The organism is Streptomyces sp. rh34, from assembly GCF_002551245.1.
Lineage (GTDB): Bacteria > Actinomycetota > Actinomycetes > Streptomycetales > Streptomycetaceae > Streptomyces.
On the sequence record NZ_NTGZ01000030.1, the window covers coordinates 1 to 43672 of the forward strand.

Sequence of the window (43672 nt, forward strand, 5' to 3'; positions counted from 1 at the left end):
ATCCACTTGAGGGCGGCGGCCAGACCGAGCGCCAGCCCGGCCCGGCCCGGCCGCCCCTGCGCCGCCCCGGCCAGCCCCAGGCACATCAGCCCCGCCACGGGCAGATCGACACCGCCGACCGCGAGCGGGAGCGCCACCAGGGGGCAGGCGGCGAGCCATCGTGGCGCCTCCCGGCGGGCTCCCGCCGGAAGGGCGAGGGCGAACGCGCCGAGGAAGGTGGCGCCCATCCACAGGCGGGGGTCGGTGAGCGGCCCGGGTCCGGCCACCGCCTCCGGGATCCCGAAGGCCGCCATGCCCGGGAGGTACGGGTTGAAGTCCTCGGGCACGGTGGGCCGTTCGAGATAGGGCGTCCCCTCGGAGAGCAGGAGCCCCGCCGAGCGGGCGACGACGTCGACCTCCAACTGCGCCCGGTCCACGGCGAGAAGCACCAGCAGGGGCAGCAGTACCGCGCCGGTGACGGCGACCGCCCCGGCCGTACGGGGGCTCCGCCCGCGGGCCGCGAGCACCGCGGCGGCCGCGTAGCCAAGGGCGGCGGCGGCTCCCCAGACCCGGTGCGGGCCGAGCGAGGAGAAGGCTCCGAGCGCCAGGGCGGTGGCCGCGCAGAACGCCCACCAGGCGACTCCGCCGGGCAGCGCGGGACGGTCCCGGGGCAGGTCGGGAGGGGCGGGAACCGCGAAAATGACCATGCGTCCGAGGCTAGGAACGGGCCGTTCACGGAACGTCACACCACCGTCCGGTCCTTCGGGTCAACCCGTGGCATGAGACGGCACCGCGCATTCCACCCCTGCTCCGATGTGCCGGCCCCACGGGTGACGAAGAATCTCCGTATGACGCGTACCGTCCCGCCGGACCGCCCCGCCACAGCCACCGCGATCGCCACCACCGCTACCGCCGCCGCCACCGCCGACGTCCTGCCGTCGGACCGGGGGTTCCGGCGACGGCTGCGGCACCGGACGGCGGAGCCCGCGTACGCCTGGCTGACCGGAGCCGGGCTGACGCTCTTCGCGGTCGTGGAGCTGGCCGTCGTACCGGGTTCGGCGATCACCGCCTTCGGGGTGCTGGTCTGCACGGTCTCGCTGGCCCTGCGGGCGACGCGGCCCGCCGTGGGGTTCCTGACCGTGGGCGCGGCCCTCCTCAGCTTCGCGACCGACGGCAACATGGCGTACGCCACCATCGCCGGCGCCCTGATCGGCTGCTACACGCTCGGGCGGCACCGGGTGCAGCATCCGGCGGTGCTCGTCCTGGCCGGTTCGCTGGCCGCGCTGGCCGTCAATCTGGTGCACATCGACCGGTGGGCCCGGGACGGCTCCCCCGGACTGCCCGCGCTCCAGGGCACCGACCGGTTCAGCCTCGGGCTGTACGCCGAGACGCTGGTGCTGACGGTGATGATTCTGGGCGCGGTGAGCACGGGCGACGCGGTGCGGGCGCGCGAGGAGACCCGGCACACCCGGGCCGCCGCGCAGTCCCGGCTGCTGGCGATGGAGCGGCGGCAGGCCGCCGAGGCGGAACGGGCCGCGATCGCGCGGGAGTTGCACGATGTGATCGCGCACTCGGTGTCGGTGATCGCGGTGCGCGCCGAGAGCGCCACGTACACGACCCCGGACCTCTCGCCCCCGGCACGGGACGCCTTCCAGGAGATCGCGGGCACGGCGCGGTCCTCGATGGCGGAGCTGCGGCGGCTGCTCGGGGTGCTGCGGACGGGCGACGGCGCCGAAACGGCCCCGCTCACCGCCCCGCAGCCCTCGCTGGCCGGTCTCGACGACCTCATCGCTCAGCACCGGGCGGTGGGCGGTGCGGCCGAGCTGCGGGTCACCGGCGAACGGGCGCCGTTGCCCGCGTCCTGGGAGCTGTCGGCCTACCGGATCGTCCAGGAGGCCCTGACGAACGCCCGGCGGCATGCCCCGGGTGCGCACACGGTCGTGGAACTCCACTACCGCCCGGGCCTGTTGACGGTCCGCGCGACGGACGACGGGCCGGGCCCCCATCCGTCCGGCGGCTCCGGGCGGCCGGGGCACGGACTGGCGGGCATGGCCGAACGGGCCGCCCTGCTCGGCGGAGGTCTCACCACCGGCCGGGGCCCGGCCGGCGGCTTTCTCGTGGAGGCGGAGCTGCCGTGGTGATCCGGGTGCTGGTGGCCGACGACCAGGCGGTGGTGCGGACGGCGTTCTCCGGTCTGCTGAACACCCAGGACGACATCGAGGTGGTTGGAGAGGCGGAGGACGGCGAGCAGGCCGTTCTCAGGGCAGCCGAACTGCGTCCCGATGTGGCCCTGTTGGACATCCGGATGCCCAAGCTCAGCGGCATCGACGCGGCACGCGGCATCGTCGAGGCGTCGAACGGGGCGACCAGGGCGCTGATGCTGACGACGTTCGGTCTGGACGCGTACGTGTATGACGCCCTGACCGCCGGAGCCAGCGGCTTCCTGCTCAAGGACGCGACCTTCCCCGAACTGCTGCACGCGGTACGGGTGGTGGCGGACGGCCACGCCCTGCTGGCTCCCGAGATCACCGGCCGGCTCATCGCGGAGTTCGCCCGGCAGCGGGTCAGCGCTCCCCCGCCGCGCTCGATCGACGGGCTGACCGCGCGCGAGGCCGAGGTGCTCGTCCTGATCGCGCGGGGCCTGTCCAACGCGGACATCGCCGACCGGCTGACCATCACCGACCACACGGTGAAGACCCACATCAACCGGCTGTTCGCGAAGATGGAGCTGCGGGACCGGGCGCAGGCGGTGATCCTGGCGTACGAACGGGGGCTGGTGGTGGCGGGAACGCGACAGCCGTGACGCGGGGGGCGGCGGCGACCCCTCGCCCCGCCCCTCACTCCGCCGCCAGCACCACCGTCTCCGCAGCGTCGAAGCGGACGCCCACGACCGCGCCCTCGTCGGGGGTGTCCCGCAGGGCGCATTCGGCCTCCAGCACCGGCGCGTTCTCGGGCGTCAGGCGTACGGTCACGTGGTTCCCCCGGAAGGTGCGGACGCCGACCGTGCAGCGCAGGCCGTCCTCGGGAGCGCCGATCAGGACCCCGGCGGGCCGGACCAGCAGATCCACCTCGCCCTGCGGGGAGCCCTCGGGCACCGGGACCTTGCCCCAGGCGGTGGCGGCGGCCGGGCCGGTCACGGTCGCCGGGGTGACGTTGTCGAAGCCGAGGAACCGGGCGACGAACGCCGAGGCGGGGCGCTGCCAGACGTCCAGCGGGCTGCCTTCCTGCGCGATCCGGCCGTCCCGCATCACGACGACCCGGTCGGCGAGCGCGAACGCCTCGCCCTGGTCGTGCGTGACGGCCAGCACGGTGGTGCCCAGCTCCTGGAAGAGGGTGCGCAGTTCGACGACGAGTCGTTCGCGGAGGCTGCGGTCGAGCTGGCCGAGCGGCTCGTCCAGCATGAGGAGCTTCGGGCGCGGGGCGAGGGCGCGGGCCAGGGCGACGCGCTGCTGCTCCCCGCCGGACAGAGCGGCGACCGCGCGGCGTTCGGCCCCGGGCAGGCCGACCAGCTCCAGCAGTTCACGGACGCGGTGCCCGGTCTCGGCCCGTCCGACACCGTGCATCCGGAGCCCGAAGGCGACGTTGGCGCCGACATCGCGGTGCGGGAAGAGCTGGTGGTCCTGGAACATCAGGCCGAGGCCGCGCCGGTGCACCGGGACGCCGCTCTGGTCCCGGCCGGCCAGCAGGACCCGGCCGCCGTCCATCGGCTGGAGCCCGGCCACGGCCCGGAGCAGGGTGGACTTCCCGCTGCCGCTGGGACCGAGCAGACAGACGATCCGGTGGTCGGCGACCTCCAGGTCCACCGCGTCCAGCGCCGTCCGCTTCCCGAACCGTACGGTGGCTGACTGCAGGCTCAGCATGTCGTTCAGAACTCCCCGGATCGGTCGGTGCGGATACGTTCGAGGAGCAGCAGCGACGCCGCGCACACCAGCATCAGAATCGTGCTGAGGGCCATCGCCTGCCCGTAGTTGAGCTCCCCCGACCGGCCCAGCAGCCGGGCGACGGCGACCGGCAGGGTCGGGTTGTCGGGCCGCGCGATGAAGACCGTCGCGCCGAACTCCCCGAGGGAGACGGCGAAGGCGAAGCCCGCCGCGACCAGCACCGCCCGACGTACGAGCGGCAGATCGACTTCCCGCCAGGCCCGCAGCGGGGAGGCCCCCAGCACGGCGGCGGCCTCCCGCAGCCGGTCGTCGACCGCGCGCAGTACGGGCAGCATGGTCCGTACGACGAAGGGGACGCCGACCAGCGCCTGAGCCAACGGCACCAGGATCCAGGAGGTCCGCAGGTCGAGCGGCGGCTCGTCCAGGGTGATCAGGAAGCCGAAGCCGACGGTGACGGCCGAGACTCCGAGCGGCAGCATCAGCAGCGCGTCGAAGCCGCGGACCAGCGGCCCGGCCCGCCGGGTCAGGGCAGCCGCCGCGAGCCCGCCGACGACGAGGGCGATGAGCGTCGCGACGAGTGCGTACCGCAGGGAGTTGCCGACGGCCTCCAGCGGCGGGACCAGGAAGGTGGAGGAGCCGCCGGACCCGGCCGACTGGAGTGCCCGGTAGTAGCCGAAGCCATACCCGCCGGCTCCATCGGCTCCGTCGGCTCCGTCGGCTCCGTCGGCTCCGTCGGCTCCGTCGAAGGATCGCTCCACGAGCACCCCGAGCGGCAGCAGGATCAGCAGCAACGCGGTGAGCAGGACACCGCCGAGCAGCGTCCACTGCCCGGCGCCGCGCGGCCGGCGGGAGGTCTGGGCCGGGTCGACCAGCTTCAGCGCCCGCTCCCGGCGGCGTACGGTCGCGGCGTGCACGGCGAGGATCGCGCCGACCGCGGCGAACTGCACCAGGGTCAGCACGGCTGCCGTCGGCAGGTCCAGCAGCTGCGCGGTCTGCCGGTAGATCTCCACCTCCAGGGTGGAGTACGCGGGTCCACCGAGGATCTGCACGACGCCGAAGGAGGTGAAGGTGAAGAGGAACACCATCAGCGCGGCGGCGGCGACCGCCGGGGCGAGCGCGGGGAGCGTCACCCGGCGGAAGGCGGCGAACCGCCCGGCGCCGAGCACCCGGGCGGCCTCCTCCTGCCGGGGGTCCAGCTGGGACCAGAGCCCGCCGACCGTCCGCACGACCACGGCGTAGTTGAAGAAGACGTGGGCCAGCAGGATCGCCCACACGGTGGTGTCCAGGCGGACGCCCCACAGTTCGTCGAGGAGCCCGCCCCGTCCCAGCAGCGCCAGGAACGCGGTGCCGACGACGACGGTGGGCAGCACGAACGGCACCGTGACGACCGCCCGCAGCAGCTGTTTGCCGGGGAAGTCGAAGCGGGCGAAGACATACGCCCCGGGGAGGGCGATCAGCAGCGTGAGCGCGGTCGACGCGAGGGCCTGCCAGGTGGTGAACCAGAGGACGTCGAGGATGTCCGGGCGGGCCGGCACCTCGCCGAGCCGCCCGAGCTGCCAGTCGCCCCCCGCCTTGAGCCCGCGGCCGACGATGGCGGTCACGGGATAGGCGAAGAACAGCGCGAAGAACGCGACGGGCACGGCCATCAGGCCGAGCCGCAGCACGGCCCCGCGCCGCCCCGGCCCGCGTCGGGTCCGGGCGGCCTCGGCGGTCTTCGCCCCGGGGTCTACTTCAGGACCAGCGACTGCCACGACTGGATCCACTGCTCACGGTTGGCGGTGATCTTCTCGGGCGCGACGGTGGGAGGCGTGTCGACCTTCTCGCCGAACTTCGTGAACAGCTCGGGGAGGGTCGCGCCCTTCACGACCGGGTTCACGAACATGTTCAGTGGCATGTCCTCCTGGAACGTCTTGCTGATCATGAAGTCCAGCAGCGCCTTGCCGCCCGCCTCGTTCTTCGCCCCGGTCAGCAGCCCGGCGTACTCGGTCTGCCGGAAGCAGGTGCCGGTGGCGACCCCGGTGGGGGCCTCCTTCGGCTGCGGGTCGGCGTAGAGCACCTCGACGGGCGGGCTGGAGGCGTAACTGACGACGAGCGGCCGGTCGGCGTTGGCCTTCCTGCCGCCCGCGGAGCCGGAGAACTCCTCGTTGTACGCCTGCTCCCAGCCGTCGACGACCTTGACGCCGTTGGCCTTCAGCTTCTTCCAGTACGCCTCGTAGCCGTCCTCGCCCCGGGCGGCGATGGTGCCGAGGAGGAAACCGAGACCGGGCGAGGAGCTGGCTGCGTTCTCGGTGACGAGGAGGTTCTTGTACGCGGGCTTCAGCAGGTCATCGAAGGTCTTCGGCGGCGCGAGCTTCTTGTCGGCGAAGAACTTCTTGTCGTAGTTGACGCAGATGTCGCCGGTGTCGACGGGCGTGACCCGGTGCTTCTCGTCCGTCTGGGTGTCCGCCGCGACCGAGTCCAGGCCCTTGGCCTCGTACGCGGTGAACAGGCCGTTGTCGAGGGCGCGGGAGAGCAGGGTGTTGTCGACGCCGAAGAAGACGTCGCCGCGCGGGGAGCCCTTGGTCAGGATCTCCTGGTTGAGCGCGGCTCCGGCGTCGCCGCTCTTGAGGATCTCGACCTTGTAGCCGGTCTCCTTCGTGAACGCCTTCAGGACCTTGTCCGAGACGTTGAAGGAGTCGTGGCTGACCAGCGTCACGGTCTTGGAGCCGGGGCCCTTGGACTCCCCCGAGCCCGCGGAACCGCCGTCGCCGCAGCCCGCGAGCACGGTGACGCCGAGAGCGGCGGCGAGAGTGGTCGCCGCGTACTTCGTGGTGGTGTTCATCTGATTCCTCCTGGAGGTGACCAGGAAGAGACGCGGCCCCGCCCGCTGTCCGGCGAACCGGAAGCGGGCAGGGCGCAACAGCTTGAGTAAGGTCCGAACTTCCTACCCGGAATGACCCGGGCGAGGTTCAGAGGGTCTGCGGCCAACCTGTCCTCGGTGCCGCACTCTCAGCGCTGTGGCGCTCCCCTGTCGGAATATGAAGTTGATTTCGGGCCCAGGCTACACCGGCGGTTTCCGGCCGGACCGTGCGGTCGCCGCTCGTCGCGGAGCCGCCGTCCGCTGCTGGGCCGCCGACCGGGCTGCTCGGCCGCCAGGGCTCAGCGCTCGGAGGCCGCCAGCTGACCGCAGGCCCCGTCGATCTCCTGACCGCGGGTGTCCCGGACGGTGACGGGCACGCCGTGGGCCGCGATGGCCTCGACGAACGCCTTCTCGTCCTCGGGCCGCGAGGCGGTCCACTTCGAGCCCGGCGTGGGGTTCAGCGGGATCAGGTTGACGTGCACCCGCTTGCCCTTGAGCAGCCGGCCGAGCCGGTCGCCGCGCCAGGCCTGGTCGTTGATGTCCCGGATCAGGGCGTACTCGATGGAGATCCGGCGGCCGGACTTGTCGGCGTACTCCCAGGCGGCGTCCAGCACCTCGCGGACGTTCCACCGGGTGTTGACGGGGACCAGGGTGTCGCGCAGCTCGTCGTCCGGGGCGTGCAGCGAGACGGCGAGGCGGCACTTGAAGCCCTCGTCGGCGAAGCGCAGCATGGCCGGGACGAGGCCCACGGTGGAGACGGTGATCCCGCGCTGCGAGAGACCGAGCCCGTCCGGCTCCGGGTCGGTGAGGCGGCGGATCGCCCCGACCACACGGTTGTAGTTGGCGAGCGGCTCACCCATGCCCATGAAGACGATGTTGGACAGTCGCGCGGGCCCGCCGGGCACCTCGCCGTCGCGCAGGGCGCGCATGCCGTCGACGATCTGGTGCACGATCTCGGCGGTCGACAGATTGCGGTCGAGGCCGGCCTGCCCGGTGGCACAGAAGGGGCAGTTCATACCGCAGCCGGCCTGCGAGGAGATGCACATCGTGACTCGGTCGGGGTACCGCATCAGGACGGACTCGACGAGCGTCCCGTCGTGCAGCTTCCACAGGGTCTTGCGCGTGGTGTCGTCGTCGCAGCTGATGTGCCGCATCACGGACATCAGGTCGGGGAACAGCGCCTCGGCGAGCTTCTCCCGCGATCCGGCCGGGATGTTCGTCCACTCGGCCGGGTCGTGCGCGTACCGCGCGAAGTAGTGCTGCGAGAGCTGCTGGGCGCGGAACGGCTTCTCACCGGTCGCGGCGACCGCTTCCTTGCGCTCGGCGGGCGTGAGGTCGGCGATGTGCCGCGGCGGCTTCTTGGATCCGCGGGGCGCGACGAAAGTGAGTTCTCCGGGCTTAGGCATGGTTCATCCAGTGTCGCAGACAGACGGGTGAGGGCCCGCCGCCCTGTGGACGACGGACCCTCACTCGTGAAACGTGCAGGTGGGGCAGTGTGCCGTGAGGCCGTGGCGGTCAGCCGGAGCCGACGAACAGCACCAGCAGCAGCCATACGACCGGCGCGGTCGGCAGGAGCGAGTCCAGCCGGTCCATGATGCCGCCGTGGCCGGGGAGCAGGGTGCCCATGTCCTTGATCCCGAGGTCCCGCTTGATCATGGACTCGCCCAGATCGCCGAGGGTGGCGCTGGCCGCGACCGCGAGGCCGAGCAGCAGTCCCTGCCACCAGGCACCGCCGTCGATCAGGAACTCCATGCACAGCGCGCCGGCGACCATCGCGAAGGCGACCGCGCCGAGCAGGCCCTCGCGGGTCTTGCCGGGGCTGATGCGCGGGGCGAGCTTGTGCGTGCCGAAGCGCCAGCCGACGGCGTACGCCCCCGTATCGCTGACCACGGTGAGGAGGAGGAAGGTCAGGACCCGCCACGACCCGTCGTCCGCCCTCAGCATCAAGGCGACGAAGGTGGCCAGGAAGGGTACGTAGAACGCCGCGAAGACCCCGGCCGTGACGTCCTTGAGATAGCCGTCCGGCGGTTCGGTCATCCGCCGGACCAGCACCGCCAGGGCGGTCAGGGCCATCGCGATCCAGGCGCCTTCGGGCCCCCGCGCGTAACCCGCGATGACCATCGCGGCTCCGCCGACGGCCAGCGGCACCAGGGGCGCCCTGATGCCCTTGCGCTCCTGGAGGCGGGAGGTGAGCTCCCAGAGGCCGACGACGACGGCGGCCACTATCACGCCGATGAAAGCGGCCTTCACGATGAACAGCGAGACGCCGATGACGGCGCCGAGACCCACGCCCACCCCTATGGCGGCGCGCAGATCACGCCCCGCGCGCTTCTTCTGCGGCGGGGGCGGCAGCGGGGTGGACATGGGCTCCTGCGGCATCTCGTCACGGAACAGGGGGCCGCTGACGTGAGCGGCATCCCTGTCCCGGTCGTCGCGGCTTTCTGCGTCTCTACCTGCGTCGGGCACGTCCGGCACGTTGGGCATGGGCCGAGTCTGCTGGGCGCCATGCACATCGTGGGCAGGACCCGCCGGGGCAGCCCTCATCTCGGGCGTGCCCCAGTAACCGGCTCCTTGCGGGGCACCCCGGGAAGAGTCGTTCATCAGACTTCGAGCAGCTCGGCTTCCTTGTGCTTGAGCAGCTCGTCCACCTGCGCGACGTACTTCGCGGTGGTGTCGTCGAGCTCCTTCTCGGCGCGGCGCACCTCGTCCTCGCCGGACTCCTTGTCCTTGACGAGCTTGTCGAGGGTCTCCTTGGCCTTGCGGCGGATGGAGCGGATCGAGATCTTGGAGTCCTCGGCCTTGGTCTTGGCGACCTTGATGTACTCCTTGCGGCGGTCCTGGGTGAGCTCGGGGAAGGTCACCCGGATGATATTGCCGTCGTTGCTCGGGTTGACGCCGAGGTCGGAGTCGCGGATCGCCTGCTCGATGTTGCGCAGCGCGGTCTTGTCGAACGGCGTCACGACGGCCATCCGCGCCTCGGGAACCGAGAACGAGGCCAGCTGGTTGATCGGGGTCAGCGCGCCGTAGTAGTCGGCGACGATCTTGTTGAACATCGCCGGGTGCGCGCGGCCGGTACGGATCGCGGCGAAGTCCTCTTTCGCGACGACAACGGCCTTCTCCATCTTCTCCTCGGCCTCGAGGAGGATTTCTTCGATCACCACGTGCTCCTGCGTGTCTTGGGTGGGCCCGGCGTCGTCATCGCCTGACCCTGCGGGTCGTGCGTCGCATCCTCACCTGCACGGTGTCCGACCGGCAGGCCGTTGTCCATCCTGGGCCGTCAGGCCCGGGTGCTCTCGTCGCTCACGAGCGTGCCGATCTTCTCACCCTTGACCGCGCGAGCGATATTGCCCTCGGTCGTCAGCTCGAAGACGAGGATCGGCAGCTGGTTGTCACGGCAGAGCGTGATGGCGGTGGCGTCGGCGATCTTCAGGTTGCGAGTGATCACCTCGCCGTACTCCAGCGCGTCGAACTTCACCGCGTCGGGGTTGGTCTTCGGGTCGGAGTCGTAGACCCCGTCCACGCCGTTCTTCCCCATGAGCAGCGCCTCGGCGTCGATCTCCAGGGCACGCTGAGCAGCGGTGGTGTCGGTGGAGAAGTACGGCATGCCCATACCGGCGCCGAAGATCACCACACGCCCCTTCTCCAGGTGCCGTACGGCGCGGAGCGGGATGTACGGCTCGGCGACCTGACCCATGGTGATGGCGGTCTGGACGCGCGAGTCGATGCCCTCCTTCTCCAGGAAGTCCTGGAGTGCCAGGCAGTTCATGACGGTGCCGAGCATGCCCATGTAGTCGGACCGGGCCCGGTCCATGCCGCGCTGCTGGAGCTCGGCGCCACGGAAGAAGTTGCCTCCCCCGATGACCACCGCGATCTGGGCGCCGTCGCGTACGACGGCGGCGATCTCGCGGGCGATGGTGTGCACGACGTCGGGGTCGACGCCGAGGCCGCCGCCACCGGCGAAGGCCTCACCGGAGAGCTTCAGCATGAAGCGCCCGGAACCCTTGTCGTCGTCGCCCTGGTCGTCGGCCTGCATGGCGTCCGCGCCCTTGTCCATGGAAATTCTCCTCGTGCACATACGAAGAAGGCCATTGCCGGTGGGTCTGGTGTCCCTACAGCGGCAATGGCCTCCTCGTCAGATCTGCGGTCGTCCGGCGTGGGTGCGGCCGTCGACTGCACCAGACCTTATCGGGTTCGGTGCTGTTCGCCCGGACGGACTCAGATGCCGACCTTGATGCGCGAGAAGCGCTTCAGGGTGACACCGGCCTCGTCCAGGACCTTCTGGACCGACTTCTTGGCGTCCAGCGCGTACGGCTGGCCCAGGAGGGTGGCCTCCTTGAAGAAGCCGTTGACCCGACCCTCGACGATCTTCGGGAGCGCGGCCTCGGGCTTGCCCTCGGCGCGCGTGGTCTCCTCGGCGACGCGGCGCTCGGCCTCGACGACCTCGGCCGGGACGTCCTCGCGGGACAGGTACTTCGGGGCGAAGGCGGCGATGTGCTGCGCGATGCCCTTGGCCAGCTCGGCGTCGGCCTTGTCCAGCTCGACCAGGACACCGATCTGCGGGGGCAGGTCGGGCATGGTGCGGTGCATGTACACACCGACGAAGGCGCCGGTGAACTGCGCGAAGCGGTCCAGGACGATCTTCTCACCGAGGTTGGCGTTGGCCTCGTCGACGTACGCCTGCACGGTCTTGCCGGCCTCGATCTCGGAGGCGAGGAGCGCCCCGATGTCGGCCGGGGAGGTCGCGGCGACGTGAGCGGCGAGAGTGTTGGCGACGGCCTGGAACTTCTCGCCCTTGGCGACGAAGTCCGTCTCGCACTTCAGCTCGAGGAGGACGCCGGACGTCTGGTCCTCGGAGATGAGGGAGACGACGGCACCGTTCTCGGCAGAGCGGCCCTCGCGCTTGGCGACGCCCTTCTGGCCCTTGATACGGAGCGCCTCGACGGCCTTGTCGACGTTGCCGTCGGCCTCGTCGAGCGCCTTCTTGCAGTCCATCATGCCGGCGCCGGTGAGCTCGCGGAGCTTCTTGACGTCAGCGGCGGTGTAGTTCGCCATGAGTCTGTATGTCTCTCTCGAAGTCTGAAAGATCTACGGGTGAACGGCGGGGGCGACGCTTGTGGCGTCGGCCCCCGCCGTCAGCAGCCGTGACGGGTGTCAGGCCTGCTCGGCGTCCGCGTCGGCGGCCGGGGCTTCGGCGGCGGCCGGGGCCTCGACAGCGGCCTCGGCCTCGGCGACGGCCTCGGCCGGCTTCTCGGCGTCGGCGACCTTCTCGGTCTCGGCGGAGGTCTGGACCTCGGCGGCAGCCGCGGTCTCGTCCTTCTTGTCGCCCTCGAGCAGGTCGCGCTCCCACTCGGCGAGGGGCTCGCCGGCGGCCTTGTCGCCCGGCTTCGAGTCACCGGTGGCGGCACCGGAGCGGGCGATGAGGCCCTCGGCGACGGCGTCGGCGATCACGCGGGTGAGCAGGGTGACGGAGCGGATCGCGTCGTCGTTGCCCGGGATCTTGTAGTCGACCTCGTCGGGGTCGCAGTTGGTGTCGAGGATCGCGACGACCGGGATGTGGAGCTTGCGCGCCTCACCGACGGCGATGTGCTCCTTCTTGGTGTCGACGATCCAGACGGCGCTGGGCACCTTCTGCATCTCGCGGATACCACCGAGGGTCTTCTCCAGCTTGGCCTTCTCGCGCGAGAGGACCAGGAGCTCCTTCTTGGTGAGGCCGGAGGCGGCCACGTCCTCGAAGTCGATGAGCTCAAGCTCCTTCAGACGCTGAAGGCGCTTGTAGACGGTGGAGAAGTTGGTGAGCATGCCACCGAGCCAACGCTGGTTGACGTACGGCATGCCGACGCGCGTCGCCTGCTCGGCGATGGCCTCCTGGGCCTGCTTCTTCGTACCCACGAACATGATGGAGCCGCCGTGGGCGACGGTCTCCTTGACGAACTCGTAGGCGCGGTCGATGTACGACAGCGACTGGAGCAGGTCGATGATGTAAATGCCGTTGCGCTCGGTGAAGATGAAGCGCTTCATCTTCGGGTTCCAGCGACGGGTCTGGTGACCGAAGTGGACGCCGCTTTCCAGCAGCTCCCGCATCGTGACGACGGCCATGGCCGTACTCCTTGAGGTGCTCGGTTATCGCGACCGCAGGTTTGCGCTCGCGCCTGACGCCCCGACGCGCCGTGCCACGAGGGACCGAGGAGCGCGGCCACCTCCGAGAAGGGAGGTGGCGGGGCGTGCGAAGTCGACCCGGTGACCCGGATCGCCGTAAGAAGTGTACGGGACCGGTTGGGTACCTGGTGACGGCGATGCCCACGGCCGGGTGACGACGACGTCCACGGCCGGGTGGCCGCTACATCCACGGCCGGGTGGCCGCGATATCCACAACCGGCGAGTAGTCCACAGGAACGGTCCGTGATCCCCGGAATCCCGGCCTCCGGGCCATCGTGGCGGCATGCGCCATCAGCCCGGCCCACGCCGCTCCCCCGCCCGCCGCACCCCGTTCCTGCTGCTCCTGGCGTTCCTGCTGTACGCGCTGCTCCCGGCCGACCCCTCGCTTCCTGGCAGGTCCGCCGTGCCGGCCGGGGCACTGGCGTCCTGGCCGGGAGCGGGCGCCGACGCCGACGCCGACACGAACGGCGGCGCGGTGGACAGCGACACGGACGGCGGCACGGACGGCGGCGGCCGGAGCTGGCCGCTGACGGGGAGGCCTTCGGTGTTACGGGGATGGGAGCCGCCCGCCGGTCCGTACGGGCCCGGCCACCGCGGTGTGGACCTCGCGGCGGGTCCGGGCGCGCGGGTGCTGGCGGTCGCCGACGGGCGGGTGTCGTTCGCGGGGCGGGTGGCAGGACGCGGGGTGGTCGCCATCGAGGTGGCCGGCAGCGGTTCGCCACCCCTGCGCACCACGTACGAACCGGTGCGGGCCCTGGTCGAGAAGGGCGCGATCACCCGGGCCGGGCAGCCGGTCGGGGTGCTGGAGGAGAGGCCGTTCCACTGCGCGGAAGGCTGTCTGCACTGGGGGCTGCGGCGCGGGGACGTCTATCTGGACCCGCTCTCCCTGCTGCCGCCCTCGATGCTGCGGAGAGGCCCCTCGCGGCTGCTGCCGGTGTTCGGGGTGCCGGAGCCGGACGCCGTCCGGGTCAGCCGCTGACACCGCGCAGGACCATCGCGACGACGGTGTCCGCGATGACGCCCGGTTCCTCCGCGACGCCCAGTTCGATACGGCGCACGGCAGCGTCGACCGAACCCTGCATGAGCATGGCGGCCAGTCTCGGCTGGGTGTGGCCCAGGTCGCCGAGCGCTTCGACGATCATGGCGATCAGTCCGCCGTGCGCGGCCCGGATCTTCTCCCGGGCGCCCGCGTCCAGCTCGCTCGCGGAGATCGCCACGACCGCGCGGTGGCGACGGTCACCGACGAGGTCGAGCTGGCGGCGCACATACGCCTCGACCTTCGCCTCGGGCGTCTCGGCGCCCTGCATGGCGTTCTCGACCTCCGCCGCCCAGACGGGGAAGTCGACGGCGCACAGCTCCTCGACGACGGCGGCGCGGGAGCGGAAGTACTCGTACACGGAGGACCGGGCGAGGCCCGTGCGCTCGGCGAGCGCGGGGAAGGTCAGCGCCTCCGTACCGCCCTCGGACAGCAGGGAGCGCGCGGCGTCCAGGAGGGCGCCGCGCTGCATGGTCCGGTGCTCGGCCACCGAGGCCGCTCGAATCCTGGGCACGCCTCCACTCTACGGCGGCAGGCGTGTGGGGGAAGGGCACAGCGGCCGATCGGATGGCCGGAGAGTGCCGGACAGAGGGCGTCAGCGGCCCGCGTCGGCCAGCTTCGCCCGGAGCTGGAGCACGGACTTGGTATGGATCTGGCTGACCCGGCTCTCGGTCACCCCGAGGACGTTGCCGATCTCCGCGAGGGTGAGGCCCTCGTAGTAATAGAGGGTCACCACGGTCTTCTCCCGGTCGGGGAGGGTGTTGATGGCCCGCGCGAGCAGTCTTCTCAGCTCGCGGTCCTCGGCGACCTCCACCGGATTGTCGGCGGCGGTGTCCTCCAGCGTGTCCATCAGGCTCAGCCGGTCGCCGCCCTCGCCGCCGACGTGCAGCAGCTCCTCCAGGGCAACCACATTCGCCAGCGACAACTGGCTGAAAACAGCGTGCAGTTCCTCCAGCGCGATGCCCATTTCCGAGGCGACCTCGGCCTCCGACGGCGTACGCCGGAACTGCGCCTCCAGCGTGGCGTACGCGCGCTCCACGTTCCGCGCCTTCTGCCGGACGGACCGCGGGATCCAGTCCAGGGCCCGGAGTTCGTCGATCATCGCGCCGCGAATCCTGGTGATCGCGTACGTCTCGAACTTGATGGCCCGTTCGATGTCGAACTTCTCGATGGCGTCGATCAGCCCGAAGACACCGGAGGAGACGAAGTCGGCCTGCTCGACGTTGGACGGCAGCCCCACGCTCACCCGGCCCGCGACGTACTTCACGAGCGGCGAGTAGTGCAGGATCAGCTGCTCCCGCAGCCGCTCGTCGCCCGTGGTCTTGTACGAACGCCACAACTCGTCGAGCGAGGAGGGGGCGGGAGGGCGCACAGTGCCACGCGCAACCGGTGGTACTGCCGCGCGGTCAGACCCGGAGGTGTGCTGGGGCATGTGGTGCCTTGAGCCGTTCTGCCGTGAAGTGCTGGGGGACTTTTGTCTGGGGCGGAATCCTTGTGAGCGTAGCGTGACTGTGACGTCGCAGTCCGCGCAGGACGGGAGATCCCAGCCGCCTGATCGCGTTCCGCCGTTCACGCCGTCCGCGCCCGCCGGGAGACGGGGCCGCTGCCGTGGGCGCGGGCCCTGAACAGGTCACCGATCGATCGTGCGAGGTCATCGGCCTTACCTTTTCACCCGAATGCTCCAGGTCAAGTACCGCCTCGCCGCGCGTCGTCGTTGCCTGCCGACGGAAGCGTCAACCGCCAACCGTCGCCTTCTCGTTCGACGAACCCCAGTGAGTGCAGTTCGTACAGTCGACCGAGCGTTTCGTCGGCGGACGTCCCCGCGGTGCGGGCGAGGTCACGGGGGTGGGTGGCACCGTGGTAAGGGAGCGCGTCGAGTACCCGTGCCGTGACCGCGTCCAGGTGGTCCCTGGGCAGCACCGGGCCGCGGCGGACCGGCGGAAGCTCGCCGATGTCCCCGACCAGCTCGACGACTTCGTCCGCGTCGGTGACGAGCACGCCCTCACCACGCAACAGCTCGTGGACCCCTGCCGACAGGCCGCTGGTGGCGGGGCCGGGGACTCCCATCGCGAAGCGGCCGAGCCGTTGCGCCTGGCGGGCGGTGACCAGCGAACCGCTGCGGTATTCGGCCTCGACGACGACCGTCCCCCGGGTCAGCGCGGCGATGACGCGGTTGCGCAGGACGAAGCGGCTTCGGGTGGGGTGGGAGGACGGGGGCAACTCGGCGACGATGAGCCCTTGTTGCGCCAGCCGGCCGAGCAACTCGGCGTGCCCGCGCGGGTAGGGGACGTCGACCCCGCAGGCCAGCACCGCCGTCGTCGCTCCGCCCGCGGCCAGCGCGCCCCGGTGGGCGGCCCCGTCCACCCCGAACGCCGCGCCCGACACCACCACCCAGCCCCGCTCGGCGAGCCCGGAGCCGAGGGTCGCCGCCATGTGCGCTCCGTACGGGGTGCAGGCCCTCGCTCCGACCACGGCGACCGAGCGCAGCGACCACAGACGCAGATCGGGCCGCCCCCGCACCCAGAGCCCGACGGGCCGCGCGTCGCCCAGGTCGTCCAGCTGGCTCGGCCACTCCCGGTCACCCGGGCAGACGAAGCGTCCGCCCACCGCGGCGACCGCGGCCAGGTCCCTCCCCGGCTCCACGGCGGCGGCACGCAGCCGGTAGCCCCCGAGCCGTGCGGCGGTCATGCCGGGAAGCCTCTCGGCGGAGCCGTCCTCGACGGTGAGCCTCCGCATCAGCTCGATGGGACCGGTCCGCCGGAGCCAGCGCCCCGCACGCTCGTCCCCCGGCTCCAGCACCCGGGTCAGCGCGGCCCTGGCCAGCCGCTCCGCCTCCCTGTCCCGGCCCAGGTCCCGGCCTGCCTCCTGGTCGGGGACGCGGTCTCTACCGTCGTCGCGGTCGGGTACGCGGCCCGCCCCCTGCCACCGCTCCCCCGTCAGCCCGGTCACCGCTGCCCCGTCCCCATCGGCACCCCGCGCTGGATGCCCGTCCGCAGCTCCAGGGCGACCGCCACGTCGGAGGCGTCCGGGCGGTCGGCGCCCCGCAGATCCGCCACGGTCCACGCCACCCTCAGCACCCGGTCCAGCCCCCGGGCCGTGAGCATCCCGCGCTCCAGGTCCCGCTCCGCGGCCGCCAGCGCTCCCGGGGCCACGAGCAGCCGGGTCCGCAGCTCATGGCCCGGCACCTCGCTGTTCGTGGTCCACGGGGTGCCGGCCAGCCGCTCCGCCGCCCGCGCCCTGGCGTCCCGTACCCGTGCGGCGACGACGGCCGTCGACTCGCCGCGGCCGCCCTGCCCCAGGAGGTCGGCGCGGTCGACCGGCTCCACCTCGACCCGCAGGTCCACCCGGTCGAGGAGCGGCCCGGACAGGCGCGCCTGATAGCGGCGGACGACCGAGGGCGGGCACTCGCAGCCCGCGCCGGTGAGGGTGTGCCGGCCGCAGGGGCACGGATTGGCTGCCAGCACCATCAGGAAGCGGGCCGGCAGCCGCACCACCCCCGCAGCCCGCGCGACCACCACATGGCCCGACTCCAGCGGCTGCCGCAGTGCGTCGAGGGCCTTGCCCGAGAACTCGGGGGCCTCGTCCAGAAAGAGCACCCCGCGGTGGGCGAGGGACACCGCCCCGGGCCTCGGCATCCCGTTGCCCCCGCCGACCAGGGACTGCATGGTCGCCGAGTGGTGCGGGGCGCAGTAGGGCGCCCGGGAGACGAGTGGTTCACCCGGGGGGAGGATGCCCGCCACGGAGTGGACCGCCGTCACTTCGAGGGATTCCTGCCGGGTCAACGGCGGCAGGACCGACGACAGCCGCTCGGCCAGCATGGTCTTGCCCGCGCCCGGCGGGCCCGAGAACAGCAGGTGGTGTCCGCCGGCCGCGGCCACCTCCAGTGCCTGGCGCGGGCGCGGCTGCCCCGCGACGTCCGCCAGGTCCGGCCGGTGCCCGTCGCCCCGCCCGGCGGCCGGGGCCAGCCCCTGTCTCTTATANTATAAGAGACAGTCCAGTGCCTGGCGCGGGCGCGGCTGCCCCGCGACGTCCGCCAGGTCCGGCCGGTGCCCGTCGCCCCGCCCGGCGGCCGGGGCCAGCCCCGCACCGAGTCCCGTGCCGGGGATCATGAGCCCGGCCAGCATGGCGTCGGGGCGCCCCTGTCCCTCATCCGGCTCCTCGGGCACCGGTTCGTCGCACAGGACGGCGATGAGCCGGCGCAGGCTCCGGACGCCGAGGACCGAGACCCCCGGCACCAGGGCCGCCTCTCCGGCCGTCTGTTCGGGGACGACGACCTGCTCGTACCCCGCCTCGGCCGCCGCGAGGACGGCGGGCAGTACGCCCCGTACCGGACGCACCCGGCCGTCCAGGCCCAGCTCGCCGATCATCACCACGTCCGCGATCATGGCCGGGTCGATCCGCTCCGCCGCCCCGAGGACCGCACACGCGACGGCGAGGTCGAACCCCGAACCGCTCTTCGGCACGGAGGCCGGGGAGAGCCCGACCGTGAGCTTCTTCTGCGGCCACTCGGCCCCGGAATTGACCACGGCGGCCCGCACCCGGTCCCGGCTCTCCACCAGGCTCTTGTCCGGCAGTCCGACCAGGGTGAAGGCCGCCACCCCCGGCTCCAGGTCCGCCTGGACCTCCACCACCACGCCCTCGACGCCGACCAGCGCCACGGAACACGCTCGCGCGAAACCCATCAGGACACCCCCCGGGCGTGTTCCGTGACCGGGGCTCCGCGCCGGGGCACGATCACCCCGATCAGGTCGATGCGGACCCCGCCGGGCGGTGGCCCGCCGTGCCGGTCGAGCCAGATCTCGGCGAGCCGTCGCAGCCGGTCCGCCTTGACCGGGCCGACCGCCGCCATGGGGTGTTCGAACTCTCGTGACCTGCGCGTCTTCACCTCGCAGAAGACCAGGGCGTCGCCGTCCCTGGCCACAATGTCGATCTCTCCGGCGCGACAGCGCCAGTTGCGCTCGACCACCGCCATCCCGGCTTCGGCCAGCAGCCGCGCCGCCAGCTCCTCGCCGTACCGCCCGAGTGCCCCCCGTGCGTTCATCTCGGCACCACCTCCGGCACCGACTGTGACCCGGCCCGCCCCAAGATGTGGATCTTGGTGGACAACTCCGCGGATGTGGAAAACCCGGCCACCCACATGGGTGACCGGGTTATTGCTTCGACGCGTGTATCGGCGGCCCGGCCGCGGGCAGCGCGGGGTCAGCCTCCCGGAAGTTCCAGATCGCTCTTGTTGAGCTCTTCGATGTTGACGTCCTTGAAGGTCAGCACGCGGACCTGCTTGACGAACCTCGCGGGCCGGTACATGTCCCAGACCCAGGCGTCCGCCATGGACACCTCGAAGAAAACCTCACCCTGGACGGAGTGCACCTGCATCTCGTAGTCGTTGGTGAGGTAGAAGCGCCGTTCGGTCTCGATCACATATTTGAACAGACCGACGACATCGCGGTACTCCCGGTAGAGCTTCAGCTCCATCTCGGTCTCGTACTTCTCGAGGTCCTCGGCGCTCATGGCATGTTTCCCCTTCAGCCGTGCGTGCCCCCATTGTGCGTCAGCCTCCGACGCCCTTGGACGATTAGACGATTTCAGGGGCCAGAACCAGCGGATCGCACGGGGGGCCCTCGTCGAGGAGCGTGCGGAGCAGCTCGGCGAGTCTGGTCGGGTACACCGTCTCACGCGTCGCGAGCAGTTCGGCGGAGGTCCACCACCTCAGACCGGCGACGCTGCGCCGTTCCAGGTCGGTGAGGCCCTGCGGGGCGGTGGCGGTCCGCGTCGTACGGGCCAGGTAGTACCACTCGTCCTGGTGCCAGCGGCGCCCGTCGAACGGGAAGGAACAGAACCGGGTCCAGAGCAGCGGGCCCAGCTCGATGTCCGTGATCCCGGTCTCCTCCTCCAGCTCCCGGCGGGCCGCCTCTTCCCGGGTCTCGTCGCCCTCGAGACCGCCGCCCGGGGTGAACCACCAGGCGTCGTCCCGGTCCTCCGGCTCATGGCCGTGCAGCAGCAGGACGCGGTCGTCGGGGTCCAGGAGGACCACCCGGGCGACCCTGCGGGCCCCGGAGGTCACCGGGCCACCCCGGCGGGCGTCCTCCGGCGGCCGAGACGCGCCGCCACGGGCCCGTACACCGCGCCGCCGAGGATCAGCGCGACTCCTACGAGGATCGCGCCCAGCTGGAGCGGCAGCGGCCCGGCGGCGGACACCCCGCCGGGGAGCGCGGCGAACGAGGAGGGCCGGCCGATCATGCCGTCCATCGGCCAGGCCACCGCGTCCACCCGGGCCTGCACGGCGCTCAGCGGGACGGAGCCCTCGCCGGCGTCCTGGAGGTGGACGCGGGAGTCCAGGGAGGTGGCCCGTTCGTCGCCGAGCAGGAAGATCTGGCCCTTGGGCACGGTGGCGGAGAAGTCCTGGGGCGAGGCGGGCGCCTTCGTGCCCGGGGCGGCCGGGCCCCGGTCGAGGTAGGGCTCATCGACGGGGGTTCCGTCGACGGTGAGCCGTCCCTCCCGGTCGCAGCAGGCCACCGTGTCGCCGCCGATCCCGACGACGCGCTTCACCATCGGCGTGGCGCCCCAGACCTGGTCGGTGAAGACCACCACGTCACCGCGTCGGACGTCGGCGCCGTCAATCCGCTCGGCGAGCACCCGGTCGCCGGGCTTCACCGTGGGGGACATCGAGGCGGTCGGGACCGTGTACGGCTGGTAGACCACCGCCGCCCAGACGAAACCTCCGAGGAAGAGCACACAGCCGACGGCCACGGCCAGGCCCGACACCATGGCGCCGGCCCGGCCGCGGCCGTCTTCCTTGCGTCCTGTACCGCTCATCCCAGCGCTCCCCCGTCGGAGATCGACAATCGCTGATCCGAGTCGGCACCCTACCCGGTGGTACGCCCGGCGGTCAGCCTCCGGCGGCGCCACAACACGAGGGGCAGCGCTCCGGCTACGCCCAGCGCCGCCGGCGCCATCGCGGCGGCGGCGTTCAGACCGGGCTGGTCGAAGGTGTCCGGGACCGGAAGGGTCGCCCAGCGGTCCAGCGGCCAGGCGATGCCGACGGCACGGCCGACGACCTCGTCCGTGGAGACCGTGCCCTGCCCCGGGAGCTCCTGGTGGTAGCGCGAGTCCAGGGAGTTCTGCCGGTGGTCGCCCATGACGAAGATCCGGCCGTCCGGCACCTTGATCGGGCCGAAGGGCTTGTCGTTGCACGGAGTGTTCCCCGGGAAGATGAACGACTTCTCGTCCAGGCTCTTCCCGTTGACCGTGACCGGCCCGTTCTCCTTGCACTCCACGGTGTCGCCGCCGACCGCGACGACCCGCTTGATCAGGTCCTTCTCCTCGGAGGACGGCATCAGGCCGATGAAGCTCAGGAACTTCTGCACCGCGTTGGGCTCCGGGGTCACGGTGTCCTCCAGCCAGCCGCCCGGGTCGTGGAAGACCACGACCTCGCCGCGCTCGGGCTCGGCGCCGAACCACGGAGTCAGCTTGTCGACCAGCACCCGGTCGCCCCGCTGCAGCGTGTTCTGCATGGAGTCCGAGGGGATCGAGAAGGCCTGGACCAGGAACGTCTTGATCAGCAGCGCCAGAACCAGCGCGATACCGACGAGCAGCGGAAGCTCCAGCCAGAAGGAACGTTGCCTCCTGGCGGGCCTGCCGCCGTCGTCGTCGTCCGGGGTGCCGTCCTCACCCTCCGGCGGAACCGCCCCGCCCGCGGGAGACTCGTCGCGCTCCGGCCGGTCCTCGGGTTCGTCGTGTCCGGATCGTGCGCCGACCGCCAAATCCCCCACATCCACTCCTCAGTACGTGCCACTGCCCGCGCCCGATCCGGTGCAGGCCCACCACTCCCATAACGAGCGGGAGTTCCGCAGGGGTCGGGAGCCGGACCATTCCATAGGGATCCGGAGGTGCCACACTATTCGACGGGGCCGGAGCCGCTGCCTCCGATGCGCGCGCGTCCGGGACCGCGGTGAAGGCGTCGCGTTGTTCCAGGGTGCTCCAGTGGCCGAACGGCCAGGCGATCACGACGGCCCGCCCCACGACCTCTTCCTCGGAGACCGTGCCCCGGTCGGGTTCGTCGAGGTGGAAGCGGGAGTCGGCGGAGTCGGACCGGTGGTCCCCCATCATGAACAGCCGGCCCTGGGGAACCTTCACCTCGAACGAGATCGTCGAGGGCCGGTCGTCCGGGTGGAGGTACGTCTCGGCCAGCGGTACGCCGTTGACGGTGACCCGGCCGTCCTCGCCGCAGCACTTCACGGTGTCGCCGCCGACCGCGATGACCCGCTTGATCAGATCCTGCTCGTCGTCGGACGGCAGCAGCCCGATGAAGGTCAGCACCTCGGTGACCTGCTTGACGCCGATCGGCGGGTCCTTCTTCTCCTCGGAAGTCTCCTGCTGGAGCCAGCCGCCGGGGTCCTTGAACACCACGACGTCGCCGCGCTGCGGCTTCGATCCGAACCACGGGGTCAGCTTGTCCACGAGCACCCGGTCGCCGATCCGGATGGTCTGTTCCATCGACCCTGACGGGATCACAAACGCCTGGACCAGGAATGTCTTCAGGACGAGCGCGATCAGCAGCGCCACGACGACGAGAACGGGTATCTCCCTCAGGGCGGACCCGCGGCGCTTGCGCCGGACCTTCCGGGCGAGCCGGCGGCGTTCCGCCCGGGTGGGCAGCGAGCGCGGCCCGGTGGGCCTGGTCCCGGTCGGCGGGGACGCGTCGGGGTCGGGGGCGCCGCGCGGACGTCCGCGGTTACCCATGCGCCGCGCCATGCGCCCGTACGCCGTCGAAGGCGCCGGTCCTCTCCAGCGAACCCGTGCGGGCGGGCGGCCACCCCAGCCAGTCCACCCGGCCGGTCACCCGCTCGACGGGTACCATTCCGCCCCCGGGCGATCCGAGATGGTCCCGGGAGTCGCTGGAGCGGCTGCGGTGGTCGCCCATCACCCACAGGGTGCCGGCGGGCACCTCGATGTCGAAGGGCACCCGGGAAGCGGTGTCACCGGGGTACAGGTACGGCTCGTCCACCGTTACGTCGTCGACCGCGAGCCTTCCCCGCGCGTCGCAGCAGACGACGCGGTCGCCGCCCACGCCCACCACCCGCTTCACGAAGTCGGTGTCGGCGGGCTCCGTGAGCCCCAACGTGGACGCCGCCCCGCGTACCAGCCCGGTCAGGGGGTCCGCGTCGAGGTCCTCCCGTACGAACGAGCCGGTGCCGTCGAAGACCACCACGTCGCCGCGCTCGGGCTCTGCCCCGAATCGGTAGGCCAGCTTGTTGACGAGGACCCGGTCACCGACCTTCAGCGTCGGCTCCATCGAGCGGCTGGGGATCAGGAAGGGCTGGACCACGTAGGAGCTGAACAGCAGCAGGGCGACGGTGGCCAGGGCCGCTCCGGCGAGCACCCGCCGCCATGACAGCGCGGAGACGACACGGGCCCGCGTACGCGAAAAGCGCGACCTCTCCCCGGAACCCGCGTCGGGTTCCGGGGAGAGGTCGCGCTCCGAATGCTGTGCTTGCGTGTCCATCGCGGCCGAAGCTTATCCGGCCATGCTGTGGACGGGTCACCCCCAGGGGGATGACCCGGCGACGGCTCAGCGGTCGCGCTTCTCCTTGATCTTCGCGGCCTTGCCGCGCAGCTCACGGAGGAAGTACAGCTTGGCGCGACGGACGTCACCGCGGGTGACGAGCTCGATCTTCTCGAAGATCGGGCTGTGCACCGGGAAGGTGCGCTCGACGCCGACACTGAAGGAGACCTTGCGGACCGTGAAGGTCTCGCTGACGCCCGAGCCCTGGCGGCGGATGACGATGCCCTTGAACTGCTGGATACGGGAGCGGTTGCCCTCGATCACGCGCACGTGGACGTTGACGGTGTCACCGGGGCGGAACGCCGGGAGGTCCGAACGGAGGGTGGCGGCGTTGACGCCATCGAGCAGGGAAGTCATGGTTTCTGCTTTCTTCGCCGATGCCACAGGTCATCGACGGGATGTCGTGGAAGAGTTCGGAGTGCTGATCGCGTCGGGCGGGCGTCTTTCCCCCTGTGGCAGGGGCGCACACCGGACGTACAGCAGCAGCCTATTCTTCCACGGCGGTGGGCCTGCGCCAAAATCGGCCGCCGGGGCCCGGTGCGAAGCCGAGGATGGAGAGGATCTCTCGGTCCTTCTTGTCGAAGGCGCCGGCCTCGCACCGCTCGATCAGGTCGGGCCGGTTGAGTGCCGTGCGGGCGAAGGCCTGGTCCCGTCGCCAGCGGGCGATCCTGCCGTGGTGGCCGCTGAGCAGGACGTCCGGGATGGTGCGGCCGCGCCACTCGGGCGGCTTGGTGTAGACGGGGCCCTCCAGGAGGTTGGCCATCGCGCCCGGGGCGAAGGAGTCGTCCCGGTGGGACTCGGCGTTGCCGAGGACGCCGGGCAGCAGCCGGGCCACGGCCTCCGTGATCACCAGGACGGCCGCTTCCCCGCCGGCCAGCACATAGTCCCCGATGGAGACCTCGACGACCCGGAGCCGGGTGGCGTACTCGTCGATCACCCGGCGGTCGATGCCCTCGTACCGCGCCGGGGTGAAGACGAGCCAGGGCTCGGCGGAGAGCTCGACGGCCAGTTCCTGGGTGAACGGCCGGCCGCTGGGCGTGGGCACGACGAGCACCGGGGAGTGCGCCCCGGCCTCGTAACCGTCGGCCAGGGCCTCGTCGAGCGCCTCGCCCCAGGGTTCGGTCTTCATGACCATGCCCGGGCCGCCGCCGTAGGGGGTGTCGTCGACCGTGTTGTGCCGGTCGTACGTCCACTCCCGCAGGTCGTGGACGTGGACGTCCAGCACGCCGCGGGCGCGGGCCTTGCCGACGAGGGAGACGTTCAGCGGTTCCAGGTACTCCGGGAAGATCGTGACGACGTCGAGCCGCATCAGCTGTCGCCCTTCGGCGCCTCGTCCGTGTCCCCGGGGGCCTCTTCCGCTTCGTCACGCGAGGAGGCGACCACGGCCTCGCTCTCGTCGATCAGGCCGGGCGGCGGGGTGATGACCGCGCGCTGCTCCTCCAGGTCGATCTCGGTGACGATCTCCTCCACGAAGGGGATCATCACCTCGCTGCCGTCGGGGCGCTCCACGATGAACAGGTCCTGCGAGGGCAGGTGGGAGATCTCGGTGATCCGGCCGATCCCGGTGCCGTCGGCGAGCACCACGTCGAGGTCGATCAGCTGGTGGTCGTAGAACTCCTCGGGGTCCTCGGGGAGCTCCTCCGGGTCCACCTCGGCGATCAGCAGGGTGTTGCGCAGCGCCTCGGCACCGGTGCGGTCGCGCACGCCTTCGAAGCGCAGCAGGAGCCTGCCGCTGTGGACCCGGCCCGTCTCGATCGTCAGCGGACCCGTCGCCGCCGGTTCGGTGGCCAGGACGGTGCCGGGTCCGAGCCGCAGCTCCGGCTCGTCCGTTCGTACCTCGACGGTGACCTCGCCCTTGATGCCGTGGGCGCGGCCGATCCGCGCGACTACCAACTGCACGCTGTTCTCCGATTGGTGGGGTGGGGACGTCGACCTGTCGGAAACGTCCGGGTGGCCGACGACAAAGGCCGGGGACGGCCCGAAGGCCCTCCCCGGCCCTGGCCGGTGTTCAACTCGCTATCAGCGAACCTGGTCCACATCGACGAGGTCGACGCGGATCCCACGGCCGCCGATGGCACCCACGACCGTACGCAGAGCGCGAGCGGTGCGGCCGTTACGGCCGATCACCTTGCCGAGGTCTTCGGGGTGGACCCGGACCTCCAGCACGCGCCCGCGACGCAGGGTGCGCTCGGCAACCTGTACGTCGTCAGGGTTGTCGACGATGCCCTTCACGAGGTGCTCGAGAGCCTCCTCGAGCATGCTCAGGCCTCGGTCGACTCGGTGGACGCGGGGGCCTCAGCCGCCTCGTCCGCCTTCTTGTCGGACTTCTTGGCCTTGGGGGTGATGGCCTCACCCTTGGCCTCGTCGCCGTCCGAGGTCAGCGCCTCGAACAGCGCGCGCTTGTCAGCCTTGGGCTCCGGCTGCAGCAGCGGCGCGGGGGCCGGGAGGCCCTTGTGGGCCTGCCAGTCACCGGTGAGCTTCAGGATCGCGAGGACCGGCTCGGTCGGCTGGGCGCCGACGGACAGCCAGTACTGCGCGCGCTCTGCGTTGACCTCGATGCGCGAGGGGTTCTGCACCGGGTGGTACAGGCCGATCTCCTCGATGGCCCGGCCGTCACGGCGGGTACGGGAGTCGGCGACGACGATGCGGTAGTGAGGCGAACGGATCTTGCCCAGACGCTTCAGCTTGATCTTGACTGCCACGGAAGTGGTGTCTCCTGGTCTATGACGTGGTTGGGCACAACTAGATGCCACGTGGGGTTGCGGTACTCGGAGTGCCCGATGGACGCGTCAGCCGGAGGAGAGAGGGGTCCTGTGCGACTGTCGAGTACAGCTAGCCATTGTGCCACACCACATCGGCTCACCCCACCGCGACCGCCGCTTCCGGAATCCGGAACGGCTTGCCGCAGCCACCGCAGACGATCGGCGCCTGCGCCAGGACCGACGGGACGACGCGGACGTTGCGTCCGCAGTCGCAGACGGCCTTGACCCGCACACCGCCCCCGGAGGAACCGTGCCGGGCGGCAGGTCCGCGGAAGGAGCGCTTGGTGTCGGCGGCGGTGGCGACGGTGTGCGCCTTGAGGGCGCGTTGCAGCCGTTCCATGGTCGGGCGGTACCGGCGCTTGGCTTCCGGATTCAGCGTGACCAGCGAGAATCCGCTGCTGGGGTGGGGTTCCTCGGCATGATCGAGGCCCAGCTCCTCGGCGATCGCGAGGAAGCGTCGGTTGTGGTAGCGGCCGGCGCGGGAGGTGTCTCGTACTCCTCTCGCGGCGGCGATGCCGTGGACTGCCTCATGGAGCAGTCGCTCGAAGGAGAGCTCGGCGCCACAGGCGGACGAGGACTCTCCGATCAGGGACTCGGGCGCGGCAAGATCGGGCAGCTCGGGGTGGTACCGCTGAATGTCGGCCCACGCCTGTGCCAGCTCTGCGGCAAGTACAGGTGGTGTCGTGCTCACGTCGTGACAACGAGCCCGAGGGCCCCGGTGTTCCTATTCCGGGGCATCCCAAATAATTTGCACGTACCAGTCAGTTGCCCTTGATGCGTCCGGACGAGGGCGGGTGCGCAGAACTGCGGAGAAGACGCACAGCTCACACCAAGGTGGTGCACAGCGTGCGGTACGCCCGGCGCTTCGGGTGTGAGGTGCGCGGGCGGCCCGCGCTCCTGACGAATCCGCCCGAAAGACTACCCGCCCCTCCGTTCGACGTGCCCGGCGCGGGGTGTCGGGTGAGACTGGTCGGAGAGCAGACGTGGCACGGGGCACGCGAGCACTGCTCCACACCTCTGGACGGAACGGCGGATGCGCAGTTCTCTGGCTACGGGGGTGCGGAACACGCACACGGGGGAACGTCCACTCGGGCACGACCGACCTCTTGGCGGATTGGGGCACTTTCCATGACACCAACGCTCGTCCGGAACCAGCCGGCCGCGGACGCCTCCGCGCCGGCGGACGCCGGTACCCGCGCACGCGACTGGGCCGAGATCCAGGAACGCATGCTCGCGCCGCTGTACGAGGCGGTGTACGACCGGATGGAGGTCGGGGCCGCCACCCGGATGCTGTCGCTCGGCTGCGGCTCGGGGCTCGCGATGCTCGTCGCGGCGGCCCGGGGGGCGCACGTGACGGGTATGGACTCCGACCGGGAGCGCCTGGCGCTGGCGCGGGCACGGTTGCTGCCCGACGCCGGCTGGGACGACGCGCCCGCGCACTCCCCGCACCCGGCCCGCCGTCGGGCCCGGCTGCTGGAGGACGGGCGGCCCGCTCCCGCCGACGCGGACGGCGCTCCGTACGACCTGATCACGGTCTTCGAGCCGATCGGCTGTGCGGCCGGGGACTCCGAGGGGCTGGTGCCGGCTCTGCGGTCGGCCGTGCCGCTGGCGGTCCGGGGCGCCTCGGTGGTGCTGACCGGATGGGGGCCGCCGGAGCGCTGCGCCACGGCCGCGGTGCTGCGGGTGGCCGCACGGCTGGCGGAGTCCGCGCGCGGGCCGCGCACCGACCCGGGCAGATGGCGGCCCACGCTCCGGGACGATCTGGAGGACGTGGCGGCGCGGGCGGGGCTGAAGCCGGACGGTTCGGGGCGGGTCTCCTGCCCGTTCGGCTACGCGGACGTGAACAGCGCGGTGCGCGGCCTGCTGTCCACCGGGCTTTTCGACGCAGCCGTACGGGCCACGGACCGCTCCCAGGTGGAGAAGGAGGTCGCGGAGGCCCTGCGTCCGCACCGGCGGCAGGACGGCACGGTGTGGATGCCGAACGTCTTCCGCTATCTGGTCTGCGTGACCTGAGCGGCCCGCTTCAGGGCGTGCGTACAGGACATACGTAAGGGGCGCCCTCTCTCAAGGACGCCCCTTACACGTGCTGTGCCGCCTACATGAACTTCTTGAACTCGTCCGGCAGCTCGAAGTTCTTGTCCTCCTGGGCGGGCAGACCGAACGCGCCGCCGCCCTGGGCCGCCTGCTCGCGGCGCTCGGCGGCGGCGGCCTCCTCGGCCTTGCGCTTCATGGGGTTGCCGCTCTTGCGCTTGCCCTTGGCCTGCTTGACCTGCTTCTTCTGACGGCCGGGACCGCCGCCCATGCCGGGCATGCCCGGCATCCCGGGCATGCCGCCGCCCTGGGCCATCTTGGACATCATCTTGCGGGCCTCGAAGAAGCGCTCCACGAGGCTCTTGACCGCGGAGACCTCGACGCCCGACCCCTTGGCGATACGGGCCCGGCGCGAGCCGTTGATGAGCGTCGGCTCGGCGCGCTCCTTGGGGGTCATCGACTTGATGATCGCGGCGGTGCGGTCGATGTCGCGCTCGTCGATGTTGTTGATCTGGTCCTTGATCTGCCCCATGCCGGGCAGCATTCCGAGCAGCTTGGAGATGGAGCCCATCTTGCGGACCTGCTCCATCTGGGCCAGGAAGTCGTCGAGGGTGAAGTCCTTGCCACCCTTGCTCGACTGCAGCTTCGAGGCCATTTTGGCGGCCTCTTCCTGGCTGAACGTCTTCTCCGCCTGCTCGATCAGGGTGAGCAGGTCACCCATGTCGAGAATGCGGGAGGCCATCCGGTCCGGGTGGAACGCGTCGAAGTCCTCCAGCTTCTCGCCGTTCGACGCGAACATGACCTGCTTGCCCGTGACGTGGGCGATCGACAGGGCCGCGCCACCGCGGGCGTCGCCGTCGAGCTTGGAGAGCACCACACCGTCGAAGCCGACGCCGTCGCGGAAGGCCTCGGCGGTGTTGACCGCGTCCTGACCGATCATCGCGTCGACGACGAAGAGGATCTCGTCGGGGCTGACGGCGTCGCGGATGTCCGCGGCCTGCCGCATCAGCTCCTGGTCGATGCCGAGGCGGCCGGCGGTGTCGACGATGACGATGTCGTGGACCTTGGCCTTGGCGAACTCGATGGAGTCCTTGGCGACCTGGACCGGGTCGCCGACGCCGTTGCCCGGCTCGGGGGCGTACACCGCGACGCCGGCGCGTTCGGCGACGACGCTCAGCTGGTTGACGGCGTTGGGGCGCTGGAGGTCACAGGCGACGAGCAGCGGGGAGTGGCCCTGGCCCTTGAGCCAGAGGCCGAGCTTTCCGGCCAGCGTCGTCTTACCGGCGCCCTGGAGGCCCGCGAGCATGATCACGGTGGGCGCGGTCTTGGCGAACCGCAGCCGCCGGGTCTCGCCGCCGAGGATGGAGACGAGCTCCTCGTTGACGATCTTGACGACCTGCTGGGCGGGATTCAGCGCCTGGGAGACCTCGACGCCGCGCGCCCGCTCCTTCACGTTGGCGATGAAGGCCCGGACCACGGGCAGGGCGACGTCGGCTTCCAGCAGGGCGATACGGATCTCGCGTGCCGTGGCGTCGATGTCCGCCTCGGACAAGCGGCCCTTGCCCCTGAGGTTCTTGAAAGTCGCGCTAAGGCGGTCGGAGAGAGTATCGAACACGGCGCTCGTCGGTCCTCAGGGTCGGGGGCGGGGCAGGTCAGTCGCCCTCCAGGGTATCCGTCCGCCGGAGAACGCCAAGCCCGCGCCCGGAACCTGCCGGACGAGGGCTTGTCGTAAGCGGCCGGCCGAGGGCCTTCTCGACCTCCCGGGCGACCTCGACGGCCCGGTCCGGGGACAGTGGTCCGTCGTCGGTCCCGGTGACGTAGAAGGCGTCGACGGCGTTGGCACCGAGGGTGGAGACATGGGCGCTGCGCACCCGTACCGCGCTCTGTTCCAGGGCCCGGCCGATCCGGTGCAGCAGACCCGGGGCGTCCTGGGCGCGGACCTCGATGACGGTGGCGCGGCGGGAGCCGGCGGCGGCCACGGTCACCCGGGGCGGCGGGGCCTTCACGCCGCGTCGGCGCGGGTAGGCGGCCTCGCGCTCGGCGAGGCGGGCCCGGATGTCCAGGGAGCCGTCGAGGGCGCGTACGAGGTCGGCGCGGAGGCGGGCGGCCTGCGGGAGGGACCCGTACTCGGCGGCGACCCGCCAGCTGAGCAGCAGCAGGTCCGCCCGCTTCCCCAGCTCGTTGGGGAGCTCCACCGCGCGCAGGTCGGCGGCGCGCACGGTGAGGCGGTGCAGGGCGAGGACTCCGGCGGCGGCGGGCAGGACGCCGGGGCGGTCGGGCAGGGCGATGAGGAGCTCGACGCCGACCGGCTCCACCGCGCCGTCCCCGGCGGGCTCCTCGGGCTGGGTGTGCAACGCGAGGACGGGTTCGCCGGTGCGCAGGGCCTCGATGGCGAGGCGTTCGTGCTCGGCGCTGGGCGCGGCCTCCTCGGGGCCCTCGGGGGACTCCCCGGCGAGGACGGCGGCGACGCGTTTGACCAGGTCGGTGACGAGGGAGGCGCGCCAGGAGCTCCAGGCGGCGGGGCCGGTGGCCAGCGCGTCGGCCTCGGTGAGGGCGTGCAGCAGTTCCAGGGTGGAGGTGCTGGAGACGGCGGCGGCCACGGACCGCACGGTGGCGGGGTCGTCGAGGTCGCGCCGGGTGGCGGTCTCGACGAGCAGCAGATGGTGGCGTACGAGGGTGGCGATGACGCCGACGTCGTGCTTGTCGAAGCCGATCCGGGTGGCCATGTCCCGGGCGACGACCTCGCCGGCCACGGAGTGGTCGCCGGGCCGGCCCTTGCCGATGTCGTGGAGGAGGGCGGCGACCAGGAGGAGGTCGGGGCGGTGGACGCGGCGGGTGAGGGAGGCGGCGCGGACGGCGGTCTCCACGAGGTGCCGGTCGACGGTCCAGGTGTGGACGGCGTTGCGCTGGGGGCGGCAGTGGACGTGTTCCCAGTCGGGCAGCAGCCGGGTGATGATCCCTTCCGCTTCGAGCGCCTCCCAGACGCCGACGGTCGCCTCTCCCGCGCCGAGCAGGGTGACGAGTTCCTCGCGGGCCTCGGGGGGCCAGGGGACCGGCAGCGGCCGGGCGGTGGCCGCCAGGTGGCGGACGAGGTGGCGGGAGAGCGGGAGGCCGGCCTCGGCGGCGGCAGCGGCGGCGCGCAGGGGGAGGACCGGGTCGCGTTCGGGGCGGGCGGCGCGGGCGAGGACCACTTCGCCGTCCGCGTCCACCACGCCGTCGGCGAGCGGGGTGCGTTCGGGGGCGGACTTGGAGCCGAGGCCGCCGCTGAGCAGGGCGCGGAGCTTCGGGCGGACGGAGCGGGCGCGCAGGACCCGGTTGACCTCGCGCCAGGTGACGTCGGTGGCGTACGAGACGGTGCGGGCGGCCTCGTAGACCTGGCGCAGCAGGATGTCGGCGTCGAGGAGGCCGAGGGCCTGGGCGACCTGGTCCTGGTCCTGGAGGGCGAGGCGGTCGGTGGCGCGCCCGGTGGTGAGGTGCAGGGCGTCGCGGGCGTCCAGGAGGGTGCGGCGGGCCTCGTCGAGCCCTTCGCGGGGGGCGTCGGCGACCCAGGAAGCGGCCACGGCGCGCAGGGCCGTGGCGTCGCGGAGGCCGCCGCGAGCCTCCTTGAGGTCGGGTTCCAGGAGGAACTGGAGCTCGCCCATCCGTTCCGCGCGTTCCTGGCAGAGCTCGTGGAGGGCGGGGAGGCGTTTGGGGGCCTGGTTGCGCCAGTCGGCGAGGATCGCGGTGCGCAGGGAGGCGACGAGGCCGAGATCGCCGGTGACGGGGCGGGCGTCCAGCAGGCCGAGGTGGACCTTGAGGTCCTCGCCCGCGGTCTTCCTGGCCTCGGCGGGGGTGCGTACGGAGTGGTCGAGGGCCAGGCCCAGGTCCCAGACCGGGTACCAGATGCCGTCGGCGAGGGCGGCGAGGGCCGTCGCGTCGGCGCTGCCGTCGTGCAGGAGGAGCAGGTCGAGGTCGCTGCGCGGGGAGAGCTCGCCCCGGCCGTAGCCGCCGACGGCGACGAGGGCGGCGCCCCGCACCCCGGCGCGTGTCGCGGCGGCGGTGAACAGGCCGGTGAGCCAGTCGTCGGTGAGGCGGGCGAGGGCCGCACGGCGCGGTGCCCCGGGCCGCGCCTCCTGCTGGAGGAGGCGCAGCCGGGCCGCCGCGTAGCCGCTGGGTCCCGAGCCTTCAGTTTCGGTGGTCACTTCGGTACGCGTCACCCGGCTGCCTTCCGTTGGCGGGCGGTCGGTCAGAGGGCGTCCGGGCCGCGCTCGCCGGTCCGGACGCGGACGGCGGTCTCGACCGGGACGCTCCAGACCTTCCCGTCACCGATCTTGCCGGTACGGGCGGCCTTGACGACGACCTCGATGAGCTGTTCGGAGTCCTCGTCCTCGACGAGGACCTCGATGCGGATCTTGGGAACCAGGTCGACGGTGTACTCGGCGCCCCGGTAGACCTCGGTGTGGCCGCGCTGCCGCCCGTAACCGCTGGCTTCGGTGACGGTGAGCCCCTGGACTCCGAAGGCCTGGAGGGCCTCCTTGATCTCGTCCAGCCGGTGGGGCTTCACGACCGCGGTGATGAGCTTCATGCGTCCACCTTCTTTGCCTTCGGTGCTGCCGTCGGGTCGGTCGCGGGGGCGGCGGTGCGGGAGACCGTGCCGCCGCCGGCGCCGCTGAAGTCGTACGCCGTCTCGGCGTGCTCGACCTGGTCGATGCCGGAGATCTCGTCGTCCTCGGAGACCCGCATCCCGATCGTCCTGTCGAGCAGGAGGGCGATGAGGGCGGAGACGACCAGAGAGTACGCGAGGACGGCGACGACGCCGATGGCCTGCTTGCCGAGCTGTTCGAGGCCGCCGCCGTAGAAGAGGCCCTTGGCGTCGGACTGGACGCCGCCGGTGGCGAAGAAGCCGACCAGGAGGGAGCCGATGATGCCGCCCACGAGGTGGACGCCGATGACGTCGAGGGAGTCGTCGTAGCCGAACCTGTACTTCAGGCCGACCGCCATGGCGCACAGGACACCGGCGATGGCGCCGATCGCGATGGCTCCGAGCGGGCTGACGGAGCCGCCCGCCGGGGTGATGGCGACGAGTCCGGCGACCGCGCCGGAGGCGGCGCCCAGGGTGGTGAAGGTGCCGTGGCGCAGCTTCTCGTAGACGAGCCAGCCGAGGACGGCCGCGGCGGTGGCGACCTGGGTGTTCAGGAACATGACCGCGCCGACGCCGTCGTCGTTGCCGAGCCAGGATCCGGCGTTGAAGCCGAACCAGCCGAACCACAGGAGAGCCGCGCCGAGCATGACGAGCGGCAGGCTGTGCGGCCGCATCGGGTCCTTCTTGAAGCCGACGCGCTTGCCGATGACCAGGATGACGCCGAAGGCGGCGGCACCGGCGTTGATGTGGACGGCCGTGCCGCCGGCGAAGTCGATGACGCCCATCTCGAAGAGCCAGCCGCCGGAACCCCAGACCCAGTGGGCGACGGGGAAGTAGACGACGCTGACCCACAGGACGATGAACACCGCCCAGGCCGTGAACTTCACCCGGTCGGCCAGGGCGCCGCTGATCAGGGCCGGGGTGAGGACGGCGAACATCAGCTGGAAGACGGCGAAGACGTACACCGGGATGGTGTAGCCGTCCCAGAGTTCGGTGACGCCGATGTCGCTGAGGCCGACGTAGCCGGAGCTCCAGCCGATGACCGAGCCGACGTCGGAGCCGAAGGCGAGGCTGAATCCGTAGAGCACCCACAGGATCGTGACGATCCCGAGGCTGATGAAGCTCATCATCAGCATGTTGAGGGTGCTCTTGACGCGGACCATGCCTCCGTAGAAGAAGGCCAGGCCGGGGGTCATGAGCATCACCAGGGCCGAGCAGATGAGCATGAACCCGGTGTTGGCGGCAGAGAGCCCGGGGGCGTCTGCGGCAAGCGTCGTGATGCCTGGGGGCATCGGCGTCTCCTCGTCGTCGGTGCGGCCGCGGCGTGCGGGGGAATGCTGCGGGGCCACTGGGAAGGGGGTGTGGGCCGGTTATGAGCCACGAGGTTGACGGAGGGCCGTTTCCGGGGATGCCGCACGATGTTTCGCGAGCGTGACGAAGAGGGACCGCGTGTTACGGCCCCATGAATCCGGGGTGGCGCGTCCGGTGCGCCGCCTGCCCCGCGGCGCACACCGCATACGGTGCGGTGGCACCGCCCGGGGGCCGGAAGAACACGAAACCGGCCACGGCGGCCCTCCGCGTGACCAGGCAATGGGGGAGCCGAGTCGGGCTGTACGGAAGGGGAGCCGCGGCCGGGGCCGGGGTGCCGGTCAGACCGCTTCGGCGGTCTCCGGCAGCTGTTCGTGGAGCAGCTCGGTGAGCCGGGCGACGTCGGCCACGTCACCGAAGTCCCTGGCAGCGGTGTCGACGGTCTTGCGCAGGCGGGTGTTCACCCGCTCGGAGCGGACCTTCTTGGCGATCTTCAGGGCGCGGGCGGCGAGCACGGTGGACTGCTCGGGCTCGCGCTGGAGGAGATGGACGGTGGCCATGCCGATGAGGTTGAGCGCGTAGGAGCGCTGGTGCTCGTCGTCCTCGCCGAACAGCTCGACGGCCTTGTCCATGACGGGCTGGGCGAGCGAGGCGTACGTGGGGCTGCGGCCGGCGACATAGGCCAGGTCCCGGTAGGAGTGGGCGTTCTCCCCGTTCAGCTCGGCCTCGGAGAAGAAGCGGATCCAGTCGGGCTCGGGCTCGCCGTCGAGACCGGCGTCCAGGAAGGTGTCCTCGGCCATCCGGACGGCCCGCTTGCACTTGCTGGGCTGGCCCATGTTGGCGTAGGCGCGGGCCTCCATCGCGTACAGCATCGCCTGCGTACGGGAGGTGGCGCAGTCGCGGCTGCCGTACTGCGCGAGGTGGATCAGCTCCAGGGCGTCGTCGGGGCGGCCCAGGTGGATCATCTGACGGCTCATGCTGGACAGGATGTAGCTGCCGAGCGGCTTGTCCCCGGCTTCCTTGGCGGCGTGCAGGGCGAGCACGAAGTACTTCTGGGCGGTGGGCTGGAGGCCGACGTCGTAGCTCATCCAGCCCGCCAGCTCGGCCAGTTCGGCGGCGCAGCGGAAGAGGCGTTGGGCGGTGGGCCCCGGCTGGGGCTCCTGGAGCAGGTCGGTGACCTCGTGCAGCTGCCCGACGACGGCCTTGCGGCGCAGTCCGCCGCCGCACTGGGCGTCCCACTGCCGGAACATCGCGGTGGTCGACTCCAGCAGGTCCAGCTCGGGCCGGGAGAGCCGGGAGGGGCGGTGGGCGGCGGCCGGGGTCTCGGGCTCGCCGGGGCTCTGGGCGGGGACGGGCACCAGCCAGCGCTGCATCGGCTCGATGAGGGCCGGCCCCGCGGCCAGCGCCAGCGAGCTGCCGAGGAAGCCGCGCCGGGCGAGCATCAGGTCGCTGCGGGAGAACTCGCTGAGCAGGGCGACGGTCTGGGGGCCGGCCCAGGGCAGGTCGACTCCGGCCACCGAGGGTGACTGGTGGGCGGTGCGCAGCCCGAGCTGCTCGATGGCGACGACGGTGCCGAAGCGCTCCGAGAACAACTCGGAGAGGATGCGCGGGATCGGCTCGCGCGGCTGTTCCCCGTCGAGCCAGCGCCGCACCCGCGAGGTGTCGGTGCTGATGTGGAGGGCGCCCATCTGCCGCGCCCGTCGGTTCACCTGGCGTGCCAGCTCGCCCTTGGACCAGCCACTGCGCACGAACCACGACCCCAACTGCCCGTTGGGGCGCTTTCCGGCATCCGTGTCGCCTGCGCCGCTGCCACTCACTGGAACGCCCCCATCCCGCCGAAACCTCATCGCGCGAACCATTATCAGAATGCCGTGCGTCGGTGCTGTCCGTACGGGAGTTGAAAACCCCATCGACATCACCGACATCACTGACGTCGTCGAACAGGAAATCGGGTCGCCCTCGGCATACCCGTGAGTGCACATACTCCCAGGGTTCGTGTACCGACGGTAATCCTACGATCACCTCTCCCGCGAGGGGGATTGAAGAAACGCCACCATTCGCCACCCCTTCGAATGAACCCGACTGCCGCCGGGCGCGCTTGACTTGAGCAACCAGGACCGAGGGCGAGCGGATGGCAGCACTCGGGGGCGCGCACTCCGTGGCGCACTCCCTTTCGCGCTACCGCGCACGCCACTCGATCGAGTTTCAGCGACGGAGGGTTACCCGAGCAACGCGGGTCGTAACCACCGATGAGTCGGACCCGTTGGAGGGGGCATGGGCTTCACGATCGGCGGCATCCGGGACATGCGATCCGGTGCGCGGCGACGCCACCGCGGCGCCGCGGGCACGGCGGTGGCCGAGTACACAGGGCTGTGGGGCTGGGCCGTGACGCCCGGGGCGCGGGCCGAGGCGGGCTCCTGCTCATGCGGCGAGACGGCCTGCCCGGCACCGGGAGCCCACCCGCTGGGCTTCGCCCGGGAGGTCCCGGCGGGCACCGGCCTGGACCGCGCGTCGGACGCCTGGGCCGAGACGCCGGGAGCGGCGATGCTGCTGGCCGTGGGCCGCGCCTTCGACGTCCTGGAGGTCGCGGAGCAGGCCGGGCGGCACGCCCTGGTGCGGATGGAGCGGATGGGGCTGCCGTCGGGGCCGGTCGCCGTGACACCGACCGGCCGGGCGCAGTTCTTCGTCGCCCCCGGGGCCGCCGCCGAGCTGCCCGAGCTGCTCTACCGGATGGGCTGGGACGACGCGGGCCTCGATCTGCGCGCCCTCGGCCCGGGGACGTACATCACCGCCCCGCCCTCCGACCTCGGCGGCCTCGGCCCGGTCCGCTGGCTTCGGCCCCCGCTGCTGGACACGGCGGCCACTCCCCCGCAGGCGCGACTGCTGCTGGGGACCCTGGCGTACGTCTGCCACCGCTCGTAGGGAGCACGGGAACGGCGGAGGGCGGCGGGCCCCCTCGCGGGCGCACGGGAACGGCGGACGGGCGGCAGGCTCCTCGCGGGGAGCCGCCGCCCGTCCGCCGTGCGGGGCCGTGCGGGTTCAAGAACGCGGGTCAGTCGCCGATCAGGGCGTCCACGAAGGCGCCCGGCTCGAACGGGGCGAGGTCGTCCGCCCCTTCGCCGAGGCCGATCAGCTTCACCGGTACGCCCAGCTCGCGCTGGACCGCGATGACGATGCCGCCCTTGGCGGTGCCGTCGAGCTTGGTGAGGACGATGCCGGTGATGTCCACGACCTCCGCGAACACCCGGGCCTGGACGAGGCCGTTCTGTCCGGTGGTGGCGTCGAGGACGAGCAGGATCTCGTCCAGCGGGCCGTGCTTCTCCACGACGCGCTTGACCTTGCCCAGCTCGTCCATGAGGCCGGTCTTGGTGTGCAGCCGGCCCGCGGTGTCGATGAGGACGACGTCCGCGCCCTCGGCGATGCCTTCCTTGACCGCGTCGTAGGCGATCGACGCCGGGTCGCCGCCCTCGGGCCCGCGGACCGTGCGCGCGCCGACCCGTTCACCCCAGGTCTGGAGCTGGTCGGCGGCGGCGGCACGGAAGGTGTCGGCCGCGCCGAGCACCACGCTGCGGCCGTCGGCGACGAGCACCCGGGCCAGCTTGCCGGTGGTGGTGGTCTTGCCGGTGCCGTTGACGCCGACGACCATGACGACGCCGGGGGTCTCGGCGCCGCCCTCGGTCTTGACCTCGCGGTCGAAGTCCGGGCCGAGCAGGGTGATCAGCTCTTCGCGGAGCAGGGTGCGCAGGTCCTCCGGGGTGCGGGTGCCGAGCACCCGGACGCGCTCGCGGAGCCGCTCGACCAGTTCCTGGGTGGGGGCGACGCCGACGTCGGCGGTGAGGAGGGTGTCCTCGATCTCCTCCCAGGTGTCCTCGTCGAGATTGTCGCGGGAGAGCAGGGTGAGCAGCCCCTTGCCCAGCGAGTTCTGCGAGCGGGCGAGCCTGGCCCGCAGGCGGACGAGCCGGCCTGCCGTGGGCTCGGGGACCTCCAGCGCGGGCGGCGCGGGAGCCTCGGCGACCGGGGCCTCCTCCGCGGGCGCGGTGGCGTCCGGGAGGCCGACTTCGTCGATGGTGCGCCGCGCTTCGTCGCGCGGCGTCTCGGCCTCCTCGCCGACCTGCGGTTCGGCGGGAGGAGTGATGGTCGGCGCGCTCGGCGGCGGGGGCGGCAGCTTCTTCTTCTTGCGGCTGCCGACCACGAGCCCGCCGACCAGGCCGACAGCGACCAGGGCGATGACTACAGCGAGGATGACGATTTCGACGAGTTCCATAACCCGTCCAGTATCGGCCACGGCCGTGGCGCGGGCGCTGCCCCGGCTGCCCTCCAGGCGATCCATCGGGGCCATATGCACCTTTTGGCGGTAATGCGAACACCGACCCCTACCCTTCTGACGCTACGTCAGCTACGGTGCCGCCGCCCGCCAGATGCCCGCCTGCCTGTCTGTCTGCCTGCCTGCCGCCTCGGCGAAGGGACGCCTCCGATGGCCTTCACAGTGGTCCGGTTCAATCTCGTCGATCCCGAAGCCACACCCGTATCGCTCTCGGCCCGCTATCGCACCGCCCTGGAGATGGCGGCGTACGCGGACGAGCACGGCGTCGACACGGTGCAGACCGAGGAGCACCACGGGGTGGCGAACTCCTGGCTGCCCTCCCCGTTCACCTTCGCCGGGGCGGTCTTCGGCGCCACCCGCCGGATCGCGGTGACCGTCTCGGCGATCATCGGCCCGCTGCACGATCCGCTGCGTCTCGCGGAGGACATCGCGGTGCTGGACCTGCTGAGCTCGGGCCGGCTGGTGACGGTCGCGGGGATCGGCTACCGCCCCGAGGAGTACGAACGGGCCGGGGTCGAGTGGGGGCGGCGCGGCAGACTCCAGGACGAGCTGCTGGAGACGCTGCTGGCAGCGTGGACCGGGGAGCCGTTCCCGTACCGGGGCCGTACGGTACGTGTCACCCCGCGCCCGTACACGCGCCCGCACCCGATGCTGCTGGTCGGCGGCAGCTCGCGGGCGGCGGCGCGGCGGGCGGCCCGGCTGGGGCTGCCGCTGTTCCCGAGCGCGCATCTGCCGGAGCTGGAGGCGTACTACCACGAGCGGCGCGCCGAGTACGGGACGGAGGGCTTCTGCATGATGCCCGCGGCGCGCACACCGCTGCTGCACGTCTCCGAGGACCCGGAGCGGACGTGGGCGCTGTACGGCGAGCACCTGCTGCACGAGGCGCGCACGTACGCCTCGTGGCAGTCCGATGACATCCGCTCGGCGGTGCGCTCGTCGGCGGCGACGGTGGCGGAGCTGCGCGAGGAGGGGGTGTACCGGATCGTCACGCCCGACGGGCTGAAGGCCCTGGAGGCGGAGAGCCTGGTGCTGCACCCGCTGTGCGGTGGGATGCCGGTCGAGGAGGGGTGGAGCAGCCTGCGGCTGTTCTGCGGAGCGACCGCCTGACACAGCACTGCCCCGGCTCGGGTGAGCCGGGGCGGTGACACGAGGAGAGGGGCAGCGGGGGGATGCCCCCCTAGCCCATCTCTTCCAGCGTCTTGCCCTTGGTCTCCTTCACGAACTTGAGCACGAAGGGGATCGAGAGCACGGCGAAGCAGGCGTAGATGATGTACGTCCCCGAGAGGTTCCAGTCGGAGAGGCTCGGGAAGCTGGCGGTGATCGCCCAGTTGGCCATCCACTGCGCGAACACGGCGACGCCGAGGGCGGCGGCGCGCAGGCGGTTCGGGAACATCTCGCCGAGGAAGACCCAGACGACGACACCCCACGACAGGGCGAAGAAGAGCACGAAGGTGTGGGCGGCGATCAGGGCCACCACGCCCTGGGTCTCGGGCAGCTTGCCGTCGACCAGGTCGGCGGAGAAGGCCCAGGCCTCGACGGCGAGCGCGACGGCCATGCCGACCGAGCCGACGAGGGCGAGCGGCCTGCGGCCCACCCGGTCCACCAGCACCATCGCGATCACCGTGCCGATGATGTTGATGATCGACGTGGTGAACGAGTAGAAGAACGAGTCGGTCGGGTCGATGCCGACGGACTGCCAGAGCGTCGCCGAGTAGTAGAACGCGACGTTGATGCCGACGAGCTGCTGGAACATCGACAGGCCGATGCCGACCCAGACGATGGGCAGGAAGAAGAAGCGGTTGCCGAGCAGGTCCTTGAAGGAGGACTTGTGCTCGCGGTGCATGGCGGTCTCGATCTCGGCCACCCGGGCGTCGAGGTCGATGTTCTTCCCCTCGACCTCTTCGAGGATCTTGCGGGCTTCGGCCTTCTTGCCGACCGAGATGAGGAAGCGCGGGGACTCGGGGATGGCGAAGGAGAGCAGCCCGTACAGGATGGCCGGGACGACCATCACGCCGAGCATCCACTGCCAGGCCTCCAGGCCGAGGATCTCGCCGCGCTGGTCGCCGTCGGCGATCTGGAGGACGGCGTAGTTCACCAGCTGGGAGATGGCGATGCCGATGACGATCGCGGCCTGCTGGAAGGAGCCGAGCCGGCCGCGGTAGGCGGGCGGGGAGACCTCGGCGATGTAGGCGGGGCCGATCACGGAGGCCATGCCGATGGCGAAGCCGCCGATGATGCGCCACATCGCCAGGTCCCAGAGCGCGAACGGCAGCGCGGAGCCGATCGCACTGGCCGTGAAGAGCACCGAGGCGATCTGCATGCAGCGGATGCGGCCGATCCGGTCCGCGATCCGGCCGGCGGTGGCGGCGCCGATCGCACAGCCGATCAGCGCGATGGCGATGACCTGGGCGAGCGTGCCGGAGCCGATGTCGTACCGGTCGCGGATCGCCTCGACGGCCCCGTTGATGACGGAGCTGTCGTAGCCGAAGAGGAAGCCGCCCATCGCCGCGGCCGCGGTGATGAAGATGACATGGCCGAGGTGGTCCGGATGGGCCGCTCGGGCCCCGGACGCGGGTCCGTTCGCTGTGCTGGTCACGTGAACTCCTGATGCCTGGCCGCAAGTCAGACGTGGGGGGGTGAGCCTTCCCAGTGGGGCACAACATCCGGCCCGCCACCACTTGAAGGCGAAATCAACTTTGGAGAGGTTATGCGTTCAAGAAGCGAAGTCAAACAGCGGGTCGATCCGATCTCGATCCGCGTGTACCCAGGAGTGCGCAAAAGGTGCGTTGAACTTCTGATGATTCGGTAAAAAGTCAGCGCAGCCGCTGGCTGATGACCTTCGAGACCCCGTCGCCCTGCATGGACACGCCGTACAGCGCGTCGGCGACCTCCATCGTCCGCTTCTGGTGGGTGATCACGATCAGCTGGGAGCTCTCCTGGAGCTCCGCCATGATCCGGATCAGCCGCTGCAGGTTGGTGTCGTCGAGCGCGGCCTCGACCTCGTCCATCACATAGAACGGGCTGGGCCGGGCCTTGAAGATCGCGACCAGCAGCGCCACCGCCGTCAGGGACCGCTCGCCGCCGGACAGCAGGGAGAGCCGCTTCACCTTCTTGCCCGGCGGACGCGCCTCGACGTCCACCCCGGTGGCGAGCATGTTGTCCGGGTCGGTCAGGACGAGCCGCCCCTCGCCGCCGGGGAAGAGCCGCGAGAAGACCCCCTCGAACTCGCGGGCGGTGTCCCGGTAGGCCTCCGTGAAGACCTGCTCGACCCGCTCGTCGACCTCCTTGATCACCTGGAGCAGATCGGCCCGGGTCTTCTTCAGGTCTTCAAGCTGCTCGGACAAAAACTTGTGCCGTTCCTCCAGCGCCGAGAACTCCTCCAGGGCGAGCGGATTCACCTTCCCGAGTTGCTGGTACGCCCGTTCGGCCGACCGCAGCCGCTTCTCCTGCTCGGCCCGCAGATACGCCTTCGGCCGGTTACGGGGATGCTCCGGGTCCTCCGGCAGTTCCTCGCCCTCGGCGGCGGGCGACGGGGGCACGAGCTGGTCCGGCCCGTACTCGGAGACCAGCCCCGCGGGCTCCACGCCCAGCTCCTCCAGGGCCTTCGTCTCCAGCTGTTCGATCCGCAGCCGCTTCTCCGCGCCCAGCACCTCGCCCCGGTGGACCGAGTCGGTGAGCTTGTCCAGCTCGCCCTTCAGCCCACGGCCCCGGTCGCGCTCGACGGCCAGCTCGCGCTCCCGCCCGCCCTTCGCCGCCTCGGCCGACGTCCGCTCCCGGTCGGCCCGTACGAGGGACACCTCGACGTGCGCCAGCAGCTGACGGGACCCGGAGGCCACGGCGGAGGCGACCTCGGCCTCGTACCGCAGCCGGGCCCGGCGCTGTTCGGCACGGGTGCGCGCCTCCCGTTCGACACGGGCGGCCCGGTCCAGCGAATCGGCGCGGCCGGCCAGCGCCTTGACCCGCTCCTCGTGCGTACGGGCCTGGAGCCGGGCCTCCATCTCGGTCTGGCGGGCGTTGGCCCCGTCGGCGGCGAGCCGGTCCCGCCGGGACGTGTCGGGCTCCTCCTCCGCCGGAGCCTCCTCGGCGACCACCAGCCGTTCGGCCAGCTCCTCGGCCTCCTCCGTCGCCCGCTCCAGGGCCTCCTGGGCGCGGGCGACGGACGCGGTCATGCGCTCGGCCTCGCCTGCCGCGCCCCGGGCCTGCCCGGCGAGCCGCCCGAGCTGCTGGGCGAAGCCGGACTTCTCCCGCTCGGCCCGCTGGCGGCGCTCCCCCAGCTCCTCGACGAGCGCGGTCCGCTCCGTGCGCCGCTCCCCCGCCAGGCGCTGGGCCTCGGCGAGCTCCTCGCACCGCACAGCGAGGCCGGCCAGTTCGGCGGCGGCCGCCTCGACGGAGGCCCGCACCTCCAGGAGACTGGGCGCCCCGGCGGACCCGCCGTGTGCGAAGTGGGCGGAGAGCACGTCCCCTTCACCGGTCACCGCGGTGATCCCGGGGCGCGCGGCCACCAGTTCCTCGGCGTCCTCCAGCGTCCCGACGACCACCATGTCCTGGACGAGTCGGCGTACGGCCCCGAGCAGCGCGGCGGGCCCCCGCACCAGGTCGCCGACGGCGGGCACGCCGGGGGCGGTGGTCGTCGCGGCACCACGCGCCGGGAGCGCCGCGGCGTCCGTGCCGAGGTGCTGCGCGGCGGATGCGGACTCCATGCCTCCGGGCTCTCCGCCCTGTCCGGGCAGCACGGCAGCCGCGGGACGCGGGGCTTCCTCGCGGACGAGGGCCTCGCGGACGGGGGCCTCGCGGACGGGGGGCTCCTCGCGTACGAGGGCTTCTTCGCCTGCGAGGGCCTCCTCCCGTACGGGAGCTTCCTCCCGCCCGCGTTCCTGCTCACCGGACTGTTCCGGTACGTGATGGGGCCCGCCGGTTGCGGTGGCGGTGGCCGCGCCCACCAGCATCGCCGCGCGCCCCGCGTCCCGTTCCCGCAGCAACCGGATCGCGTCGGCGGCCGTGGCCGGGTCCGTGACGGCCACGGCGTCCGCCGCCGTGCCGAGGGCGGCGGCCACCGCGATCTCGTACCCGGGCTCGACGGTCAGCAGTTCGGCGGCCGGGCCGAGGAGCCCGGCCAGCCGGTCCCTGGCCCCGAGCAGCGCGCCCGTACCGTCCTTGCGGCGCAGCCCCAGGG

General features: G+C 71.7%; 39 protein-coding genes and 2 pseudogenes. 6 read left to right on the forward strand and 35 right to left on the reverse strand.

All coding sequences use genetic code 11. The annotated features are described in order from the left end of the window. Window positions 1–686: pseudogene (locus CR470_RS08995) on the reverse strand (DUF2029 domain-containing protein); the annotation flags it as partial. Window positions 687–827: 141 nt separating this feature from the next. Between CR470_RS08995 and CR470_RS09000 the strand changes: the two are divergent. Both CR470_RS09000 and CR470_RS09005 read left to right on the forward strand, forming a co-directional pair. Further along, a complete protein-coding gene (locus CR470_RS09000) occupies window positions 828–2120 on the forward strand; it encodes a sensor histidine kinase (protein WP_257138522.1) in 1293 nt (430 codons plus the stop codon). Beyond that, window positions 2114–2782 (forward strand): response regulator, encoded by a 669-nt coding sequence (locus tag CR470_RS09005; protein ID WP_097867043.1) that lies wholly within the window; start codon window positions 2114–2116, stop codon window positions 2780–2782. Before CR470_RS09000 ends, CR470_RS09005 begins: the two co-directional genes overlap by 7 nt. A gap of 34 nt (window positions 2783–2816) precedes the next feature. On the opposite strand, the gene CR470_RS09010 is transcribed toward CR470_RS09005, so the two are convergent. The 9 genes from CR470_RS09010 to rpsB all read right to left on the reverse strand — a co-directional run bounded on the left by CR470_RS09010 (window position 2817) and on the right by rpsB (window position 12795). Continuing rightward, window positions 2817–3839: an ABC transporter ATP-binding protein gene (locus CR470_RS09010; RefSeq protein WP_097867044.1), complete on the reverse strand. Its 1023-nt coding sequence runs from the start codon at window positions 3837–3839 to the stop codon at window positions 2817–2819. Window positions 3840–3844: 5 nt separating this feature from the next. Next, complete coding sequence (locus tag CR470_RS09015; protein WP_097867071.1) at window positions 3845–5506, reverse strand: ABC transporter permease; 1662 nt, start codon at window positions 5504–5506, stop codon at window positions 3845–3847. A gap of 80 nt (window positions 5507–5586) precedes the next feature. After that, on the reverse strand, window positions 5587–6681 hold the full coding sequence (locus tag CR470_RS09020; RefSeq protein WP_097867045.1) for a thiamine ABC transporter substrate-binding protein: 1095 nt from the start codon (window positions 6679–6681) through the stop codon (window positions 5587–5589). 317 nt (window positions 6682–6998) lie between these two features. Then, window positions 6999–8105 carry a 23S rRNA (adenine(2503)-C(2))-methyltransferase RlmN gene (gene rlmN / locus CR470_RS09025; RefSeq protein ID WP_097867046.1) on the reverse strand — a complete coding sequence of 369 codons (1107 nt, stop codon included), beginning with the start codon at window positions 8103–8105 and terminating at the stop codon, window positions 6999–7001. 109 nt (window positions 8106–8214) lie between these two features. After that, on the reverse strand, window positions 8215–9300 hold the full coding sequence (locus tag CR470_RS09030) for a phosphatidate cytidylyltransferase (RefSeq protein ID WP_097867047.1): 1086 nt from the start codon (window positions 9298–9300) through the stop codon (window positions 8215–8217). Next, entirely contained in the window at window positions 9300–9857 is a 558-nt protein-coding gene (frr, locus tag CR470_RS09035; protein WP_018960718.1) for a ribosome recycling factor, read from the reverse strand. Before frr ends, CR470_RS09030 begins: the two co-directional genes overlap by 1 nt. A gap of 119 nt (window positions 9858–9976) precedes the next feature. After that, complete coding sequence (gene pyrH, locus CR470_RS09040; protein WP_097867048.1) at window positions 9977–10753, reverse strand: UMP kinase; 777 nt, start codon at window positions 10751–10753, stop codon at window positions 9977–9979. Window positions 10754–10914: 161 nt separating this feature from the next. Further along, window positions 10915–11751, reverse strand: a complete 837-nt coding sequence (gene tsf, locus CR470_RS09045; protein ID WP_097867049.1) for a translation elongation factor Ts — start codon at window positions 11749–11751, stop codon at window positions 10915–10917. A gap of 99 nt (window positions 11752–11850) precedes the next feature. Continuing rightward, on the reverse strand, window positions 11851–12795 hold the full coding sequence (rpsB, locus tag CR470_RS09050; protein WP_097867050.1) for a 30S ribosomal protein S2: 945 nt from the start codon (window positions 12793–12795) through the stop codon (window positions 11851–11853). Window positions 12796–13138: 343 nt separating this feature from the next. On the opposite strand from rpsB, the gene CR470_RS09055 reads away from it, so the two are divergent. Further along, window positions 13139–13834, forward strand: a complete 696-nt coding sequence (locus CR470_RS09055) for a murein hydrolase activator EnvC family protein (protein WP_097867051.1) — start codon at window positions 13139–13141, stop codon at window positions 13832–13834. Here the strand turns inward: CR470_RS09055 and CR470_RS09060 are convergent. The 17 genes from CR470_RS09060 to CR470_RS09140 form a co-directional block, all read right to left on the reverse strand. Beyond that, window positions 13824–14381 (reverse strand): TetR/AcrR family transcriptional regulator, encoded by a 558-nt coding sequence (locus CR470_RS09060; RefSeq protein WP_097867052.1) that lies wholly within the window; start codon window positions 14379–14381, stop codon window positions 13824–13826. The two genes, CR470_RS09055 and CR470_RS09060, sit on opposite strands and share 11 nt — an antisense overlap. A gap of 105 nt (window positions 14382–14486) precedes the next feature. After that, window positions 14487–15323, reverse strand: a complete 837-nt coding sequence (whiG, locus tag CR470_RS09065) for an RNA polymerase sigma factor WhiG (RefSeq protein ID WP_003965944.1) — start codon at window positions 15321–15323, stop codon at window positions 14487–14489. A 254-nt stretch (window positions 15324–15577) separates the two neighbouring features. Next, window positions 15578–16690 carry a DNA-processing protein DprA gene (gene dprA, locus CR470_RS09070; RefSeq protein ID WP_097867072.1) on the reverse strand — a complete coding sequence of 371 codons (1113 nt, stop codon included), beginning with the start codon at window positions 16688–16690 and terminating at the stop codon, window positions 15578–15580. Between the two features lie 146 nt (window positions 16691–16836). Then, window positions 16837–18573, reverse strand: a complete 1737-nt coding sequence (locus CR470_RS09075) for a YifB family Mg chelatase-like AAA ATPase (RefSeq protein ID WP_097867053.1) — start codon at window positions 18571–18573, stop codon at window positions 16837–16839. Next, window positions 18573–18932, reverse strand: coding sequence for a YraN family protein (locus CR470_RS09080; RefSeq protein WP_097867054.1), 360 nt, complete (start codon window positions 18930–18932; stop codon window positions 18573–18575). Before CR470_RS09080 ends, CR470_RS09075 begins: the two co-directional genes overlap by 1 nt. Before the next feature lie 158 nt (window positions 18933–19090). Next, a complete protein-coding gene (locus CR470_RS09085) occupies window positions 19091–19399 on the reverse strand; it encodes a DUF2469 domain-containing protein (protein ID WP_003965949.1) in 309 nt (102 codons plus the stop codon). A gap of 64 nt (window positions 19400–19463) precedes the next feature. Beyond that, the gene (locus CR470_RS09090) at window positions 19464–19952 is read right to left on the reverse strand and encodes an NUDIX hydrolase (RefSeq protein ID WP_097867055.1); all 489 of its coding nucleotides are present in this window, start codon (window positions 19950–19952) and stop codon (window positions 19464–19466) included. Next, window positions 19949–20704 carry a signal peptidase I gene (gene lepB / locus CR470_RS09095; protein ID WP_097867056.1) on the reverse strand — a complete coding sequence of 252 codons (756 nt, stop codon included), beginning with the start codon at window positions 20702–20704 and terminating at the stop codon, window positions 19949–19951. The genes CR470_RS09090 and lepB (CR470_RS09095) overlap by 4 nt, the downstream gene beginning before the upstream one ends. 50 nt (window positions 20705–20754) lie before the next feature. Then, window positions 20755–21651: a signal peptidase I gene (lepB, locus tag CR470_RS09100; RefSeq protein WP_097867057.1), complete on the reverse strand. Its 897-nt coding sequence runs from the start codon at window positions 21649–21651 to the stop codon at window positions 20755–20757. Then, complete coding sequence (gene lepB, locus CR470_RS09105; RefSeq protein ID WP_097867073.1) at window positions 21557–22630, reverse strand: signal peptidase I; 1074 nt, start codon at window positions 22628–22630, stop codon at window positions 21557–21559. Before lepB (CR470_RS09105) ends, lepB (CR470_RS09100) begins: the two co-directional genes overlap by 95 nt. Beyond that, window positions 22623–23393: a signal peptidase I gene (gene lepB / locus CR470_RS09110; protein WP_097867058.1), complete on the reverse strand. Its 771-nt coding sequence runs from the start codon at window positions 23391–23393 to the stop codon at window positions 22623–22625. The genes lepB (CR470_RS09105) and lepB (CR470_RS09110) overlap by 8 nt, the downstream gene beginning before the upstream one ends. 66 nt (window positions 23394–23459) lie before the next feature. Then, entirely contained in the window at window positions 23460–23810 is a 351-nt protein-coding gene (rplS, locus tag CR470_RS09115; RefSeq protein WP_018960732.1) for a 50S ribosomal protein L19, read from the reverse strand. A gap of 130 nt (window positions 23811–23940) precedes the next feature. Next, complete coding sequence (gene trmD, locus CR470_RS09120; protein WP_097867059.1) at window positions 23941–24762, reverse strand: tRNA (guanosine(37)-N1)-methyltransferase TrmD; 822 nt, start codon at window positions 24760–24762, stop codon at window positions 23941–23943. Beyond that, the gene (gene rimM / locus CR470_RS09125) at window positions 24762–25352 is read right to left on the reverse strand and encodes a ribosome maturation factor RimM (RefSeq protein ID WP_097867060.1); all 591 of its coding nucleotides are present in this window, start codon (window positions 25350–25352) and stop codon (window positions 24762–24764) included. The genes trmD and rimM overlap by 1 nt, the downstream gene beginning before the upstream one ends. A 120-nt stretch (window positions 25353–25472) precedes the next feature. Continuing rightward, complete coding sequence (locus tag CR470_RS09130) at window positions 25473–25712, reverse strand: RNA-binding protein (RefSeq protein WP_073771547.1); 240 nt, start codon at window positions 25710–25712, stop codon at window positions 25473–25475. 2 nt (window positions 25713–25714) lie between these two features. Next, window positions 25715–26155, reverse strand: a complete 441-nt coding sequence (rpsP, locus tag CR470_RS09135; protein ID WP_018960735.1) for a 30S ribosomal protein S16 — start codon at window positions 26153–26155, stop codon at window positions 25715–25717. Window positions 26156–26312: 157 nt separating this feature from the next. After that, entirely contained in the window at window positions 26313–26906 is a 594-nt protein-coding gene (locus tag CR470_RS09140) for a hypothetical protein (protein ID WP_097867061.1), read from the reverse strand. A 437-nt stretch (window positions 26907–27343) separates the two neighbouring features. Here CR470_RS09140 and CR470_RS09145 point away from each other — a divergent pair, with 437 nt between their 5' ends. After that, a complete protein-coding gene (locus CR470_RS09145; protein WP_097867062.1) occupies window positions 27344–28228 on the forward strand; it encodes an SAM-dependent methyltransferase in 885 nt (294 codons plus the stop codon). Window positions 28229–28310: 82 nt separating this feature from the next. Here the strand turns inward: CR470_RS09145 and ffh are convergent, their stop codons facing one another. The 5 genes and pseudogenes from ffh to nsdA all read right to left on the reverse strand — a co-directional run bounded on the left by ffh (window position 28311) and on the right by nsdA (window position 35992). Next, window positions 28311–29861, reverse strand: coding sequence for a signal recognition particle protein (gene ffh, locus CR470_RS09150; RefSeq protein ID WP_097867063.1), 1551 nt, complete (start codon window positions 29859–29861; stop codon window positions 28311–28313). A 124-nt stretch (window positions 29862–29985) separates the two neighbouring features. After that, window positions 29986–32442 (reverse strand): annotated as a pseudogene (locus CR470_RS09155) ([protein-PII] uridylyltransferase); the annotation flags it as partial. A 29-nt stretch (window positions 32443–32471) separates the two neighbouring features. Beyond that, window positions 32472–32810, reverse strand: coding sequence for a P-II family nitrogen regulator (locus tag CR470_RS09160; protein WP_007452846.1), 339 nt, complete (start codon window positions 32808–32810; stop codon window positions 32472–32474). Then, the gene (locus CR470_RS09165) at window positions 32807–34159 is read right to left on the reverse strand and encodes an ammonium transporter (RefSeq protein ID WP_097867064.1); all 1353 of its coding nucleotides are present in this window, start codon (window positions 34157–34159) and stop codon (window positions 32807–32809) included. Before CR470_RS09165 ends, CR470_RS09160 begins: the two co-directional genes overlap by 4 nt. A gap of 357 nt (window positions 34160–34516) precedes the next feature. Beyond that, window positions 34517–35992 carry a transcriptional repressor NsdA gene (gene nsdA / locus CR470_RS09170; RefSeq protein ID WP_097867065.1) on the reverse strand — a complete coding sequence of 492 codons (1476 nt, stop codon included), beginning with the start codon at window positions 35990–35992 and terminating at the stop codon, window positions 34517–34519. Between the two features lie 457 nt (window positions 35993–36449). Between nsdA and CR470_RS09175 the strand changes: the two genes are divergently transcribed. Continuing rightward, a complete protein-coding gene (locus tag CR470_RS09175; RefSeq protein ID WP_097867066.1) occupies window positions 36450–37097 on the forward strand; it encodes a bifunctional DNA primase/polymerase in 648 nt (215 codons plus the stop codon). Between the two features lie 130 nt (window positions 37098–37227). Here CR470_RS09175 and ftsY read toward each other — a convergent pair whose 3' ends face one another. Further along, on the reverse strand, window positions 37228–38439 hold the full coding sequence (ftsY, locus tag CR470_RS09180) for a signal recognition particle-docking protein FtsY (protein WP_097867067.1): 1212 nt from the start codon (window positions 38437–38439) through the stop codon (window positions 37228–37230). A 210-nt stretch (window positions 38440–38649) separates the two neighbouring features. On the opposite strand from ftsY, the gene CR470_RS09185 reads away from it, so the two are divergent. Then, window positions 38650–39606 (forward strand): LLM class flavin-dependent oxidoreductase, encoded by a 957-nt coding sequence (locus CR470_RS09185; protein WP_097867068.1) that lies wholly within the window; start codon window positions 38650–38652, stop codon window positions 39604–39606. 70 nt (window positions 39607–39676) lie between these two features. Here CR470_RS09185 and CR470_RS09190 read toward each other — a convergent pair whose 3' ends face one another. Together CR470_RS09190 and CR470_RS09195 are read right to left on the reverse strand one after the other, a co-directional pair. After that, complete coding sequence (locus CR470_RS09190) at window positions 39677–41095, reverse strand: sugar porter family MFS transporter (RefSeq protein ID WP_097867069.1); 1419 nt, start codon at window positions 41093–41095, stop codon at window positions 39677–39679. 217 nt (window positions 41096–41312) lie between these two features. Continuing rightward, a partial coding sequence (locus tag CR470_RS09195; protein WP_179892189.1) for an AAA family ATPase occupies window positions 41313–43672 on the reverse strand: 2360 nt, incomplete at its 5' end.

Bases quoted from the DNA above. Each gene is read 5' to 3' on its own strand.
- CR470_RS09185 (WP_097867068.1), top strand. From the start codon at position 38,650: ATGGCCTTCACAGTGGTCCGGTTCAATCTCGTCGATCCCGAAGCCACA.
- tsf (WP_097867049.1), bottom strand. From the start codon at position 11,751: ATGGCGAACTACACCGCCGCTGACGTCAAGAAGCTCCGCGAGCTCACC.
- ftsY (WP_097867067.1), bottom strand. From the start codon at position 38,439: ATGGAACTCGTCGAAATCGTCATCCTCGCTGTAGTCATCGCCCTGGTC.
- rpsB (WP_097867050.1), bottom strand. From the start codon at position 12,795: ATGGCCGTCGTCACGATGCGGGAGCTGCTGGAAAGCGGCGTCCACTTC.
- CR470_RS09055 (WP_097867051.1), top strand. From the start codon at position 13,139: ATGCGCCATCAGCCCGGCCCACGCCGCTCCCCCGCCCGCCGCACCCCG.
- CR470_RS09175 (WP_097867066.1), top strand. From the start codon at position 36,450: ATGGGCTTCACGATCGGCGGCATCCGGGACATGCGATCCGGTGCGCGG.
- CR470_RS09000 (WP_257138522.1), top strand. From the start codon at position 828: ATGACGCGTACCGTCCCGCCGGACCGCCCCGCCACAGCCACCGCGATC.
- rplS (WP_018960732.1), bottom strand. From the start codon at position 23,810: ATGACTTCCCTGCTCGATGGCGTCAACGCCGCCACCCTCCGTTCGGAC.
- CR470_RS09020 (WP_097867045.1), bottom strand. From the start codon at position 6,681: ATGAACACCACCACGAAGTACGCGGCGACCACTCTCGCCGCCGCTCTC.
- lepB (WP_097867056.1), bottom strand. From the start codon at position 20,704: ATGAGCGGTACAGGACGCAAGGAAGACGGCCGCGGCCGGGCCGGCGCC.
- CR470_RS09010 (WP_097867044.1), bottom strand. From the start codon at position 3,839: ATGCTGAGCCTGCAGTCAGCCACCGTACGGTTCGGGAAGCGGACGGCG.
- trmD (WP_097867059.1), bottom strand. From the start codon at position 24,762: ATGCGGCTCGACGTCGTCACGATCTTCCCGGAGTACCTGGAACCGCTG.
- CR470_RS09015 (WP_097867071.1), bottom strand. From the start codon at position 5,506: ATGGCCGTGCCCGTCGCGTTCTTCGCGCTGTTCTTCGCCTATCCCGTG.
- CR470_RS09165 (WP_097867064.1), bottom strand. From the start codon at position 34,159: ATGCCCCCAGGCATCACGACGCTTGCCGCAGACGCCCCCGGGCTCTCT.
- whiG (WP_003965944.1), bottom strand. From the start codon at position 15,323: ATGCCCCAGCACACCTCCGGGTCTGACCGCGCGGCAGTACCACCGGTT.
- pyrH (WP_097867048.1), bottom strand. From the start codon at position 10,753: ATGGACAAGGGCGCGGACGCCATGCAGGCCGACGACCAGGGCGACGAC.
- CR470_RS09130 (WP_073771547.1), bottom strand. From the start codon at position 25,712: ATGCTCGAGGAGGCTCTCGAGCACCTCGTGAAGGGCATCGTCGACAAC.
- CR470_RS09085 (WP_003965949.1), bottom strand. From the start codon at position 19,399: ATGAGCGCCGAGGACCTCGAGAAGTACGAGACCGAGATGGAGCTGAAG.
- CR470_RS09030 (WP_097867047.1), bottom strand. From the start codon at position 9,300: ATGAACGACTCTTCCCGGGGTGCCCCGCAAGGAGCCGGTTACTGGGGC.
- lepB (WP_097867058.1), bottom strand. From the start codon at position 23,393: ATGGACACGCAAGCACAGCATTCGGAGCGCGACCTCTCCCCGGAACCC.
- CR470_RS09080 (WP_097867054.1), bottom strand. From the start codon at position 18,932: ATGAACGCACGGGGGGCACTCGGGCGGTACGGCGAGGAGCTGGCGGCG.
- lepB (WP_097867073.1), bottom strand. From the start codon at position 22,630: ATGGGTAACCGCGGACGTCCGCGCGGCGCCCCCGACCCCGACGCGTCC.
- CR470_RS09145 (WP_097867062.1), top strand. From the start codon at position 27,344: ATGACACCAACGCTCGTCCGGAACCAGCCGGCCGCGGACGCCTCCGCG.
- rlmN (WP_097867046.1), bottom strand. From the start codon at position 8,105: ATGCCTAAGCCCGGAGAACTCACTTTCGTCGCGCCCCGCGGATCCAAG.
- CR470_RS09160 (WP_007452846.1), bottom strand. From the start codon at position 32,810: ATGAAGCTCATCACCGCGGTCGTGAAGCCCCACCGGCTGGACGAGATC.